At 68.6% G+C, this 55,287-nt stretch carries 56 protein-coding genes (2 of these 56 cut by a window edge); 28 read left to right on the top strand and 28 right to left on the bottom strand.

Annotated elements, in window-relative coordinates:
• The 4 genes in view from AC1Z3O_RS10605 to tsaB are tightly spaced (each overlapping or abutting the next) and all read right to left on the bottom strand, a layout consistent with a single transcriptional unit that may run on beyond the window.
• A protein-coding gene (locus AC1Z3O_RS10605) for a DUF1853 family protein (protein WP_483515680.1) crosses the window boundary here: on the bottom strand, positions 1-67 show its beginning. It extends 1,181 nt beyond the left edge of the window; 67 of the gene's 1,248 nt are visible here — the first part of the coding sequence; the start codon lies at positions 65-67; its stop codon lies beyond the left edge, outside the window.
• Positions 48-1,031, bottom strand: coding sequence for a uracil-DNA glycosylase (locus AC1Z3O_RS10610; RefSeq protein WP_483515681.1), 984 nt, complete (start codon positions 1,029-1,031; stop codon positions 48-50). The genes AC1Z3O_RS10605 and AC1Z3O_RS10610 overlap by 20 nt, the downstream gene beginning before the upstream one ends.
• A complete protein-coding gene (gene rimI / locus AC1Z3O_RS10615) occupies positions 1,028-1,561 on the bottom strand; it encodes a ribosomal protein S18-alanine N-acetyltransferase (RefSeq protein WP_483515682.1) in 534 nt (177 codons plus the stop codon). The genes AC1Z3O_RS10610 and rimI overlap by 4 nt, the downstream gene beginning before the upstream one ends.
• A complete protein-coding gene (tsaB, locus tag AC1Z3O_RS10620) occupies positions 1,558-2,310 on the bottom strand; it encodes a tRNA (adenosine(37)-N6)-threonylcarbamoyltransferase complex dimerization subunit type 1 TsaB (RefSeq protein WP_483515683.1) in 753 nt (250 codons plus the stop codon). The genes rimI and tsaB overlap by 4 nt, the downstream gene beginning before the upstream one ends.
• A gap of 213 nt (positions 2,311-2,523) precedes the next feature.
• Between tsaB and AC1Z3O_RS10625 the strand changes: the two genes are divergently transcribed.
• Positions 2,524-2,793 (top strand): acyl-CoA-binding protein, encoded by a 270-nt coding sequence (locus AC1Z3O_RS10625; protein ID WP_483515684.1) that lies wholly within the window; start codon positions 2,524-2,526, stop codon positions 2,791-2,793.
• 15 nt (positions 2,794-2,808) lie between these two features.
• On the opposite strand, the gene AC1Z3O_RS10630 is transcribed toward AC1Z3O_RS10625, so the two are convergent.
• On the bottom strand, positions 2,809-4,302 hold the full coding sequence (locus tag AC1Z3O_RS10630) for a DHA2 family efflux MFS transporter permease subunit (protein WP_483515685.1): 1,494 nt from the start codon (positions 4,300-4,302) through the stop codon (positions 2,809-2,811).
• On the bottom strand, positions 4,299-4,769 hold the full coding sequence (locus AC1Z3O_RS10635) for an SRPBCC family protein (protein ID WP_483515686.1): 471 nt from the start codon (positions 4,767-4,769) through the stop codon (positions 4,299-4,301). Before AC1Z3O_RS10635 ends, AC1Z3O_RS10630 begins: the two co-directional genes overlap by 4 nt.
• A 97-nt stretch (positions 4,770-4,866) precedes the next feature.
• On the opposite strand from AC1Z3O_RS10635, the gene AC1Z3O_RS10640 reads away from it, so the two are divergent.
• Positions 4,867-5,598 carry an SGNH/GDSL hydrolase family protein gene (locus AC1Z3O_RS10640; protein WP_483515687.1) on the top strand — a complete coding sequence of 244 codons (732 nt, stop codon included), beginning with the start codon at positions 4,867-4,869 and terminating at the stop codon, positions 5,596-5,598.
• A gap of 121 nt (positions 5,599-5,719) precedes the next feature.
• A complete protein-coding gene (locus AC1Z3O_RS10645; RefSeq protein WP_483515688.1) occupies positions 5,720-6,148 on the top strand; it encodes a VOC family protein in 429 nt (142 codons plus the stop codon).
• A 163-nt stretch (positions 6,149-6,311) separates the two neighbouring features.
• Here AC1Z3O_RS10645 and AC1Z3O_RS10650 read toward each other — a convergent pair whose 3' ends face one another.
• Both AC1Z3O_RS10650 and AC1Z3O_RS10655 read right to left on the bottom strand, forming a co-directional pair.
• Positions 6,312-6,950 (bottom strand): CoA transferase subunit B, encoded by a 639-nt coding sequence (locus AC1Z3O_RS10650; protein WP_483515689.1) that lies wholly within the window; start codon positions 6,948-6,950, stop codon positions 6,312-6,314.
• Positions 6,951-6,961: 11 nt separating this feature from the next.
• The gene (locus AC1Z3O_RS10655; RefSeq protein WP_483515690.1) at positions 6,962-7,663 is read right to left on the bottom strand and encodes a CoA transferase subunit A; all 702 of its coding nucleotides are present in this window, start codon (positions 7,661-7,663) and stop codon (positions 6,962-6,964) included.
• Positions 7,664-7,838: 175 nt separating this feature from the next.
• On the opposite strand from AC1Z3O_RS10655, the gene AC1Z3O_RS10660 reads away from it, so the two are divergent.
• The gene (locus AC1Z3O_RS10660; protein ID WP_483515691.1) at positions 7,839-8,384 is read left to right on the top strand and encodes a PAS domain-containing protein; all 546 of its coding nucleotides are present in this window, start codon (positions 7,839-7,841) and stop codon (positions 8,382-8,384) included.
• 196 nt (positions 8,385-8,580) lie between these two features.
• On the opposite strand, the gene AC1Z3O_RS10665 is transcribed toward AC1Z3O_RS10660, so the two are convergent.
• The 7 genes from AC1Z3O_RS10665 to AC1Z3O_RS10695 form a co-directional block, all read right to left on the bottom strand.
• Entirely contained in the window at positions 8,581-8,982 is a 402-nt protein-coding gene (locus AC1Z3O_RS10665; protein WP_483515692.1) for an acyl-CoA thioesterase, read from the bottom strand.
• 66 nt (positions 8,983-9,048) lie between these two features.
• Positions 9,049-9,837: a hypothetical protein gene (locus AC1Z3O_RS10670; RefSeq protein ID WP_483515693.1), complete on the bottom strand. Its 789-nt coding sequence runs from the start codon at positions 9,835-9,837 to the stop codon at positions 9,049-9,051.
• Positions 9,838-9,992: 155 nt separating this feature from the next.
• The gene (locus AC1Z3O_RS10675; protein WP_483515694.1) at positions 9,993-10,613 is read right to left on the bottom strand and encodes a DUF2968 domain-containing protein; all 621 of its coding nucleotides are present in this window, start codon (positions 10,611-10,613) and stop codon (positions 9,993-9,995) included.
• A 225-nt stretch (positions 10,614-10,838) separates the two neighbouring features.
• A complete protein-coding gene (locus tag AC1Z3O_RS10680) occupies positions 10,839-11,867 on the bottom strand; it encodes a DctP family TRAP transporter solute-binding subunit (RefSeq protein WP_483515695.1) in 1,029 nt (342 codons plus the stop codon).
• Positions 11,868-11,928: 61 nt separating this feature from the next.
• Positions 11,929-13,233 (bottom strand): TRAP transporter large permease, encoded by a 1,305-nt coding sequence (locus AC1Z3O_RS10685; RefSeq protein WP_483515696.1) that lies wholly within the window; start codon positions 13,231-13,233, stop codon positions 11,929-11,931.
• On the bottom strand, positions 13,230-13,850 hold the full coding sequence (locus AC1Z3O_RS10690) for a TRAP transporter small permease (RefSeq protein ID WP_483515697.1): 621 nt from the start codon (positions 13,848-13,850) through the stop codon (positions 13,230-13,232). The genes AC1Z3O_RS10685 and AC1Z3O_RS10690 overlap by 4 nt, the downstream gene beginning before the upstream one ends.
• Before the next feature lie 306 nt (positions 13,851-14,156).
• Positions 14,157-14,942, bottom strand: a complete 786-nt coding sequence (locus tag AC1Z3O_RS10695) for an SDR family oxidoreductase (protein ID WP_483515698.1) — start codon at positions 14,940-14,942, stop codon at positions 14,157-14,159.
• A 382-nt stretch (positions 14,943-15,324) separates the two neighbouring features.
• On the opposite strand from AC1Z3O_RS10695, the gene AC1Z3O_RS10700 reads away from it, so the two are divergent.
• The 3 genes from AC1Z3O_RS10700 (at position 15,325) to trpS (ending at position 18,948) form a co-directional block, all read left to right on the top strand.
• Positions 15,325-17,010, top strand: a complete 1,686-nt coding sequence (locus tag AC1Z3O_RS10700) for an electron transfer flavoprotein-ubiquinone oxidoreductase (protein WP_483515699.1) — start codon at positions 15,325-15,327, stop codon at positions 17,008-17,010.
• Between the two features lie 158 nt (positions 17,011-17,168).
• A complete protein-coding gene (locus tag AC1Z3O_RS10705; RefSeq protein ID WP_483515700.1) occupies positions 17,169-17,624 on the top strand; it encodes a universal stress protein in 456 nt (151 codons plus the stop codon).
• A 280-nt stretch (positions 17,625-17,904) separates the two neighbouring features.
• Positions 17,905-18,948: a tryptophan--tRNA ligase gene (trpS, locus tag AC1Z3O_RS10710; protein WP_483515701.1), complete on the top strand. Its 1,044-nt coding sequence runs from the start codon at positions 17,905-17,907 to the stop codon at positions 18,946-18,948.
• Between the two features lie 24 nt (positions 18,949-18,972).
• Here the strand turns inward: trpS and AC1Z3O_RS10715 are convergent, their stop codons facing one another.
• Positions 18,973-19,869 (bottom strand): flagellar brake protein, encoded by an 897-nt coding sequence (locus AC1Z3O_RS10715; protein WP_483517577.1) that lies wholly within the window; start codon positions 19,867-19,869, stop codon positions 18,973-18,975.
• Between the two features lie 260 nt (positions 19,870-20,129).
• Here AC1Z3O_RS10715 and AC1Z3O_RS10720 point away from each other — a divergent pair, with 260 nt between their 5' ends.
• Entirely contained in the window at positions 20,130-20,828 is a 699-nt protein-coding gene (locus tag AC1Z3O_RS10720; protein WP_483515702.1) for a FadR/GntR family transcriptional regulator, read from the top strand.
• Positions 20,829-20,935: 107 nt separating this feature from the next.
• The gene (locus tag AC1Z3O_RS10725; protein ID WP_483515703.1) at positions 20,936-22,039 is read left to right on the top strand and encodes an NAD(P)/FAD-dependent oxidoreductase; all 1,104 of its coding nucleotides are present in this window, start codon (positions 20,936-20,938) and stop codon (positions 22,037-22,039) included.
• A gap of 48 nt (positions 22,040-22,087) precedes the next feature.
• On the opposite strand, the gene AC1Z3O_RS10730 is transcribed toward AC1Z3O_RS10725, so the two are convergent.
• The 5 genes from AC1Z3O_RS10730 to AC1Z3O_RS10750 all read right to left on the bottom strand — a co-directional run bounded on the left by AC1Z3O_RS10730 (position 22,088) and on the right by AC1Z3O_RS10750 (position 27,803).
• Positions 22,088-23,287, bottom strand: coding sequence for an MFS transporter (locus AC1Z3O_RS10730; RefSeq protein ID WP_483515704.1), 1,200 nt, complete (start codon positions 23,285-23,287; stop codon positions 22,088-22,090).
• 1 nt (position 23,288) lies between these two features.
• Positions 23,289-24,410 (bottom strand): chorismate synthase, encoded by a 1,122-nt coding sequence (aroC, locus tag AC1Z3O_RS10735; RefSeq protein WP_483515705.1) that lies wholly within the window; start codon positions 24,408-24,410, stop codon positions 23,289-23,291.
• Between the two features lie 154 nt (positions 24,411-24,564).
• Complete coding sequence (locus tag AC1Z3O_RS10740) at positions 24,565-25,308, bottom strand: glutathione S-transferase C-terminal domain-containing protein (RefSeq protein WP_483515706.1); 744 nt, start codon at positions 25,306-25,308, stop codon at positions 24,565-24,567.
• Between the two features lie 52 nt (positions 25,309-25,360).
• Positions 25,361-27,259, bottom strand: coding sequence for an MFS transporter (locus tag AC1Z3O_RS10745; RefSeq protein ID WP_483515707.1), 1,899 nt, complete (start codon positions 27,257-27,259; stop codon positions 25,361-25,363).
• A 97-nt stretch (positions 27,260-27,356) separates the two neighbouring features.
• Entirely contained in the window at positions 27,357-27,803 is a 447-nt protein-coding gene (locus AC1Z3O_RS10750) for a CBS domain-containing protein (protein ID WP_483515708.1), read from the bottom strand.
• A gap of 233 nt (positions 27,804-28,036) precedes the next feature.
• Between AC1Z3O_RS10750 and AC1Z3O_RS10755 the strand changes: the two genes are divergently transcribed.
• From AC1Z3O_RS10755 to AC1Z3O_RS10765, 3 genes are all read left to right on the top strand, one after another.
• Positions 28,037-29,347: an O-acetylhomoserine aminocarboxypropyltransferase gene (locus AC1Z3O_RS10755; RefSeq protein ID WP_483515709.1), complete on the top strand. Its 1,311-nt coding sequence runs from the start codon at positions 28,037-28,039 to the stop codon at positions 29,345-29,347.
• Positions 29,347-30,171 (top strand): alpha/beta fold hydrolase, encoded by an 825-nt coding sequence (locus AC1Z3O_RS10760; protein WP_483515710.1) that lies wholly within the window; start codon positions 29,347-29,349, stop codon positions 30,169-30,171. Before AC1Z3O_RS10755 ends, AC1Z3O_RS10760 begins: the two co-directional genes overlap by 1 nt.
• 123 nt (positions 30,172-30,294) lie before the next feature.
• The gene (locus AC1Z3O_RS10765) at positions 30,295-30,612 is read left to right on the top strand and encodes an Mpo1-like protein (protein WP_483515711.1); all 318 of its coding nucleotides are present in this window, start codon (positions 30,295-30,297) and stop codon (positions 30,610-30,612) included.
• A gap of 41 nt (positions 30,613-30,653) precedes the next feature.
• Here the strand turns inward: AC1Z3O_RS10765 and AC1Z3O_RS10770 are convergent, their stop codons facing one another.
• The gene (locus AC1Z3O_RS10770) at positions 30,654-32,018 is read right to left on the bottom strand and encodes a YihY family inner membrane protein (protein ID WP_483515712.1); all 1,365 of its coding nucleotides are present in this window, start codon (positions 32,016-32,018) and stop codon (positions 30,654-30,656) included.
• Between the two features lie 143 nt (positions 32,019-32,161).
• Between AC1Z3O_RS10770 and wrbA the strand changes: the two genes are divergently transcribed.
• From wrbA to AC1Z3O_RS10790, 4 genes are all read left to right on the top strand, one after another.
• A complete protein-coding gene (gene wrbA, locus AC1Z3O_RS10775; protein WP_483515713.1) occupies positions 32,162-32,767 on the top strand; it encodes an NAD(P)H:quinone oxidoreductase in 606 nt (201 codons plus the stop codon).
• Positions 32,764-33,165, top strand: coding sequence for a DUF2069 domain-containing protein (locus tag AC1Z3O_RS10780; protein WP_483515714.1), 402 nt, complete (start codon positions 32,764-32,766; stop codon positions 33,163-33,165). The genes wrbA and AC1Z3O_RS10780 overlap by 4 nt, the downstream gene beginning before the upstream one ends.
• A 28-nt stretch (positions 33,166-33,193) precedes the next feature.
• Positions 33,194-34,624, top strand: a complete 1,431-nt coding sequence (locus AC1Z3O_RS10785) for an FAD-binding oxidoreductase (protein ID WP_483515715.1) — start codon at positions 33,194-33,196, stop codon at positions 34,622-34,624.
• Between the two features lie 364 nt (positions 34,625-34,988).
• Entirely contained in the window at positions 34,989-36,086 is a 1,098-nt protein-coding gene (locus AC1Z3O_RS10790) for a porin (RefSeq protein ID WP_483515716.1), read from the top strand.
• Between the two features lie 75 nt (positions 36,087-36,161).
• Here AC1Z3O_RS10790 and AC1Z3O_RS10795 read toward each other — a convergent pair whose 3' ends face one another.
• Positions 36,162-36,701, bottom strand: coding sequence for a gamma carbonic anhydrase family protein (locus tag AC1Z3O_RS10795; RefSeq protein WP_483515717.1), 540 nt, complete (start codon positions 36,699-36,701; stop codon positions 36,162-36,164).
• On the opposite strand from AC1Z3O_RS10795, the gene AC1Z3O_RS10800 reads away from it, so the two are divergent.
• Both AC1Z3O_RS10800 and AC1Z3O_RS10805 read left to right on the top strand, forming a co-directional pair.
• Positions 36,694-38,118 (top strand): citrate synthase, encoded by a 1,425-nt coding sequence (locus AC1Z3O_RS10800; RefSeq protein ID WP_483515718.1) that lies wholly within the window; start codon positions 36,694-36,696, stop codon positions 38,116-38,118. The two genes, AC1Z3O_RS10795 and AC1Z3O_RS10800, sit on opposite strands and share 8 nt — an antisense overlap.
• Positions 38,119-38,390: 272 nt before the next feature.
• On the top strand, positions 38,391-39,434 hold the full coding sequence (locus AC1Z3O_RS10805; protein ID WP_483515719.1) for an alpha/beta fold hydrolase: 1,044 nt from the start codon (positions 38,391-38,393) through the stop codon (positions 39,432-39,434).
• Between the two features lie 190 nt (positions 39,435-39,624).
• Here the strand turns inward: AC1Z3O_RS10805 and AC1Z3O_RS10810 are convergent, their stop codons facing one another.
• From AC1Z3O_RS10810 to AC1Z3O_RS10820, 3 genes are all read right to left on the bottom strand, one after another.
• On the bottom strand, positions 39,625-40,056 hold the full coding sequence (locus AC1Z3O_RS10810) for a host attachment protein (protein ID WP_483515720.1): 432 nt from the start codon (positions 40,054-40,056) through the stop codon (positions 39,625-39,627).
• 212 nt (positions 40,057-40,268) lie between these two features.
• On the bottom strand, positions 40,269-40,667 hold the full coding sequence (locus AC1Z3O_RS10815; RefSeq protein WP_483515721.1) for a hypothetical protein: 399 nt from the start codon (positions 40,665-40,667) through the stop codon (positions 40,269-40,271).
• Between the two features lie 41 nt (positions 40,668-40,708).
• Complete coding sequence (locus tag AC1Z3O_RS10820; RefSeq protein ID WP_483515722.1) at positions 40,709-41,947, bottom strand: FAD-dependent oxidoreductase; 1,239 nt, start codon at positions 41,945-41,947, stop codon at positions 40,709-40,711.
• 157 nt (positions 41,948-42,104) lie between these two features.
• Here AC1Z3O_RS10820 and AC1Z3O_RS10825 point away from each other — a divergent pair, with 157 nt between their 5' ends.
• From AC1Z3O_RS10825 to AC1Z3O_RS10860, 8 genes are all read left to right on the top strand, one after another.
• A complete protein-coding gene (locus tag AC1Z3O_RS10825; RefSeq protein WP_483515723.1) occupies positions 42,105-42,929 on the top strand; it encodes an AraC family transcriptional regulator in 825 nt (274 codons plus the stop codon).
• Between the two features lie 138 nt (positions 42,930-43,067).
• Positions 43,068-43,790 carry a YceH family protein gene (locus tag AC1Z3O_RS10830; RefSeq protein WP_483515724.1) on the top strand — a complete coding sequence of 241 codons (723 nt, stop codon included), beginning with the start codon at positions 43,068-43,070 and terminating at the stop codon, positions 43,788-43,790.
• A 175-nt stretch (positions 43,791-43,965) separates the two neighbouring features.
• Positions 43,966-44,832, top strand: coding sequence for a LysR family transcriptional regulator (locus AC1Z3O_RS10835; protein WP_483515725.1), 867 nt, complete (start codon positions 43,966-43,968; stop codon positions 44,830-44,832).
• Positions 44,833-45,070: 238 nt separating this feature from the next.
• Complete coding sequence (locus AC1Z3O_RS10840) at positions 45,071-46,165, top strand: putative 2-aminoethylphosphonate ABC transporter ATP-binding protein (RefSeq protein WP_483517578.1); 1,095 nt, start codon at positions 45,071-45,073, stop codon at positions 46,163-46,165.
• A 28-nt stretch (positions 46,166-46,193) separates the two neighbouring features.
• Entirely contained in the window at positions 46,194-47,918 is a 1,725-nt protein-coding gene (locus tag AC1Z3O_RS10845; protein ID WP_483517579.1) for a putative 2-aminoethylphosphonate ABC transporter permease subunit, read from the top strand.
• Positions 47,919-47,992: 74 nt separating this feature from the next.
• Positions 47,993-48,859 (top strand): phosphonoacetaldehyde hydrolase, encoded by an 867-nt coding sequence (gene phnX, locus AC1Z3O_RS10850; protein ID WP_483515726.1) that lies wholly within the window; start codon positions 47,993-47,995, stop codon positions 48,857-48,859.
• Between the two features lie 86 nt (positions 48,860-48,945).
• A complete protein-coding gene (locus tag AC1Z3O_RS10855) occupies positions 48,946-49,971 on the top strand; it encodes a putative 2-aminoethylphosphonate ABC transporter substrate-binding protein (protein WP_483515727.1) in 1,026 nt (341 codons plus the stop codon).
• On the top strand, positions 49,972-51,201 hold the full coding sequence (locus tag AC1Z3O_RS10860) for a TIGR03364 family FAD-dependent oxidoreductase (protein ID WP_483515728.1): 1,230 nt from the start codon (positions 49,972-49,974) through the stop codon (positions 51,199-51,201). It begins immediately after the preceding gene.
• Between the two features lie 77 nt (positions 51,202-51,278).
• Here the strand turns inward: AC1Z3O_RS10860 and AC1Z3O_RS10865 are convergent, their stop codons facing one another.
• On the bottom strand, positions 51,279-51,680 hold the full coding sequence (locus AC1Z3O_RS10865) for a hypothetical protein (protein ID WP_483515729.1): 402 nt from the start codon (positions 51,678-51,680) through the stop codon (positions 51,279-51,281).
• A 297-nt stretch (positions 51,681-51,977) separates the two neighbouring features.
• On the opposite strand from AC1Z3O_RS10865, the gene fusA reads away from it, so the two are divergent.
• A complete protein-coding gene (gene fusA, locus AC1Z3O_RS10870; protein ID WP_483515730.1) occupies positions 51,978-54,026 on the top strand; it encodes an elongation factor G in 2,049 nt (682 codons plus the stop codon).
• 79 nt (positions 54,027-54,105) lie between these two features.
• Here the strand turns inward: fusA and AC1Z3O_RS10875 are convergent, their stop codons facing one another.
• Positions 54,106-54,756, bottom strand: coding sequence for a TetR/AcrR family transcriptional regulator (locus AC1Z3O_RS10875; protein WP_483515731.1), 651 nt, complete (start codon positions 54,754-54,756; stop codon positions 54,106-54,108).
• Positions 54,757-55,004: 248 nt separating this feature from the next.
• Between AC1Z3O_RS10875 and AC1Z3O_RS10880 the strand changes: the two genes are divergently transcribed.
• Positions 55,005-55,287, top strand: partial view of a xanthine dehydrogenase family protein molybdopterin-binding subunit gene (locus tag AC1Z3O_RS10880; RefSeq protein ID WP_483515732.1) — the 5' portion only. Its footprint extends 1,997 nt past the window's final position; only the first 283 of its 2,280 coding nucleotides appear in the window; it begins with the start codon at positions 55,005-55,007; its stop codon lies beyond the right edge, outside the window.

The following is a 55,287-nucleotide window of genomic DNA, read 5'->3' on the forward strand; positions in this document are numbered from 1 at the left end:
GCCACAGCGGCGCGCGCGCAGGCGTGCCGCCGGCGGCTAGCGGCGCGTCAACCCTCGGCTCCCGCATGGCCGTGTACCTCGCGCGCCAGGCAGAGGTCGTCCCAGGCGCGCGCCTTATCGGCGGGCGTGCGCAGCAGGTAGGCGGGGTGGTAGGTCACCACCACGGGAATGCCCTCGTAGCTGTGCACACTGCCGCGCAGCTTGCTGATGGGCGCGGTGGTGCGCAGCAGGCTCTGCGCGGCAATGCGGCCGAGCACCACGATCAGGCGAGGCCGCACCAGGGCGATCTGGCGCTTGAGGTAGGGTTCGCACTGCACCACTTCATCGGGCTCCGGATTGCGGTTGCCCGGCGGGCGGCACTTGAGCACATTGGCGATGAAGACATTGCGCCCGCGCGCCAGCCCCAGCGAGGCCAGCATATTGTCCAGCAGCTTGCCCGCCTGGCCGACGAAGGGCTCGCCTTGCTTGTCTTCGTTCTCGCCGGGCGCCTCGCCGACCAGCATCCACTCGGCCTGCCGATCGCCCACGCCAAAGACTGTCTGCGTGCGCGTGCTGCACAGCTTGCACGCCGTGCAGGCCGATACCTGGGTCTCCAGCGCCGACCAGTCGAGCGCGGCAATGCCCGCCGCGCGTGCGGACAGCGCCCCTTCGGGCGCGGTTGCGCTGGCAGGCTCCGTCGGTGCCGGCACGCGCACCGGCCGCTCGGGTGAGGCTTCCGCCACCGGTGCGGGCGGCGCCTCGGCCACGGGCTGCCTTGCCGGGCTGGAGTCCGATTGCGCCGATTGTGCCGATTGTGCGGATCGGGCCTGCACCATCGGCGCCACCGGTGCGGCCGGCGCCTCCGACGCTGGCGGAACTGCCGGAGCCACTGGCGCATGCTGCGCCTGCAAGGCCGCGGCGGTCGCCGGCGGCACGGCCTCGTCGGTCGCGCCCCCGGCGCCGGGATCCTCGGCCGCCGGCGGCAAGGTGCGCGGCAGCCATTCGTGGGCGATGCCCAGGACCTCGAGGAAACGTGCGCGCCTGTCCGTCATGCCGCCTGCCCTCCCGTCCAGGCGCGCCGCAGCACCAGCGCGTCCTCGCGGCCCTTGCCCACCGCCGGGTAGTAGCCCTTGCGCCGGCCGATCTCGACGAATCCCGCCTCGCGATAGAGCGCCAGCGCGCCCCCATTGGACGGCCGCACTTCCAGCAGCATTGTATGCAGGTGATGGACCTCGGCCGTGGCCAGCGCCGCCGCCAGCAGCAGCCGGCCCAGACCCTGCCGCTGACGGGCCGGGTCCACCGTGATGTTCAGCAGGTGCATCTCGTCGACTACCGGCATCAGCACCGCATAGCCGGCCAGGGCGCCTGCCGCGTCGCGAAGTGTCAGGCCGAGATGGCCGGCCTTGACCGAGTTCTCGAAGTTGCCGCGGGTCCACGGATGGCTATAGGCACGCGCTTCGATCTCGGCCACGGCTTCCACGTCGAGCGCAGTCATGCGGGCCAGCGCCCAACCCGCCGGCATGGCTGGCATCTCGGGCAACTCCGGCCAGCCGCCGGCGCCCTCTGGCAAAGCGCCGCTCATGGCTTGTCTCCGCCGGCCGCCGCCGCACGCTGCGCGGCCACGGCCTCGCGCTCGGCGATGGTCTGCGCGACCTTGTCGCGCAGGTAGATCGGCATGGCCTCTGCCGCATCGACCGCCTCGCCGCGGGCCAGCGCGCCGAAGGCAAGCGCCGCGACGGCGCGCGCGTCCGGCATCGCATCCGGCGCCACCCGTGCTGCGCCGGCAAGGCCGGCCAGGCGCTCGCCGAACACCTCGGCTGCATTGCCGGCCAGCCAGTACGGCCCGGCGGGCAGCGCCACCGTTTCGGGCGGGCCGACCTGCATTGCGGTCTGCGCCTGCCAGCGCTCGTCGTGCCAGGTGAAGGCACCGGCATAGACCTCGTCCATGCGGGCATCGAGCGCGACCAGCACGGCCGTGCCGGCCGGCAGCGGCGGCCCTTCGCGCCGGGCGCGCTCGGCGCAGGCCATCAGGGTGTTGACGGGTACCACCGGCAGCCCGGCGCCGAAGGCCAGGCCCTGCGCCACGCCGCAAGCGGTGCGCAGTCCGGTGAAGGAACCGGGGCCGGCACCGAAGGCAATGGCTGCGCAATCGGCCAGCGCGATGCCGGCCTCGGCCAGCAGTTCGCCGGCGGCGGGCAGCACGCGCGAAGAGGAGCGTGCGCCGGTGTGTTCGTGGCGGGACAGGCACTCCAGCGTGCCGTCCGCGGCGAGGTGGCCGAGGGCCACCGAGCACCACTCAGTGGAGGTTTCAACTGCAAGGATCCAGGACATGGCGGGATTGTATCCGCTGTCGGCCCGCTTGCCGCATCCGCGCGCACGCCGCACCGTCTCCGCCCGCACCATCCGGCCGCACCGTCAGGCCGAACAAGCAGGCCGCTCCGCGCAACCGAGCGCTTCCTCGATTTTTTTCTAGGCCGGCGCACAGGCGCCGGGGCTATCATCGCCCTTCCAACGATTACCCAACGATTGACACAGGAGAACACCATGAGCGAACTGCAGGCCCGCTTCGACCAGGCCCAGATCGACGTCAAGCAACTCGACGAGCGTCCGAGCAATATGACGCTGCTGCGCCTGTATGCGCTGTTCAAGCAGGGCAGCGAAGGCGACGCCCATGGCGACAAGCCGGGCATGACCGACTTCGTCGGGCGCTACAAGTTCGAGGCCTGGGAAACGTTGAAGGGCACCGGCCGGGACGAGGCGAAGGAAAAGTACATCGCGCTGGTCGAGGAGTTGCGCAGCGGCAGCGCGTCCTGAGGCCGGGCGCCCCGCTCAGGCCTGGGCCGCCGGCGGCTCGGGCCGCGCCCGGATGCGCCAGGCGGCGAGAATGGCGCTGGCGATGACCACGCCCACTGCCAGGAAGGTTTCGTCGAACGCGCGGATGCGCGCCGCGGCGGCCACGGCATCGCCCGCCGCCGTCGCGCCCAGCACCGCACCGTGCTCGGCCAGGCGCCACTGCAGGCCGACCCCGGCCAGGCTCACGCCGATCGCGCCGCCCAGCTGGCGCAGGAAGTTGATGCAGCTGGATCCCTGCGGGATCAGCGAATAGTCCACGCCGCGCATCGCGCCCAGCGTCAGCGAGGGCAGGATGCAGCCCAATCCGATGCGGCCCATGATCGCCCACAGGATCAGCAGCAGGTAGGGCGTGGACTGGGAACCCGTCGCCATCAGCAGGAAGGACAGGGCCAGCAGGGCCAGCCCGAGGGAAACCTGCCGGTGCGGCGGGACACGGTGCGTAAACCGGCCCGCCACCGCGATGGTGACGGCCAGCACCAGCCCGGCCGGCAGCAGCACCACGCCCGCGCGCGACGGCGTGTAGCCCAGCGCCATCTGCATATAGACCGGCAGCAGGTAGGTGGAGCCGAACAAGCCGGCGCCGTAGATGAAGGCCACCAGCGCGCCGGCGGCGAACTGCCGATAGCTGTACAGGCGCATGTTCATCAGCGGATGCGGCGCACGCAGCTGCCACAGCACGAAGGCCAGCAGCATCAGCAGCCCCAGGCCCACCAGCGCCAGGCCGCCGGCCAGCTCGCCGCGCATGGCCACCACGCCGTTCAGCAGGCTGACGGTCGCGATGCCGGCCAGGCCGAGCCCCCGCCAGTCCAGCGGCTTGCGTTCGCCCATCATCGCCGAATCCACCGCCATATAGCGGCGCGCCATCCACCATGCCGCCAGCGTCAAGGGCACTACCACGAAGAAGATCGAACGCCAGCCGAAGGCCTCGACCAGGAAGCCGCCCAGGCTGGGCCCCAGCGCCGGCGCCAGCACCACGCCGAAGCCGAACAGGCTGATCGCCTTGCCTTGCTCTCGCTCCTCGAAAACGCGCAGGATCAGGATATTGGGCAGCGGCTGCAGGATGCCCGCCGCCACGCCCTCGGCCACCCGCATGGCGATCATCACGCCATAGGTGGGCGAGAAGCCGCCGATGAAGCCGCCGCAGCCGAGCAGCGCCAGGCAGCCGATGAAGGTGCGCCGCAGTCCGAAGCGGTTGAGCAGCCAGGGCGTCAGCAGCAGCGACAGCGTCATGGCGATCATGAAGCTGGCTGCCACCCATTGGGCGCGCTCCTGCCCGAGGCCGAAGTGGCGGCTCAGGTCGGGAATGGCGACGTTGACGATGGTGGACGAGACGATCGAGGAGACCGTGCCCAGCATCAGCGTGAACAGCACGCGCCAGCGCGCCCGCTCGCCGTAGCGCGCGCGCAACGAGGCGCGCGTCGGCGCCCCTCGGGGTGCGGCGGCCTGTGCCGTCGACGGCTGCTCGCTCACCCGAGCCGTCCGCCGTCGGCCAGTTCGCGGATCTTGCGCACGGTGTCGAGGTCTGCCTCGTGATAGGCCGACTTGACGATCTCGGCGTAGCGATCGTTGCCGGTCTCATCGACAGCAGGCATCGTGGTCTCGTAGATGAAGCGCAGCAGCAGCGCGCCCTCGACCGGCGTCTCGATCATCATGGTGAGGGTGCCGCCAGCGTGCTCGGCCGTGGCCGCGCTCTCGTAGCGCAGGGCGCGCCGCGGCTCCAGCACCACGCGGTCGCGCACGGCGGCCTCGCCGAAATGCAGCACCCGCTCCATCCAGTTGTCGCCGCGCGCGACGATCTCGGCCCGGTCCAGCCCGAGCATGAACAGCTCGGGTTCCATGGCACGCAGCACCAGCCCCTGCCAGAGCTGCTCCGGCGTAAGCGGCGCCAGCCGCGGGTCGGCCGGGTCATTGATCTCTACCAGATGCTCGAAGCGCAACTTGTTTCTCCAGATTGGGATGTAATCGATATTATGACGGCACCGTGTACCAAGCCGCATCATTTCTTGATTCCGCCCCTGTCTGCCGGAGATTGCCATGCCCGACACCCAGCCAACGCATAGCGGCCACCATCCGCATGACAGCGCGCCCGACGGCACACCCGACCCGCGCCAGATCCTGGTCTACGCCGATTCCCTGTCCTGGGGCATCGTGCCGGGCACACGGCGCCGCCTGCCCTTCCCCGTGCGCTGGCCTGGACGGCTGGAGGGCGCGCTGAACGGCCCCGGCGGGCCCTGCGCCGGTGCGCCGGTGCGGGTGCTGGAGGACTGCCTGAACGGACGGCGCACGGTCTGGGACGACCCCTTCAAACCCGGCCGGCGGGGCCTGGATGGCCTGCAGCAGCGCATCGAAATGCACTCGCCGCTGGCCTTGGTGATCCTGATGCTGGGCAGCAACGATTTCCAGTCCATGCATCCGCACAATGCCTGGCATGCCGCCCAGGGCATTGCCGCCCTGGTCCAGGCCATCCGCGGCGCGCCGATCGAACCCGGCATGCCGGTGCCGCCGGTGCTGGTGGTGACGCCGCCGCCGATCCGCACCCCGCGCGGCCCGCTCGCGCCCAAGTTCGCCGGCGGCGAGCACAAGTGCGCAGGGCTGGCCGAGGCCTACCGCGAGGTCTGCGGCATGCTGGGCTGCCCGGTGTTCGATGCCGGCACCGTGATCCGCAGCAGCGAGGTCGACGGGGTGCACCTGGATGCCGACGCCCACGTCGCGCTGGGCGATGCCTTGGCAGACGTGGTCGCCCCGCTGCTGGCGCGCCCAGTCTAGCGCCGACCTTACCGGGCCGCGCCGCCGGGCGCGCGCAGGCTCCTGACAGGGGTTGTCAGGAGCCCTTCCGCACAATGCCGACATTGCGCCACACGGGCGCGCGTACGCAATGGAGGCTGTGATGCAATTGCTGATCCGAATCGAGGTCGACGATCTCGCCCACGGCATCGCGTTCTACCGGGATGCCCTGGGCCTGCGCCCCGGGTCCTGCCGGCCGGATACCGCAACGGTGGCAATGCACGCAGGGCCGGGCGTGCAGATCTTGCTGGCCCTGCCGCGGCGCAATGCGCGGCGCATGGCTCCGGCCCGGGTCGACTGGCTCGTGCCCGACCTCGAGTGCGCCGTCGAACGGGCGCTGGCGGCGGGCGCCGACCTGGAGGACTGGCCGCAGGACTGCGGCGCCGGACTGCAGGCCGTGGTGCTGGACCCCTTCGGCAATGCCCTGCAGTTCGTCCAGTGGACGGTGGCGGAGCGCGAAGCCGGGCACTGGCTGGGCGCCGGCGTGCTGGCCGGGCTGCAGTTGCCGGGCGTGGCGGCCGTTCCGGCCTGAGAGCGGCTGGGACCGACCCGATTCCGGCCGCCGGCGCGCTCGCAGGAACCAGGCCGCCGCCGAAAAACAAGAAGGCCCCACCGGTTCACCCGGCGGGGCCTTCTGCTTTCACGATCAAGACCGCCAGGCAGGCTCAGACGCCCAGCCCCGGCGCAGGCAGCGCTTACAGCAGCGGCGCGCCCGTCTTCGCCTGGATCTCTTCGCGGCTGACGCCCGGCGCGGTTTCCACCAGCTTCAGGCCGGCTTCGGTCACGTCGATCACGCCCAGGTCGGTGATGATGCGGTTGACCACGCCCACGCCGGTCAGCGGCAGCGTGCAGGACTTCAGGATCTTCAGGTCCTCGCCGCCGTCCTTCTTCTTGGCGGTGTGCTCCATCAGCACGACCACGCGGCCGACGCCGGCCACCAGGTCCATCGCGCCGCCCATGCCCTTGACCATCTTGCCCGGGATCATCCAGTTGGCCAGGTCGCCCTGCTCGCTGACCTGCATGGCGCCGAGAATGGCCAGGTTGATGTGGCCGCCGCGGATCATCGCGAAGGAATCGGCCGACGAGAAGATCGACGAGCCCGGCAGCGTCGTCACGGTCTGCTTGCCGGCATTGATCATGTCGGGATCGACTTCGTCCTCGGTCGGGAACGGGCCGATGCCGAGCAGGCCGTTCTCCGATTGCAGCCACACTTCCATGCCTTCCGGAACGGCGTTGGCGACCAGGGTCGGCAGGCCGATGCCGAGGTTCACATAGAAGCCGTCCTGCAGCTCGGTGGCGGCGCGCGCCGCCATTTCCTCACGTGTCCATGCCATGATGCGTCTCCTTAGGCTGCGGCACGCACGGTGCGCTGCTCGATGCGTTTCTCGGGGTTGGTGTTCAGCACGATGCGCTGCACGAAGATGCCGGGCGTGTGGATCTCGTCCGGGTCCAGCGTGCCGGTCTCGACGATCTCCTCGACCTCGGCCACGGTCACCTTGCCCGCCATCGCGCACATCGGGTTGAAGTTGCGGGCGGTGCGGCGGTAGATCAGGTTGCCGGCGCGATCGGCCTTCCAGGCCTTGACCAGCGCCACATCGGCGGTCAGCGAACGCTCCATCACGTACTGGTGGCCGTCGAACTCGCGGATCTCCTTGCCTTCGGCCACCAGCGTGCCCACGCCGGTCTTGGTGAAGAAGGCCGGGATGCCCGCGCCGCCGGCGCGCAGCTTCTCGGCCAGCGTGCCCTGGGGCGTGAACTCCAGCTCCAGTTCGCCGGCCAGGTACTGGCGCTCGAACTCCTTGTTCTCGCCCACGTAGGACGAGATCATCTTGCGGATCTGGCGCGTGGTCAGCAGCAGGCCGAGACCGAAGCCGTCGACGCCTGCATTGTTCGAGATGCAGGTGAGCTGCTTGGCACCGCTGTCGCGCAGCGCTTCGATCAGCGCCTCGGGAATGCCGCACAGACCGAAACCGCCGACCGCGATGGTCTGGCCGTCACGGACGACGCCTGCAAGCGCCTCGGCGGCGCTGGCGTAGACCTTGTTCATGCTTTGCTCCTTCCTCGGTGGTTCCCGTTCGCGTGGAGCCGCCGGTCTGGCCGGCGGCGGGCGACGCGGGGAAATTGTAACGGTACAATCGGGCGGCAAGCGCCGCCATGTCGACCAACCGACAGCATACGCGATGCGGCACTTGCTAGGCCATTACGTAAAAATACATAAGGAAATGCCCGCAATCGACTACCAGACCGCCTTCCAGCTCGCCCCCGTGGGCCTGGTCCTGTCACGCGAGCGCATCATCGAGGACTGCAACGACGAGGTCTGCCGCATCTTCGGCACCACCCGGCAGGCGCTGGTCGGCCAGTCCTTCCAGGTGCTCTACCCGAGCGCCGACGAATTCGAGCGCATCGGCGCACGCATCGTGCCGATCATGAACACGCGCGGCATGTACTCGGACGAGCGCATCATGAAGCGCGCCGCCGGCGAACTGTTCTGGTGCCACGTGACCGGCCGGGCGCTGGACCGCAAGGATCCGCTGGGCGCCGGCATCTGGACCTTCGAGGACCTGTCGCAGAAGCGCCCCGTCACCGCCGAGCTGACCGCGCGCGAACGCGACGTCGCCGCCCAGCTGGTGGACGGCAAGACCAGCAAGCAGATCGGCAAGCTGCTGGCGATCAGCCCGCGCACCGTCGACATCTACCGGGCACGGTTGATGAAGAAGTACGGCGCGAGCACCGCGGTGGACCTGGTGCAGCGGCTGGTCAATCACTAGTCCACTGAATCACTGAAATCGGTCGGTGCCTGCCACGCCATGCGGGCTCATCGCGTCGTTGCAAATGCTCGCAATAGCCGTGCTATTGCTGCGCTTTGCGCCTAGCGCTGATTCCCGCATGGCATGTCCTTCACCTCCCATTTCAATGATTCAGTGGACTAGCCGGCCGGCGCTGCCCGGCAGACGGCGCGCCGCCCTAGCCCGAGATCAGCGCCCGGATGGCGTCGGGCAGCGGCACCGATTTTTCCGCCTCGTAGTCGCTCCAGACCACCTTGGCGCCGCCCTCGGCGTAGACGACGTCCGGCTCGTCGATGCGGCGGATCTCGACGCGCGTCTCGAAGCTGCTGCGCCCCGGCGCGCCCGCATACAGGCGGCATTCGATATCGCCCGGGTAGCGCAGCTGGCGCAGGAAGGTCATGTGCGCGTTGATGACGACCGGCCCGCGGCCATCGGCATCCTTGCCGCCGTGGCCGAGCGATTCGAACCAGGAAATGCGCGCCTGTTCCATATAGCGGAAATAGACGGTGTTGTTGACATGGCCCATGGCGTCCATGTCGCCCCAACGGATGGGCATCGGGAGGGTGTAGACGGGTTTCATGGCAGCTAGCCTACATCGGCGTGGCCATTCACGCCATCGCCTGTGCACGCCGATGCACGCTGTCAGCTAGTCGCCGAGCAGCGGCGCGTGCTGCCTCAAGGCGAACGAGGTGCCTGACGAGCCTGAATGGTCTTGCGCGACGTACGCGACCATGACGGGCCGCCATGAAGCGTCTTCGGCCGCAGCCCTGCCGGCCCCGGACACCGACACCCGGTGCGGCGCCGTAGCCACCACCGCCGGCCGTCGCGCCGGGATGCCCCGCGCCGGCGCCCCTTCCTGTCGCTCCACCCAGGCTGGAGCCGCCGCGCCGCCGACGCGGCCGGCAGCCACTTGGCGTCCACCACCCGCCGTCGCCACGTTGCCGGGATGCGAGGCGGGTGCCCTCGTCAGCGTATGCGCCGGGGGACTTGGGTTCGCTTGGGATGGCCGCGGCACATCAGCCGCAATCGTGTTTGAAGGCGCGGCCGGGGCTGCGGCCGGCGGGGACTTCGTCGCCGGCGCGGGCTGCGCGGCGACAACGGCCGGCGGCGCTGCCTGTGCCGCGACCTCCGGCGGCGGCCGGACTGGCACCGTGCGCGCGGCCTGCACCTGCCCCGGCTGCTGCAACGTGTACAGCCACCAGGTCAGGCCGCCGCCAGCCAGTCCCAGCACCAGCCCCGCGAGCAGGCCGCCCACCACGCCACGCCGGAACGCGCGCTGCCGCGAGCGCAGCAGGCCGCCCGACGCTTGCGCCACATAGCTGGCCACCGCCTCCGCACGCATGGCCGCGATGGCCTCGCGTACGTCGAAGCGGGTGCCGAAGGGCGGCGGCACGAGGATGCCCGGGTACTTGTCGGGTGGGAAAGCATTGATCATGGGATGCGCCTGCTCAAAGGATGACGGGCGACGCCGCGACGGTCTCGGCCCGCATACCGAGATGGCCGGATGCTAGCAAAGGGAGGCCGCGCGCGGCCCGCGAAACTTCGGCAAATGCGGCACCCGAAGGTGGCATTGCCAGCCGTGTCCGCTGCTCAACGGGCAAGGGGCGCCGGGGCGATCGCCGCGGCGTCGGACAGATCGGTCTCCAGGCCACGGATACGCTTGTGCAGCTGCTCGAGGCGGATGCGCGCCGCGCGGTTCTCGACGTGTGCTGCCTGCACCTGTTCGCGCGTGGCCTGCTGCTCCTCCAGCATCTGCCGGCGCTGGGCTTGCATGATGCGCACATCCCGGTCGAGCGCACCGGCCCGTGCCTCGCTCTCCTGCGTGAGCCGTGCCAACTCTCGCTGCTGGGCCGTCAGCACCTCGCCAAGGATGGCTTCGCGTGCCCATGCGGCGTTCTGCTGCGCAAGCCGCAAGTAGGCCTTCTCGGCGGAAGAGAAATCGTCGAAGCGGAACACGCGCCACAGCTTGCGGTGATGCAGCAGCGCCAGATAGCACACCACGGTGTCATCGGCGACCAGCAGGCTGGCGCCGTAGTCGCCGTCGTAGCTGGTGCGCAGCTCGCGTACCCTCCCCTCACGCATGCGGGTGTCGAGTTCGCCGAGCAGGCCTTGCGACGCTTCGGCAGGCACCGGGGCATCGCTGCCGCCCGGGGCGGCAGCCACCGGCTCCGCCGCCACGGCTGCGGCGGCAACGACGGCACCCGCAAGCAATACGGCGCTCCGCAGGGCGGCCGGGAAGATCCGGCGTGGACGAATCAGGCTCGAACGCATGGCATCGGACTGGAAAAGACCGCCAAGTCTAGCGACCGCCCTGCTTCTGCGGTATCAGACCAGTCTGAATCCGTATTTGACCGATCCGAAACCCCGCTACGTGAAGCGGATAAAGAAACGGGCGGTGCCCCGCGGCACCGCCCGTCGTCATCAGCTCGCTATCGCTCAGCGTTTGGCGATGGAAGCCTCAGCCTTGCCCACCAGTTCCACGCCGATCTGCTTCTTCCACTTGTCGTAGACCTTGGCGGTCGCCTTGCGGAAGGCATCGTGCTCGGCCGGCGTGAGCTGGCTCACCTTGACGCCGTGCGCTTCCATGTCCTTCCAGGCCGGCGTGCCCGGCTCGGCCAGGCCCTTGCGGGCCAGCGCGGTCTCTTGCTTGCCGGCGTCGATGGCGGCCTGCTTGACGATATCGCGGTCAGCCGGCGTCCAGCTTTCCCAGATCTGCTTGTTGACGACGAAGATCAGCGGGTCGGCCACGTAGCCCCAGGTCGTGACGAACTTCTGGCCCACCGTGTACAGCTTGGCCGCCGCGAACACGGACTGCGGATTCTCCTGGCCGTCGACGGCGCCCGAGGCCATCGCGGGCTGGGCGTCGGCCCAGCTCATCTGCGTCGGGTTGGCACCCAGCGCATTGAAGGTCTCGATGTACAGCGGCGAACCGACCACGCGCAGCTTCAAGCCCTTCAGGTCTTCCGGCTTGCGGATCTCGTGCTTCGAGTTGGACACCTCGCGGAAGCCGTTCTCGCCCCAGGCCAGCGGCACCACGCCGGACTTCTCCAGCGTGGCGAAGATCGACTTGCCCACCTCGCCCTGCGTGAGCGCGTCCAGCGCCTTGTAGTCGGGCATCAGGAACGGCAGCGAGAACAGGTTCAGCTCCTTGACCTGCGGCGACCAGTTGATGGTCGAGCCCACCGCCATGTCGATCACGCCCTGGCGGATCGCAGAGAATTCGCGGGTCTGGTCGCCCGCCACCAGCGAGGTGCCGGGGTACAGCTTGATGTTGATGCGGCCGTTGGTGCGCTGACGCACCAGGTCGGCCCAGATCTCGCCGCCCTTGCCCCAGGGAAAGGCGGGGCCGAGCACCAGCGACATCTTGTACTCGGCCTTGTAGTTCTGGGCCATGGCGCCGGCGGGCGCGAAGGCGGCGGCGGCAATCGCGGCGGCGGCGGACAGCATCAGGGCACGGCGTTTCATCGGTTTCCTCTCCTCTCGGGAATCGTTATTCAGTTCTTCATCATCGTGGTCGGTCCCGGCATCAGTAGCCGAGCCGTTCGGGCAGCCAGGTCGCCAGCGGCGGATAGGCCAGCACCATCAGCATGGCGATGAACATCGCCAGCAGCATCCAGATCACCCAGGGCACGGTCTCCTCCATGCGCACGCGCGCGATGCGGCAGGACACCATCAGGTTCACCGCCAGCGGCGGCGTGAACTGGCCCAGCGCCACCTTGAGCGTCAGCACCACGCCGAACCAGACCGGGTTCCAGTGGAAGGCGTTGGCGATGGGCAGCAGCAGCGGCACGAAGATCAGGAAGATCGAGATGCCGTCCAGAAACATCCCCACCGTCATCAGCAGCAGCACGATCAGGGCCAGCACACCGTACTCGCCGAGGCCCGAATGAGCGATGGCGTCGGCCAGCGGGTCGATCACGCCCAGCGTGGACAGCGCATAGGCGAAGATGCCCGCCAGCGCCACCACCAGCAGGATCACCGCCGAGGTCTCGGCCGCCTCCTGGAAGATCACGAAGAGGTCGCGCAGGCCGATACTGCGGTAGACCACCATGCCGACGAACAGGCCGTAGACCACCGCCACCACCGCCGCCTCGGTCGGCGTGAACCAGCCCGCGCGCATGCCGCCCAGGATCAGGAAGGGCGCGACCAGGCCCCAGGCCGCCTCGCGCAGGCTCTTCCAGAACGGCGGCCGCGGCAGCGCGGCCTCGATGGCGCCCATATTGTGCTTGCGGGCCAGCCACACCGCCGGCACGATCAGCGCCACGCCGGCCAGCACGCCAGGCACCATGCCGGCGGCGAACAGCGCGGGCACCGAGGCGCCCGGCACCAGCACGCTGTAGATGATGAAGGCGACCGACGGCGGAATCAGGATGTCGGTGGCCGCGGCCGCGCCCACCACCGCAGCGCTGTAGGCGCCCGGATAGCCGGCGCGCGACATGGCCGCGATCATCACCCCGCCCACCGCGGCCGCGTTGGCCGGGCCCGAACCGGAGATGCCGCCCAGGAACATGGCCACCAGGATAGCCACCAGCGGCAGCATACCGGGGCCGCGCCCGACGATGGCGATGGCGAAGGTCACCAGGCGCTGCGCCACGCCCGAGCGGTCGAAGATGGATCCGACCAGCACGAACATCGGGATGGCCAGCAGCGGGTACTTGGCGAGGCCGGCGTAGAAGTTCTGCGGCACGGCCAGCAGGCCGAACATCTGCGTATCAAGGTTGGACAGGCCGATGGCGACCAGTCCGCCCAAGCCCAACGAGACGCCGATCGGCACGCCCAGCAGCATCAGGCCGATGAAGACGACGAACAGGATGATGGCGATCAGCGTCATTGCGCGCCTCCCGCATCGGTCGCACCGGCGGCCGCGCCCTGGCGCGCGGCATGCAGCGCCTTGAGCGCGCGCACATTGCGCAGCGCCAGCCCCAGCGCGCGCAGCACGATGGCCAGCGAGAACAGCGGCAGCCAGACCGAATACCACCAGCTCGGCACGCCGATGCCGGGCGAGGTCTCGCCGAAGGTGTACTCATCCCAGGTGATGCGCGCACCAAGCACCGCCAGCGCCAGGAACATCAGCGCAACGGCCAGCGCGGACAGGACGCCCAGGCGCTTCTGCCGGGCTTCGCTGCCACGGTCGAAGAAGTACTCGATGCGGATATTGCGGTCGCGCGCCACCGCCGCGCTGCCGGCCACCAGCGCCAGCACGATCATCAGGAAGACCGAGAACTCCTCGGTCCAGGCGAAGGACTCGTCGGTGAAATAGCGCACCACCACGTTGGCGAAGGTGATGCCCACCAGCAGCACCATGACGATCACGGCGATCCAGTCCTCGATGCGCGGCGAGACACGGAATTCTGCCTCGACGGCTTCGTCGGCCGCCTGCGGAATGACCGTCGAATCGACGACATGCTGCGGCACGGGCTCGCGCCGCGCCTCCCGTTGTTGCTCCATCCTCCCCGGCCTCCGGTCCGGTCCGCGCGGACCATGGCGGTCGCGGCGGTTTTGAATTTTGAATTATGTAAAGACTTAATCGGAATACATGGCGATTATGCCAAGAGTGGCGCCCTGTCCACCAGGATTTCTTGCGCGCCCGGCTAGTGGCGGCATTCGAGGAGGCGACCAAGGCCATGGCCAAAGGGGACCGGATACGCCCTTGACCGAAAGCGACAGACCCCGCCGCCGCGCGCTTGTGGCGCCGGCCGGGGCCCTGGCTTGCCTCCGATTTGCGCCGGATGACACCATCCGGCGCCAGGCCGCTTACACCATGCCGTCGTCGGCGGTGATCACGGCACCGTTGATGAACTGCGACTGGTCCGAGGACAGCAGCAGCAGCAGGCCATCGAGGTCCTCGGGCTTGCCCAGGCGCTTGCGCGGCAGCATCTGGATCAGCTTCTGGCCCGCCTCGGTGTCCCAGTGGTGGTGGTTGATATCGGTGTCGATATAGCCCGGGCAGATGGCATTGACATTGATGCCGTGGCGCGCCCATTCCAGCGCCATGGCGCGGGTCATGTGCACCACCGCGGCCTTGCTCATGCAGTAGACGCCGATCTGCGACAGCACCTTCAGCCCCGCTACCGAGGCGATGTTGACGATGCGCGACTGCGGCAGCGGGTTGCCCGTCTTCTCCGCGCCCTTGGCCCGCGCGATCATGCGCTTGGCCACTTCCTGCGCCACGAAGAAGGCGCCGCGGGTATTGGTGTCGAAGACGAAATCGAAGTCGTCGGGGCTGACGTCGGTCAGCTTCTGCGTGGTCGACACGCCCGAATTGTTGACCAGGATATCGATGGCGCCAGCCTCGGTCTCGGCGTGGGCGACGGCCGCGCGGATGCTGTCGGGATCGGTGACATCCAGCCGCACGACGTGGGCGTTGCCGCCCTCGGCCTCGATGGCCGCGCGCAACTCCTTGAGCCGCTCGGTACGGCGCGAAGCCAGTACCACCTTGGCGCCGGCCGCTGCCAGCACGTGAGAAAAGCGCTTGCCCAGACCACTCGAGGCACCGGTCACCATTGCGACCTTGCCTTCCAGATTAATCGACAAACCCATGATGACCTCTGTTTGCGGAAGGAGCCAGGCACCCGCCCCAGGGCGCGCGCTTTCCGTCCCTTCCTGCCTGGATCTCGCATGCTGCCGCCGGCCCCGGCCCGCAGGGCCAGGTGTGGCGAAAGGCAGCATACCAAAAAAACGAACGATCGTTCAAAAAAAATCCTTGCCTGCGGGTGGCGAGTCCCGGACAATGCCGGAGATTCTAAGAACTTGGCAGGCAAAGGGAAAGAGGGAAAAATCCCACTGCCCGGTTTGCATGAAGACCGATCACCGCATATCCCACAAATTGCAAAGGATAATGCCCCGAGTCCCGCACGCGAAAGCGGCGGAGCCTGGATGCCATCCCGCGCACGCTGCAAAGAAAACAGAGGGTTAGAGACAAATGGATCAGCAACAGCTCCTGGAGCAGTTCGGCCCCCGCGAGGCCATGGAGTATGACGTCGTCATCGTCGGCGGCGGCCCCGCGGGCCTGGCGACCGCCATCCGGGTGAAGCAGCTCGCGCAGGAGAAGGGCAACGACGTCAGCGTCTGCGTGCTGGAAAAAGGCTCCGAGGCCGGCGCCCACATCCTGTCCGGCGCGGTGATGGATCCGCGCGCAATCGACGAGCTGCTGCCCAACTGGAAGCAGGACGGTGCCCCGCTCAACCAGCCCGTGACCGGCGACGACGTGCTGTTCCTGAGCGAGACCGGCGTCAAGCGCACGCCCGACTGGCTGGTGCCGCGCAACTTCCATAACCACGGCTGCTACGTCATCTCGCTGTCCAATGTCGTCAAGTGGATGGCGACGCAGGCCGAGGCGCTGGGCGTGGAGATTTTCCCGGGCTTTGCGGCAGCCGAGGTACTGTACGACGACAAGGGCGCGGTGCGCGGCGTCGCCACCGGCAACATGGGTATCAGCAAGGACGGCGAGCCGACCGAGAACTTCCAGCTCGGCATGGAACTGCTGGGCAAGTACACGATCTTCGCCGAAGGCGCGCGCGGCCACCTGGGCCGTCAACTGCTGGAGAAGTACAAGCTGACCGCTGGCAAGGACCCGCAGACCTTCGCCATCGGCATCAAGGAATTGTGGGAAATCGACCCGGCCAAGGCCAAGCCAGGCCTGGTGGTGCATACGGCCGGCTGGCCGATGCAGGACGACACTTTCGGCGGCGGCTTCCTGTACCACCTGGAAGACAACAAGGTCACGCTCGGCTTCGTCATCGGCCTGGACTACCAGAACCCGTGGCTGAACCCGTTCGAGGAAATGCAGCGCTGGAAGACCCACCCGGCCATCCGCGCGCATATCGAAGGCGGCAAGCGCATTGGCTACGGCGCCCGTGCGATCAACAACGGTACGCCGCAGGCCCTGCCCAAGACGGTGTTCCCGGGCGGCGCGCTGGTCGGCTGTGACGCCGGCTACCTGAACGCCGCGCGTATCAAGGGTAGCCATGCGGCCATCAAGAGCGGGATGATGTGCGGTGACGCCGTGTATGAGGCCGTCACCGCCGGCCGTTCGGCGGATGAACTGTCCGCCTACCCGGCCGCCTTCGAGCAGAGCTGGCTGAAGGAAGAACTGGACCAGTCGCGCAACTTCAAGTTGTGGTTCAAGAAGAGCCCGACGCTGGGCAAGATCATGACCGGCGTCGAGCAATGGCTGCTGCCCAAGATCGGCGTCGCCAGCCCGCCCTGGACGCTGCACGGCACGAAGAAGGATAACCAGGCGCTCAAGCCGGCGGCGGAGTGCCCGAAGATCGCGTATCCGAAGCCGGACGGCAAGCTGACCTTCGACCGCCTGTCCTCGGTCTTCATCAGCAACACCAACCACGAGGAAAACCAGCCCGCGCACCTGACGCTGAAGGATGCGACCGTGCCGGTCAAGATCAACTGGGACAAGTACGCGGGCCCCGAGAGCCGCTACTGCCCGGCCGGCGTGTACGAGTTCGTGCAAGGCGACGATGGCAAGGAACGCCTGCAGATCAACGCGCAGAACTGCGTGCACTGCAAGACCTGCGACATCAAGGACCCGACCCAGAACATCGTCTGGGTCACGCCGGAAGGTGGCGGCGGCCCGAACTACGTGGGCATGTAAGAGGCGCGCCGCGGACACACGCGCGGCGAAGCGGTTAGGGAAAACGGCAGCCGGCGCGCTGCCGTTTTTTTTGTAGCGCCATCTATACTTTTTCCATGGTTCGCCGGCCGCCTTCCGGGCGGCGTGTGGCGCTCCGCCAACATGGAGGAGGTGGTGCGATGGAATTGTTCTCTCGGATCCTGCTCTGCTATGACGGCTCGCGCGAAGGGCGCCGGGCCCTGCGCCTGGGCGCGGAACTGGCGCAACGCGTGGGCGCCGAGACCCACCTGCTGGCTGTCCTCGACAATGCCTATTGGATCCGGGGCTATGACGCCGCAGTGATGGAAGCCACGCTGGTCGAGGAACAGTCGGCGCGGGAAATCCTGCGTGAAGGCGTCGAGAAACTGGAGGCGCGCGGCATCAGCGCGACCGGGCACTTCGCCACCGGCAGCCCGATCGACCAGATCGCGCGCATGGCCGACCGGATCCGTGCCGACCTGATCGTGGTGGGACACAAGCGCTGCGGCCTGCTGGCGCGGTGGTGGGCCGGACAGGGGCACGGCCTGCTGCTCGACAAGGTGTCCTGCAGCGTGCTGGTGGCCGTGGACACCGGCGAGGGACCGGCCCACGAGTGAAGGCAGGGGTTGCGCGCGGACCCGCGCGCCCCGCCCGGCAACGAAGATGGGCACGTCGGGCCAGCCGGGCAGCCGGCACCCGGCATTGTCAGCAGCCCCCGGCTGTGGCATTCTTGTGCAATGCACACGACGATGTCTTTCCCGCTTTGCACCTGGTGGCGCTCCTGAAGGAGCGGCATCGTCACATCCATTCCCCTGACCATGTCCGCCGCAGTCTGGCCGGCATCGCGTCATCTTCTTGCCTCGCTCGTCCTGCGGCGGATTCCAACGGAACCCGGCAATGCAAGACAAGCAAGATACCCCTGACCCGACCCGTCTCAATGTCCTGACCGGCGACCGGCCGACCGGCGCGCTGCACCTCGGCCACTACGTGGGCTCGCTGAAGACCCGCCTTACACTGCAGGACACGCATCAGCAGACCCTGCTGGTGGCCGACACGCAGGCGATGACAGACAACGCCGACGATCCCGACAAGGTACGGCGCAATGTGCTGGAAGTCGTGCTCGACTACCTGGCGGTCGGCATCGATCCGGCCAAGAGCACCATCGCGCTGCAGTCCGGCCTGCCCGCACTGGCGGAACTCACGCTGCTGTACATGAACTTCGTCACGGTGGCCCGGTTCGAGCGCAATCCGACCATCAAGGAAGAAATCCAGGCGCGTGGCTTCGGCCGCGACATCCCGGCCGGCTTCCTGTGCTATCCCGTGGCGCAGGCCGCCGATATCACGGCCTTCCAGGCCAGCGTGGTGCCGGTGGGCGAGGATCAGGCACCGCTGATCGAGCAGACCAATGAAATCGTGCGCCGGATCAACCGCCAGGCGGGGCGGCCGGTACTGCTGGAAGCGCAGGCCCTGATCCCCGCCATGGGCCGCCTGCCCGGCGTCGACGGCAAGGCCAAGATGAGCAAGTCCCAGGGCAATGCCATTCCGCTGTCCTCGACGCCAGATGAAATCCAGGCTGCCGTCAAGCGCATGTACACCGACTCCGGCCACCTGCGCGCCTCCGACCCCGGCAAGGTCGAGGGCAACGTGGTCTTCACCTACCTCGATGCCTTCGACGAGGACCATGCCGAAGTCGAGCGGCTCAAGGCAGCCTACCGCGCCGGCGGCCTCGGCGACATGGTGCTCAAGCGTCGCCTGGACGAGAAGCTGCAGGCCTTGATCGCCCCCATCCGCGAACGGCGCGCGCAACTGGCGCGCGACCCGGCCTACCTGATGGAGGTGCTGCGCGAGGGCACAGCGCGCGCCCGCGCCGTGACGCAGCACACGCTGGACGAGGTGCGCACCGGCCTGGGACTCTTCTCGCTGTTCGGCGCGGCGTGCTGATCGCGGCCGCGCCACACCCTTCTCCTACAGGGGCAGGCGCGAGCCGGACAGCAGCTGCTCGTAGATAAAGCAGTGCAGCAGCGTCAATTCTCGCTCGCCCAGGCTGTCAAAGGCCACGCTGAAGGCCGGAAAGTTCTCGTCGCCCGCCTCCGCCGGCACATTGCGCACCCAGGCGGGAATATTGACTTCGCAGTCGAAGGCAGCGGTACGCAGCTGAAAGCGCAGCCACACGCGGCTGTCCGGCCGCGGCGCCGGGCCCACGGCCTGCAGCAGCGCACCGCCCAGGCTCAGGTCGGACAGCACGACCAGCCGCTCGCCGTCTTTCGCCTGCGCCTGCGCAGCGGCCTGCGCGCCCTGCATGGTTTCGGCCTCGCCCTCCTCCTCGTACAGGAAGGCAGCCAGCCGCGTCGGCACTCTCGCGGCCTTGCGCACGGGCAACTGCTCCGACTGCGTGGGTGCCGACAGCACGAGGTAGCGGAAAGGGCTGCGGCAGACGGCCGTGATGGTCGAGCGGAAGCTATAGATCGCCTGCCCGGAGAAGCCCCGCAGCAACAGCGTCTCGCCCGCCTCGATGGGCTGCTCCCGGCCACCGAGCTGCGGCCAGGAAATGAACAGAGCCTGTTCGATGAAGCCGATCAGCCGGCTGGCCGCGGCGCGCTCGGACCCGCCCGGCACCTTCACATGCAGCAAGGTCCCCACCGGCAGGCCGAGCGGGCCGCTGCTGGCGCGGCCCTCCTCCGCACCGCCCTGCGCCGGCTCGGTCTCATGGCGGCTGAGCCCGCCGTGGCGGAAGACCAGATCGACGTCGCGTGCGTCGTGGATGACGTTGCCACTGCCGAGCACGCAATTGCCCGCATCGTCGAGCAGCGTCCAGGGCAAGGGCTGCCCCACGGGGAGATCGGTTGGAGAGAGCGGAATCAAGTGCATGCGCGACAAAGCCTCAGCAGGAAACGTGGCAGGCGGATGCGGGCACGGATGGCGCCGTGCGGCGTCCGCCACCTGATTCGCTTGCTATCGGCCGGCCCGCCGAAAAGTTAAATCCGCGTGACAAAGCAGCGTGAGAATCGGCTGGCGCCGCCTGCGCGGGCCGGGCAGCGTCGTCCGGCACCTTGACGGCGGCAGCCCGCGTCCGCAGAATACGCCAAATGCTGTCAGACAGCCTGACAAATCCAAGAATCGCCATGAACACGCTGCCCCGCCCTGCTTCGCTTGCCAGCCGCATCGCCGACACACTGCGTGCGGATATCGTCGGCGGTCGCTTTGCCGCCGGCGCCCGGCTTCCCGCGGAATCCGCGCTCGCCGATGCCTTTGGCGTCAGCCGGCCGATCGTGCGCGAGGCCATCGCCCTGCTCAAGGCGGATGGCGTGCTGGTGACGCGCAAGGGCTCGGGGGCCTATGTCTCCGACACGCCGGGCGGGCAGGTCTGGCGCGTGAACAGCGCGCCCGATGGCGGGCCCACACCGGCCCAGCTGTTCGAACTGCGCATGGTGGTCGAGGCGGCTTGCGCCGAAATGGCCGCCACCCGGCGCACCGAGGCCGACCTTGCCGCCATCCGCGCGGCGCTGGAGGCCATGCGCACGCAGGCCGAGGATTTTGCCCGCGCCGCCGCGGCCGACGTGGCCTTCCACCACGCCATCGCCGCCGCCGCGCACAACCCCTGCTTCACCAGCCTGACCGACCTGGTCGGACAGCATCTGCTGCACGCGCGGCAGACGGCATGGGAGAACGCGGCGCGCTTTCGCGGCGGCTACCGCGCGGCCGACGCCGAACACGCGGCGCTGGTCCACGCGATCGCCGCCGGCAACCCTGCCGCGGCGCGGCAGGCGGCGCGGCGCCACCTGATGGCGGCGGCACGGCGCATGGGGCTGGAGGTCGGCTGAGCAGCGGGATCGGGCTGCGCAGGCGGAGCAGCACCATCAACAGGAAGCAGCGGCGCGGCGGCGCCCTGCCGACTACAAAAAACGACGAGAAACAACGAGGAAGCACGATGGAACAAGTGGATTGCGTGGTGGTAGGTGCCGGCGTGGTCGGCCTGGCGGTCGCCCGGGCGCTGGCGATGCAGGGCCGCGAGGTGATCATCCTGGAAGCGGAGAATGCCTTCGGCACCATCACCAGCGCGCGCAACAGCGAGGTGATCCATGCCGGCATCTACTACCCGGCCGGCTCGCTCAAGGCGCAGCTATGCGTGCGCGGCAAGTCCATGCTGTACGACTTCTGCGCTTCCCACCACGTCAGCCACCAGCGCTGCGGCAAGCTGATCGTGGCGACCAGCGAGGCACAGGTCGCCACGCTGGACGGCATCCGCGCCAAGGCCGCGGGCAACGGTGTCGACGACCTGCGCCTGCTCACGCGCGACGAAGCCCGCAGCCTGGAGCCCCAACTGGAATGCCGGGCCGCGCTGCTATCGCCGTCCACCGGCATCATCGACAGCCACGGCCTGATGACCGCGCTGCTGGGCGACGCCGAAAACGCCGGCGCCATGCTGGCGGTGCAATCGCCCGTGCTGTCCGGAGCGATCGGCGATAACGGCATCCGGCTCGAGGTCGGCGCCGAAGACGGCAACACCACGCTGCTGGCGCGCACCGTCGTCAACGCCGCCGGATTGACCGCGCCGGCGCTGGCCCGGCGCATTGCCGGCATGCCCGCCGCCCACATCCCGCCGCAGTATTACGCCAAGGGCTGCTATTTCACGCTGGCCGGCCGGGCGCCGTTCACGCGGCTGATCTACCCCGTGCCCGAGGCCGCTGGCCTCGGCGTGCACCTGACGCTGGACCTGGGCGGGCAGGCACGCTTCGGCCCCAATGTGCGCTGGATCGACGAGATCGAATACAGCGTGGATCCGTCCGATGCCGACAGCTTCTACGACGAGGTGCGGCGCTACTGGCCCGGCCTGGCGGACGGCGCGCTGCAACCCGGCTATGCCGGCATCCGCCCGAAGATCAGCGGCCCGGCCGAGACCGCGGCCGACTTCCGCATCGACGGGCCTGCCACGCACGGCGTGCCGGGGCTGGTCAACCTGTTCGGCATCGAGTCGCCGGGACTGACCGCCTCGCTGGCCATCGGCGAACAAGTGGCGGCCTTGCTGGCCTGAGCTACACGCACCCCGCCGCGGCCCGCGGCGGCGCACTGCCGGCCTGGTCTAGGGAGCGGCCGGCCTTTCGGACCCGGGCTCCCCCGCGAAGCTCGCCCATGCGCACAAGGCGCCCACAAGCGCCGCCAGCGCGGCAAGGCCGAAGGTGTGCTCAGGCGCGAGCGTCTTCCATGTCCAGCCCATCGCCAGCCCGCCCAGGGTCCCGCCCAGGCCGTAGGAAATCCCTGTGTAGAGAGCCTGGCCGCGACCCTGCAGGGGGCCGGCAAACCAGTGCTGCAGCCGCTTGAGGCTGGCGCTGTGGTGGGCGGCGAAGGTCGCGGCGTGCAAGACCTGCACGGCAGCCATCAGCCACGCTACCTGCGCCAGGTAGCCGGTCAGGCCGAAGCGCAGGGCCGCGAGCACGAAGGTGCCGGCCAGGATCAGGCGCAGCGGAATGCGCGCGAACAGCCGGCCCTGGTAGAAGAAGAACACGATCTCCGCGACCACGCCGATGGTCCACATCACACCGATCGCGAACTTGCTGTAGCCAAGCTGCTCCAGGTAGAGCGAGTAGAAGACATAGAGCGCCGCGTGCGCAAACATCATCAGGAAGGACGCCGCCAGGAACCACGCAACGTCGGCGCGCAGCAGCAAGGGCACGGCCGGCGGCGGCCGGGTGCGCGGCCCATCCTCCGGCGCGTCCCGCATCCCTGCCACCACCAGCGCGAACAGCGCCAGCGTGGCACTCGCCAGCCAGGGAAAGGCATCGATGCCGACACGCTCGAACAAGGCGCCGCCAACCAGCACCGAGGCGATGAAGCCGGCCGAGCCGAACATACGGATGCGGCCGTAGCGCTGGTCGAAGGCGCCGTAGCGCCGCAAGGTGGAGATGGTCAGCGCATCGCCCAGCGGCGACATGGCACTGGTGACCAGGTTCAGGGCGAGCATGATGGCCATCATGCCGCCATAGCCGCGCACGGCGGGCACAGCCAGGCAGATGAGCAGCGCGCCTACCGCGGTCAGCCGCAGGATGCGCACCCGCGTGTGGGTCACATCGGACAGCCAGCCCCACAGGTACGGCCCGCCGATGCGGGTGACCTGGAAACAGGCCATCAGCACGCCGATCTGCAGCGCAGAGAAGCCTCGGCCGGCAAAGAACAGGCTGACGTAGGGCGATACCACGCCCACGTAACCGTAATAGCCCAGGTAGAACAGGCCGAAGCGCGTCAGCGGCACGCGCGCGGCCGCGGTCTGGGCTGCCGGCAGCAACTCAGCCCTGTGGCGGAGTCTGGGTGGGCGCTTGGGCGGCGATACGCGGCGTGTCCACGCGCACATCGCCGCACTGCGCGCGGTGGCGCAGCGCGTGGTCGATCAGCACCAGGGCCAGCATGGCCTCGGCGATCGGCGTGGCGCGGATACCCACGCAGGGATCATGACGCCCGAAGGTCTCGACGGTGGCCGGCTGGCCGGACTTGTCGATCGACTCGCGCGGGGTGCGGATGCTGGAGGTCGGCTTGATCGCCAGCGAGGCCGTGATGTCCTGCCCGGTGGAAATGCCGCCCAGCACGCCGCCCGCGTTGTTGCTGCGGAAGCCCGCGGCCGTCATTTCGTCGCCATGCCCGCTCCCGCGCTGCGAGACGCTGTCGAAGCCGGCGCCGATCTGCACGCCCTTGACCGCGTTGATGCCCATCAGCGCGTACGCGATGTCGGCATCCAGCTTGTCGAACAGCGGCTCGCCCAGGCCGACCGGAACATGGGTGGCCACCACCTCGATGCGCGCGCCGACCGAGTCGCCGTCGCGGCGCAGCGCATCCATATAGGTTTCCAGTTCCGGCACGATATCCGCATTGGGCACGAAGAACGGGTTCTCGCCGACATGCGACCAGTCGATGAAGGGCACTTCGATCTCGCCCAGCTGCGACAGGTAGCCGCGGATCTCGGTGCCGTACTGCTCGCGCAGCCACTTCTTGGCCACCGCGCCGGCCGCCACCACGGGTGCCGTCAGGCGCGCCGACGAGCGGCCGCCGCCGCGGTAATCGCGGATGCCGTACTTCTGCCAGTAGGTGTAGTCGGCATGGCCCGGACGGAAGGTCTCGGCAATATTGCCGTAATCCTTGCTGCGCTGGTCGGTATTGCGGATCAGCAGGCAGATCGGGGTACCGGTGGTCTTGCCCTCGAACACGCCGGACAGGATCTCCACCAGATCGGCCTCCTGGCGCTGCGTCACGTGGCGCGAGGTGCCGGGCTTGCGCCGGTCCAGCTCGACCTGGATATCGGCCTCGGTCAGCGCCATGCCCGGAGGGCAGCCGTCGATCACTGCGCCGATGGCCGGGCCGTGCGATTCGCCGAAGGTGGTGACAGTGAAGAGCAGGCCGAAGGTATTGCCGGACATGATGGAAACCGCACAGAAAGATGGGACGGCCTACATTGTAAGGCCTTTGTGCCGCTTTGCCGCTTTGCCGCTTTGCTGCTGTGCCGTTCTCCTGCAATTGCGCGGAACACGCCGCGCAGCCCGCCGGATACCGCGCACGGCGGGCAGGCCTGGCTCAGGCGGCCCGCGCCGGCAGCGCCGGCGCCGCTCCCGGGACGGCCAGATCCGGATAGTACTGGCAGCGCATCCGGTCCACATAGGCCACCAGGTTGGCGTGCGACTCCGCCGCCGTACGGATCGGCGACTCGAACAAGGGGCAGAGCGCACCCATGGCGAAAGCGAAAAGCGTGGCGTCCGCGCCACATGGGCGCTCCCCCATCAAGTAGGGCTTGTCGCCGAGGATGTCGGCGATCGAGGCAATGCCCTTGGCCGCAAGCGCCACCAGCTCCTCCGGCGCATGCCGGCCCAGGCCCTGCGCCCACAGCGTCTGCTTGACCTTGCGCCGCACCAGGGCCCCCACCATGCGCCGCAAGGGGCTTGGCACGGCCTGGAAGAACTGCGAGGGTCCCTTGGCGAAGTTGTCGGCATCCAGCCAGCGCTCCCGCGCGATGGCCCAGTACAGGTTGTCCTCCATCAGCTTCTCGACGGCCCAGGTAATGCCGCGCTCCGCCGCGCTCAAGCCCTCGTCGAAGTCGATGTGGTAGGTCTTCTCGATATGCCAGCGGATCAGCGTGGAGTCCGCCACCATGCGCCCCATATCATCCAGGTAAGGCAGCTTGCCCTTCGGCGCGTGGCGCAAGCTGCCACGCTCGGTGCGGTACGGCAGGCCGGCGAGCTTGAGCAGCATCTCCGCCTTGGTGACGAAAGGACTGGCATCGGGCAGGCCGAAGGCCGGACCGAAGGTGTAGAGGACGATCATCGGCGCCTGCTCCCTGGAAGAATGATTGCCCCGCTGCCGTGCGCTACCTGCGCTATTGCCAATCTCCGCGCAGGTCCAGCACGATCTGGCGCAGCCCTTCGGGCGTCACCGCCTCCGGCGCGATGGGCTCGCCCACCACCAGCTCCAGCCGGCTCAGCACGCCGCGCCGGAATGGGCGCGACATCGCCGCGCCGCCCTTGCGTGAGAAAAAGCTGCCCCAGAGGCCGCGCAGCGCCATGGGCACCACCGGCACCGGCGTGCGTTCGATGATCTGCTGCACGCCCTGCTTGAAGGCGTTGACCTCGCCGTCGGCCGTGATCTTGCCCTCTGGGAAGATGCAGACGAGATCGCCCTCGGCCAGCGCCTCGGCCACCTGGTCGTAGGCATGCGAGAGCAGGCCGGCATCCTCGTGCGCCGGCGCGATGGGAATGGCGCCCGCCTGCCTGAAGAACCAGGACAGCAAGGGCACCTTGAAGATGCGGTGGTCCATCACGAAGCGCACCGGACGCGGGCTGGCCGCCATCAGCACCACGGCGTCGGCAAAGCTGACGTGGTTGCACACGAGCACCGCCGCCCCCTCGGCCGGGATGCGCTCCGGGTTGATCCGGCGCAACCGGTACACGGTGTGCACCAGGATCCAGGCGATGAAGCGCAGCAGGAATTCCGGCACCAGCGAATAGACGTAGACCGCCACCGCGGCATTGAGCACGCCGACCACCAGGAAGAGCTGCGGAATGGTGTAGCCCGCCTGCGTCATCGCCACGCCCAGCAGCGAGGCGCCGATCATGAACAGGCTGTTGAGGATGTTGTTGGCCGCAATGATGCGGGCGCGATGGGTAGGCGCACTGCGGCTCTGGATCAGCGCATACAGCGGCACACTGTAGAAGCCGCCGAACATGGCCAGCAGGAAGAGGTCGGCCAGCACGCGCCAGTGGCGCGGGTCCTGCAGGAAGGCCTCGATCCCGGATAGCCCGGTGTGGTGCTCGCCGTGGCTGGCGAAGTACAGCTCGATGGCGAACACGCTCATGCCGATCGAGCCGAACGGCACCAGGCCGATCTCCACGTGGCGCCCCGACAAGCGCTCGCACAGCAGCGAGCCGGTGCCGATGCCAAGGGAGAACACGGCCAGCAGCAGCGTCACCACGTTCTGGTCGCCGCCAAGCACCTCCTTGGCGAAGCCGAAGAAGGAAGTCAGCATGGTGGCGCCCAGGAACCACAGCCACGAGATGCCCAGCAGGCTCAGGAAGACGGTGCGGTTCTGGCGCGCCAGCATCAGGTTGCGCCAGGTCTCGGTCAGCGGATTCCAGTTGATGCGCAGTGCCGGCTGGGGGGCCGGCGAATGGGGGACGCGAGCCGACACGATCCGGCCGGCCACCGCCAGCCCCAGGCAGGCAACGCCCACATAGAGGGGGCCCACCACTTCGCCGCCGCGGCTCAGGCCGGCCAGTTCGCCACCCACCAGCGTGCCGATCAGGATGGCGACGAAGGTACCCATCTCCACCAGGCCGTTGCCGCCGACCAGCTCCGATTCGTCGAGGTGCTGCGGCAGGTAGGCGTACTTGACCGGGCCGAACAGCGTGGAGTGCAGGCCCATCAGGAAGGTACAGGTGTAGAGCGCCGCTGCGCTGTGCCACACGAAGCCGGCCAGCGCCAGCGTCATGATGACGATCTCCAGCGACTTCACCATCCGGATCAGCCGCGACTTTTCGATCTTGTCGGCGATCTGCCCGCTGGTGGCCGAGAACAGCACGAAGGGCGCGATGAAGACGGCCGAGATCAGGAAGGGCGCGCTATGCGGATCCACGCCTTCGAACAGGGCGACGTGGTAGGTGACCAGCGAGGTGAAGGCCACCTTGAAGACGTTGTCGTTCATCGCCCCCAGGAACTGTGTCCAGAAAAAGGGGGCGAAGCGGCGCGCGGAAAGCAGCTTGAATTGGCTTTGTTGGCTCATGTAGACGCAAGGATTGACCCGTCACGAGCGGGGGTGCTGCGTGAACGCGCCGCTTGCGCGCGGGCGCGCAGGACGCGCCCGCCTGCCGCGCCCTGGCTCAGTCGGCCCGTTCCTCGGGCCAGTCGCGGATGTAGGCCTTGAGCATGCGGTTCTCGAAGCTCTGCTCCTCGACCACCGCCTTGGCCACGTCATAGAACGAAATCACGCCCATCAGGGTGCGGTTGTCCATCACGGGCAGGTAGCGCGTGTGCCGCGCCAGCATCATCCGGCGCACCTCATCGACGTCGGTCTCCATGGTGCAGGTCAGGGGCGCATCGTCCATCACCTTGCGGATGCTGGCGGTGCCCACGGTGCCGTTGTTGGCGGCCAGGGTCTGGATGATCTCGCGGAAGGTCAGCATGCCGACGAGGTCGCCGTACTCCATCACCACCAGCGAGCCGATGTCGTGCTCTGCCATGGTGTGGATGGCCTGCAGCAGTGACGTGTCCGGCTTCACGGTGAAGAGCGTATTGCCCTTGACATGCAGGATGTCGCTGACTTTCATGTTGGTCTCCGCTGGGTCTGGCTGGAAGCTCGTGCAGGAAGCTTGTGGGATAGCCGGTATTGGTAGTCGATTTGTTGGCCTGGCGCCAGGAGCGCTGCACAGCCTCATGCGCCGATCCTAGCCGAAACGGGCCGCCCAAGTAAAGCGCGAGCGGCTTGAAAGACGCCCGGGGGTGCCGGAGGCGGCGCGCGGTGCTACGATGCACGCCGGAATCCACTTCAGCCCGCCTCATCATGTCCGGTACCCGATTCGACACCTTGGCGCTGCATGCCGGCGCCGCGCCCGACCCCGCCACCGGGGCGCGCGCCACCCCCATCCACCTGAGCACCTCCTTCGTCTTCCGCGACAGCGAGCACGCCGCTTCCCTGTTCAATATGGAGCGCGCGGGCCATGTCTATTCGCGCATCTCGAACCCGACCGTGGCGGTCTTCGAGGAGCGCGTGGCAGCGCTGGAGAATGGCGTCGGTGCCATCGGCGTGGCCTCCGGCCAGGCCGCGCTGCACCTGGCCGTCGCCACGCTGATGGGCGCGGGCTCGCACATCGTGGCCTCGAGCGCGCTGTACGGCGGCTCGCACAACCTGCTGCACTACACGCTGCGCCGCTTCGGCATCGAGACCACCTTCGTCAAGGCACGCGACATCGACGCCTGGCGCGCGGCCATCCGCCCCGAAACCAAGCTGCTGTTCGGCGAAACGCTGGGCAATCCGGGGCTCGACGTGCTCGATATCCCGACGCTGGCCCAGCTTGGCCAGGAGCACAAGATCCCGCTGCTGGTGGACTCCACCTTCACCACCCCCTACCTGCTCAAGCCCTTCGACCACGGCGCCGGCCTGCTCTACCATTCGGCCACCAAGTTCCTGGGCGGCCATGGCACCACCATCGGCGGTGTGCTGGTTGAGGGCGGCACCTTCGATTTCCAGGCGTCCGGCCGCTTTCCCGAGCTGTCCGAGCCCTACGAGGGCTTCCACAACATGGTGTTCACCGAGGAAAGCACGGTGGCGCCCTTCCTGCTGCGCGCGCGCCGCGAGGGCCTGCGCGACTTCGGCGCCTGCATGAACCCGATGGCGGCCTGGCAACTGCTGCAAGGCATCGAGACCCTGCCGCTGCGCATGCAGCGGCACGTGGACAACGCCCGCCGCGTGGTGCAGTTCCTGGTGTCGCATCCGATGGTGGATTCGGTGGCCTATCCGGAGCTGGAGTCGCACCCCGACTACGAACTGGCCAAGCGGCTGCTGCCGCGCGGCTGCGGCGCGGTGTTCAGCTTCAACCTGAAGGGCGACCGTGTCGCCGGCCAGCGTTTCATCGAAAGCCTGACGCTGTTCTCCCACCTGGCCAACGTCGGCGACGCCCGCTCGCTGGTGATCCACCCGGCCTCGACCACACACTTCCGCATGGACGCCGCGGCGCTGAAGTCGGCCGGCATCAGCGAGGGCACCATCCGCCTGTCGGTGGGCCTGGAAGACCCGGACGACCTGATCGACGACCTCAAGCGCGGCCTCAAGGCGGCCGAGAAATCCATGAGCGGCAAGGGAGGGCAAGCCTGATGGAACTGACCGTTTCCGGCCGCAAGGCCTACGCCTATACCGGCGGCAAACCCTTCGATCCCGCCCTGCCCTGCGCGATTTTCGTGCACGGCGCCCAGAACGACCACAGCGTCTGGGCCTTGCAGACGCGCTGGTTCGCCAACCACGGGTTCTCGGTGCTGGCAGTGGACCTGCCCGGCCATAACCGCAGCGAGGGCGAACCGCTCGCGACGGTCGAGGCCATGGCCGACTGGGTCATCGAACTGGCGCGCGCCGCCGGCGTGCAGGCGCCCGCCTTCGTCTTCGGCCACAGCATGGGCTCGCTGATCGCGCTGGAATGCGCCGCACGCCATCCCGAGGCGGTGCGCGCCGCCGCGCTGCTGGCCACCGCCTATCCGATGAAGGTGTCCGATGCGCTGCTGCAGGCCTCGCTGGAGCGCGAGGGCGATGCCATCGCCATGGTCACCAACTGGTCGCTGTCGAGCCTGGCCAACAAGCCCTCCTCGCCCGGCCCGGGCTCGTGGATGCACGGCGGCAACCAGCGGCTGATGGAGCGCGTATCGCAGCGCAATCCCGGCGCCCATGTCTTCCATACCGACTTCTCGGCCTGCAATGCCTACGCCCACGGCGAGGAAGCCGCGGCCGCCGTGCGCGGCCCGATGCTGTTCATCTGCGGCAGCAAGGACATGATGACCTCGCCCAAGGCCGCACGCGCCCTGGCAGCCAAGATGGCATCGGCCAGCGTGGTCACGGTCGACTGCGGCCACGCGATGATGGGCGAGAAGCCCGATGAGGTGCTGGACGCGCTGGCCGGCTTCGCGCGCCAGGTGGTGGCGGCCGGCTGAGGCCGAAACGCGTCGATGGGCTACGCGTGGCGGCCTGACGCCGGCCGCACCGCAGCATGCCCGGCGCACGGCGGCGCGCTACACTGTCCTCCGGATGTATCAGAAAGAGAACAGGAGACCGCCATGCGCCCGGCATCCACGCGCGAATTCGACAGCTTCGCCGCCTTCTATCCCTTCTACCTGAACGAGCACCGCAACCGCACCTGCCGCCGGCTGCATTTCGCCGGGTCGACCGTCGCGCTGCTGTGCCTCGGCGCCCTGGCGCTCACCGGCAATGCCTGGTGGTTGCTCGCAGCGGCGGTATCCGGCTATGCCTTCGCCTGGGTCGGGCACTTCGCCTTCGAGAAGAACCGGCCTGCCACTTTCCGCCACCCGATATACAGCCTGATGGGCGACTGGGTCATGTACGCGGATATCCTGCGGGGACGCATCCCGTTCTGAAGGGGAAGCGCAGGCGCCGCCGCCGTATCCGCGCCCCCGTTTCAGACCTGCCCGTGCCAGCCCGGCGGCACCACCTCCAGCGGCCGGCGCCGACCGCCGCCATCGCCGTCTCCGCCACCGGCGCCATCGGTACCAGCGCCAGCCGCGGGGTGTTCCGCCTGCCTGAACACCGACTCCAGCGAGCGGTCGAGCTGCGGATTGTCGAGCAGGGCCTTCAGCTCGTCCCCGCCATGCAACTGCTGCGCCAGCGCCGAACGGGCCAGCCGCGGCAGGTTGAGCACCAGCCGGTTGTGCAGCGTGCGCAGCGTCACCTGCGCCGGGTCGCACAGCAGTGCCCAGTGCGCTTGCCCGCGCTCCTGCTGCAGGCGCCCGATCAAGTGCATGGCCTTGAGCTTGCCGAGCAAGCCCGCCAGGTAGTCGGCCTCCACGCGCAGCTTGCGCCCGAGGTCCAGCTCGCCGATGCTGCGCGGCATCTCGTCGCGCGCCTTGTACAGCAGGTAAAGCACCCCCAGCGCATCGAAGAACTCGCTGCCGGCGAACGTGCGCCGGCGCCAATGGCCCAGCCGGATCACCGGCAGATTGGCGGCAATGGTGGCGCCCAGCAGCGTCACCAGCCAGCTCAGGTAGATCCACAACAGAAAGAGCGGCAGCGCCGCGAAGGTGCCGTAGACCGCCGTATAGGTGGGGATGTGGGTGATGAAATAGCCGAAGCCGCGCTTGGCCAGTTCGAACGCCAGAGCTGCCACCAGGCCCGCGGCGATGGCATCGCGCCAGTCCACGTAGGCGTTGGGCACCGTGATGTAGAGAAAGGCGAAGGCCAGCGCCGACAGCAACACCGGCGCCAAGCCCACCACTAGGCCGACGCCGAACGGCACGGTGCCGACGTAGCCGGCCGAGACCGAGATCAGGTAGGAGCTGATCGACAGGCTGGCACCGATCAGCACCGGCCCCAAGGTCAGCGCAGCCCAGAACACCAGCACCCGCTGCGCCAGCGGCCGGCGCCTTTGCACGCGCCAGATGGCATTGAGGGCGTTCTCCACGGTCAGCATGGTCAGCACGGACGTCACCATCAGGCCGCCCAGGCCCATCGCCGTCAGGCCGCGCGCGCTCTTGGAGAACTGCGCGAGGTAGCTCGAGATCGAATCGCTGACGTTGCCTGGTATCAGGTTCTGGAACAGGAAGGCCTCGATCTGCGCGCGGAAGTCGCGGAAAACCGGGAAGGCGGCAAGCAGCGCAAAGGCCACCGTCAGCACCGGCACCACCGACAGGAAGGTGGTGAAGGTCAGGCTGGCCGCCACCTGCGGCAACTGGTCCTCGCTGGCGCGGCGCAGCACATAGCGCATCAGCGCGCGCAGCTTCTGCAGGTTCCAACCACGGCGCAGGCGATTCAGGCGGACGGAAAACATTCGATGAAATACTCCTACTCCAGTGTCGATGCCCGCGCGGCCAGAGCTGGCGCCGGGGCCACATCTATAATACCCGCTATTGCCGGCCCGCCAGTCGCGGGCCGCATGGCCGCGAGCCCGCAACCCGCCCGCCTCCTTCCTTCATGATCGACATCCTCGTCCTGTACTACAGCCGCCATGGCAGCACCCGCCGGCTGGCCGAACTGATCGCCACCGGGATCGACAGCGTGCCCGGCGCCCACGCCAGGCTGCGCACCGTGCCGCCCGTCTCCACAGTCAGCGAAGCCACCGCGCCCGACATCCCCGACAACGGGCCGCCCTTCGCCGAATTGCGGGACCTCGAAGAATGCGCCGGCCTGGCGCTCGGCAGCCCCACCCGCTTCGGCAACATGGCTGCGCCGATGAAGTACTTCCTCGATGGCACCGTCGCCCAGTGGCTCTCCGGTGCGCTCACAGGCAAGCCCGCCTGCGTCTTCACGGCGACCGGCAGCCTGCACGGCGGCCAGGAAAGCACGCTGCTGTCGATGATGCTGCCGCTCTTGCACCACGGCATGCTGCTGCTGGGCCTGCCCTACTCCGAAAGCTCGCTGATGACCACGCGCTCCGGCGGCACGCCCTACGGCCCGAGCCACTACGCACACGTGGATAACAGCGGCCCGGTCACCGAGGATGAGGCCGCGCTGGCGCGTGCCATGGGCCGCCGCCTCGCCGAAACGGCGCTGCGCCTGGGCGCAGGGACGCGGCTATGAGCACCGCCGCCAGCTCCACCGCTGAGCGCGAACTGCACAGCCCCCTGTTGCACGCGCTGTCGGCCGGCAGCCTGGTCGCGCTGATGCTGCTCTGCATCGGCTGGGAGTGGTTCCTTGCCCCGCTGCGCCCAGGCGGCTCGTGGCTGGTGTTGAAGTTCCTGCCGCTGCTGCTGCCGCTGCGCGGTGTGCTGCGCCGCGACCGCTACACCATGCAGTGGTCGTCGATGCTGATCCTGCTCTTCTTCACCGAAGGCATCGTGCGCGCCACCAGCGACCGCCAGCCGTCCGCCGCCTACGCATGGGTCGAGGTGGCGCTGGTACTGCTGTTCTTCGTCAGCACCATTCTTTACCTGCGCCCGTTCAAGCAAAGCGCCAGGCGCCGCGCGCGCGGCCGCTGACCCCCGCCCAACCGGACTGCCGACCGCCATGACCACTGCCTTCCACCAAGACTCCTTCCTCGACCTGTGCCGCGCTGCCGTCGGCCCGCAGAACGTGCTGACCGCCGACGACGACAAGGCGCCCTACCTGACCGACCAGCGCAAGCGCTATACGGGCGAGGCGATCGCGGTGCTGCGCCCCGGCAGCGCCGAAGAGGTGGCGGCGGTCGTGCATGCCTGCCACGCGCAGCGCGTGGCCATGGTGCCGCAGGGCGGCAACACCGGCCTGTGCGGCGGCGCCACTCCCGCGGCCGGCGGCGGCCAGCCCACCGTGGTGATCTTGCTGCAGCGGCTCAGGCGCGTGCGCCAGGTCGACCCGCTCAACAACACCGTGACGGTGGAAGCCGGCGTGGTGCTGCAGCATCTGCAGGACATCGCGCGCGAACACGGCCGCCTGTTTCCGCTGAGCCTCGCCGCGGAAGGCAGCTGCACCATCGGCGGCAACCTGGGCACGAATGCCGGCGGCACCGCGGTGCTGCGCTATGGCAACACGCGCGAGCTATGCCTCGGGCTGGAAGTCGTCACACCCTCCGGCGAGCTCTGGGATGGGCTGCGCGGTCTGCGCAAGGACAACACCGGCTACGATCTGCGCGATCTCTTCATCGGCGCGGAAGGCACGCTCGGCATCATCACCGCCGCGGTCATGAAGCTCCACCCGCTGCCGCGCGCCCGCGTCACCGCGCTGGCGGCCGTAGCCAGCCCCCGTGCCGCGCTCGCGCTGCTGGCGATCGCGCAGGCGCACGCCGGCGCGCTGCTGACCGGCTTCGAGCTGATGTCCGCCCTGTGCATGACCCTGGTGACCCGCCACTTCCCGCAGTTGCGCTACCCGTTTGCCCAGCCCCAACCGCAGCTGGTGCTGCTGGAGCTGTCCGACAGCGAAAGCGAGGACCACGCGCGCGCCGTTTTCGAATCGATGATGCAGGACGCCATCGAAGCCGGCGTGGTGGAAGACGCCGTGGTGGCCGAGTCGGTGCAGCAATCCCGCGATTTCTGGAACCTGCGTGAGCACATTCCATTGGCGCAGGTCGAGGAAGGCAAGAACATCAAGCACGACATCGCCCTGCCCATCTCCCGCATCGGCGATTTCATCGAATCCACCGATGCGCTGCTGCAGCAGGCCTTCCCCGGCGCGCGCATGGTCACCTTCGGCCATCTGGGCGACGGCAACCTGCACTACAACGTGTCACCGCCCGAAGGCGGCGACCATGACGTGTTCCTGGCCAACCAGGCCGCCGTCAACCAGATCGTCCATGACAGCGTGCACGCCTACCAGGGCTCAATCTCGGCGGAACACGGCCTAGGCCAGCTCAAGCGCGAGGAGAACCGGCGCTACAAGAGCGAGGTCGAGCTGGCCATGATGCGCGCGATCAAGCAGGCGCTGGATCCGCTCGGGCTGATGAACCCTGGCAAGGTGCTGTAACCCCCCCGGCCATAGCACGGACTCCTCTGTCCGTTGCATCAAAAAAAGAGGGCCGCGATCACGCGGCCCAATCAGTCAGCTTCAATCAGTTAACGAGAGGTGTCGAATCTCTCGCCAGCAGAATAATTTCCGCCAGCCGACCCAGGCTTGGGGATTTTCCATCTTTCTCAAAGAATTTTCCCAAATCAATAATATAAAAACACAAGCCGTTGATTTATAAGGGTAATTCAAACAATCAACCAAGACCAACAAAACAACATCGGCGCCCCACGATATTGAGCCCACTGGTTTGCACGCCACATAATCCTCACGTCGCAGGAAGCGACTGCGAATTAATCATTCCGCATTAATCCTGAGGATATTCATGAAGCTCAAACTTCTCGCCATTTCCGCTGCGGCACTCGCGTCCGCCGGTGTCCACGCCCAGTCCAGCGTGACGCTCTACGGTGTTGCCGATGTCGGCATCGAATATGTCAACAATGCGCCCGTCACGGGCAAGGGTACCGGCGATCGCGGCGGCGTCGCGCGCATGCAGTCGGGCAATATGTCGGGCTCGCGCTGGGGCCTGCGTGGCGTCGAGGATCTCGGCCAGGGCCTGAAGGGCGTCTTCGTGCTGGAAAGCGGCTTCACCATCGACGACGGCAAGACCGTGGACAGCCGCCTGTTTGGCCGCCAGGCCTTTGTCGGCCTGCAGGGCGGCTTCGGCGAGTTGACCCTGGGCCGCCAGCAGACGCCGCTTTACGACTTCACGCTGAACTATGACCCGATGGCCATGGCCCCCCGCTACTCGCTGCTGTCGCAGGACGCCGGCCTTGCCGGACGCGCCGACAATGCGATCAAGTACCGCGGCACCTTCGGCGGCCTGACGGCCTCGGCGCTGTACAGCTTCGGCTACGATGGCAACGGCGAGATCCCTGGTGATGCACGCAAGGGCCGCGAGTACGCGTTCGGCCTGGATTACGCCAGCGGCCCGTTCGGCGTGGGCGCGGTCTACGACCAGCGCCAGGTAGACACCGCCAAGTCCGGCGCGGGTGATGTCAAGCTGCAGCGCGCCGCGATCGCCGGCACCTACGCCTTCGGTCCTGCCAAGGCCTATGTGGGCTACCGCTGGGCCAGGCTGTCGGGCGACGGCATCAACCCCATTGCCTCCCGCTCCAACCTGTGGTGGGCCGGCCTGGGCTACCAGCTGACCCCGGCACTGTCGCTGACGGGCTCCGTCTCCTACCAGGACTTCAACCGGACCAAGGCGGACCCGTGGCTGTTCGTGGCCTCGGCTGACTACGCCCTGTCCAAGCGTACCGACGCCTACTTCAATGTCGCCTACGCGCTGAACCGCACCGACGGCGGCCTGGGTATGGCGTCCAATCTGGGCGTCGGGGGCTTCGGCGAGAATTCGTTCACCGGCAGCGACAGCAAGCGCCACCAGTTCGGCGCTGTGGTCGGCGTCCGCCACAAGTTCTAAAGCGCACGCCAGCGGGCTCCGGCCCGCGCCGCAGGCAGCCCGGCCCGAGCCGCGGCTGCCTGCGGCAGCGCCCATTCAGACGGCCAGCTCCGCCCGGTGCTGGTCTTTCAATTTCACGTAGTTCCCCGCCGTATAGCTGAAGAAGCTGCGCTCCTTCTCGCTCAGCGGCCGCACCGGCCTGGCCGGGCTGCCCACGTAAAGGTGGCCGCCCTCCAGCACCTTGCCCGGCGGCACCACGCTGCCTGCGCCGAGAATCACCTCCTCGCCAATGACCGCGCCGTCCATCACGATGGACCCCATGCCCACCAGCACGCGGCTGCCGATCGTGCAACCGTGCAGCAGCACCTTGTGGCCGACGGTCACTTCGTCGCCAATGGTCAGCGGGAAGCCGTCCGGATTGAAGGGGCCGGCGTGCGTGATATGGAGCACGCTGCCATCCTGGATGCTGGTGCGCGCGCCGATGCGGATGCGGTGCATGTCGCCGCGGATCGTCACCAGCGGCCAGACGGAACTGTCCTCGCCGATCTCGACGTCGCCGATCACCACGGCGCTGGGGTCGACGAACACGCGGTCGCCGAATTGCGGGGTCTTGCCCTGGAAGCTGCGGATGGTCACGTTGGATGCCCGGGTTGCGCCGCTGGCGCCGGCGCGGATGCCGCGCGGCGCCGGATTCGGCCAGAGCCAGGATTCTAATCCCTTTGTTCTGGTCGCCTCTGCCGCCGGCACAATTGGCAGTTGCAGGAGTCGTGCTAGCCTTTTCATAGTGGATGTCAATCTTGATGTCACGGATCAATATGAGGCGCGCATGACCTGGATGACGGCGGCGGAAGCACTGGCGGTGCTCGATGTCCTGCCGCAGACGCTGTATGCGAATGTCAGCCGCGGGAGGATCCGCGCCCGGCCGGATCGCAGCGATCCGCGGCGCAGCCTCTACCATCGGGGCGACGTGCTCGAGATGGCGCGCCGCGCGAAGGGACGGCGCAAGGTGGAGGCGGTGGCGGCGCAGGCGATCGAATGGGGCGACCCGGTCCTGCCCTCGGCCATCTCCACCGTCATCGACGGCCGCCTGTGGTATCGCGGGCAGGATGCGGTGCAGCTTGCCGAAACCGCCACGTTCGAGGAAGTCGCCGGGCTGCTGTGGGGCGCGGCGAAAACGGAGGAATCGGCGACATCGCCCGCGCCGCAGAGACTGGCACGCGCGCCGTCCCGTACCGGCGATCCGCTGCGGGACGGCCTCCTCGCCCTGGCCGCACGCAGCGTGGACGACCTGCCTTCGCAAGGCCGATCGGCCGACGTGCTGCGGCGGGACGCCGCGAGCGTGATGGAAACGCTCGCCGCCGCCATGCTGGGAGACGGCGCACCGGGTCCGGGGCGCCCGCTGAGCGCACGCCTCGCCTGCGCTTGGCGACGCCCTGGACTGGAAGACACCATCCGGCGCGTCCTCGTGCTGCTGGCCGACCACGAACTGAACGCCTCCACCTTCGCGACGCGTGTCGCGATCTCCACCGGCGCCTCGCTTTCCGCCGGCGTATTGTCCGGCCTGGCCACGCTGACGGGGCCTCTGCATGGCGGTGCGCCGGCGTCGGTACGCGCCCTGGCCACCCTGGCGGCGCGCCACGGCGTACAGCGCGCGGTACGCGATTGGTTGACACAGGGGCAGATCTTCGCGGCCTTCGGCCACCCGCTCTATCCGGATGGCGACGTGCGCGCTGCGGCCTTGCTCGCCAACCAGCCGCCGCTGCCGCTCTACGCGGAACTCGCCGCCTGCGTGGAGTCAGCCACGGGTGAGCGCCCCAATGTCGATTTCGCGCTCGCGGCCCTGGCCGCAAGCAAGCGGCTGCCGCGTTCCGCCCCCTTCACGCTGTTCGCCTTGGCCCGCTGCGCCGGATGGCTGGCGCACGCGATCGAGCAGGCGCAGACCGGTCACCTGATACGGCCGCGCGCCCGCTATGTCGGCCCACCTGTCGGCCCGCCACCGGCCGCCGCGGAAGCGCCCCGCCGCCCTGGGCCGCTGCGCCGCGCCCAGCCCTGACCCACCGCTCGCCCCGCTTGCCGACGCAGCCGTCGGCACGGGAGTCGGGACGGGTGTCCTCGTGCGCCTCCGAACGGTCCCCACGCAGCACGCCAGCAGCACGCCTGCACCACGCGATGCAAGTCATCTGTTGCCTATCGCCGAATCCAACGCCGCCTCTATTGCCGAATCGGCCGAAAACCCCTAGTGTGCGAATCTGGCCGGCTCACCCTTCCCGATGGGCTGCGTTCTTCGCTTGTCTTGCGCAGCAACTGGACTCCCAAGAAGCCAAAGTGAAACTGCGAACCGTCTTCGCGGCCTGCGCCGCCATCGTTCTCCTGCTGCTCATGGTGGTAGCCGCCGCCATAGCCTTCGGCGGCCCGACGCGGCCCAAGCCGATGCTCAGCATCGGCAACCCCTTCAAGGACGTCGACTACAGCGCGCTGCCGCCGCTTTCCCACTACGCCGCGCGGGATGGTGCGCAACTGGCCTATCGGCGCTATGCGCCGGCCGCCGGTGCGGCCGCGCGCGGCAGTGTCGTGCTGGTGCACGGCTCATCCGCCAACAGCCAGAGCGTCCATCCCCTTGCGCAAAGCCTCGCAAGAGCCGGTTTCGCGGTCTATGCGCTCGACATCCGCGGCCATGGCGACTCCGGCCGCCACGGCGACATCGCTTATATCGGGCAGCTCGACGATGATCTGGAAGACTTCATGCACACTGTCAAGCCGCCACGCCCCAGCACGCTGGCGGGCTTCTCTTCCGGCGGCGGCTTCGCCATCCGCATTGCCGGCGGCGCGCACCAGGCGCTGTTCGACAACTACCTGTTCATGGCCCCCTACACGAACCGCCGCGCCGCGAGCTTCCGCCCCAACGCGGGCGGCTGGGTCTCGGTGGGCGTGCCAAGAGTGGTGGCGTTGACGCTGCTCAACCGCGTCGGCATCACCCGCTACAACCATCTGCCCGCGGTGGCATTCGCCGTCAATGACGCCCCGCGTGCCGGGCTGGTGTCCTCATATTCCTACGCATTGGTGAGCAACTTCCAGCCCGACGAGGCCTACCTGGAAGACATCCGCAATATCCGCAAGCCGGCCGCGGTGCTGGTCGGCCAGGATGACGAGGTCTTCCTCGCGGACAAGTTCGCCCAGGTTTTCGCCGATGCGGGCCGGCCGGACATCCCCGTCACGCTGGTGCCTGGCAGCGGACACGTGGGCCTCACACTGAACCCCGATGCACGCGCCGCCGCCGTCGCGGCGGTCGAGCGGCTCGACGCCGCGCGCGGACCCACGCTGCAAAGTGCGGGCCAGCCGGGCGCCAGGGCCGTGGCTGGTCGCCCCTGAGCAGCGCATCGCGCATCAGGCGGGATACGGGAGGGGCAGCGAGATAGTCAGCGGGAAGGTGGAGGGGCAGCGGCCGGTCAACCGATATCCCCATCCCCAAAGCCGCGCCGTCATGCCACATGACGGCGCGTGCCCGGTCTTTATGGAGGCCGGGGCGGGAGGCAGGGACCGCGCAAGAACCGGGTGGTGCTCAGCGCACGCCCAGCCGGCTGCGCACTTCGGGCATGGCGAGCCTGCACAGGTCTTCGTTGATCTCCTCGAACACCATGTCGCGGACTTCCTTGCACAGGTGGCCACGCAGGCGCCCCAGGAAGCGGGGTGCAGCGGCCAGCCGCAGCTTGTCGAAGCGATGCTCCATCCGCGCCTGGTCCAGGTAGAGACCGAGGGAGCGCGCAAACGCGTCGTGCTCCTTGTCCATCGGCTCTGTGCGCGACGACATCGAATGACCGGGCTCGCCCTTGCCCGCGAAACGCCCTTGCGCATCCGTCCGCAGGTCGTGGTCCCTGGCGCGGCCCAGCGGATTCAACATATCCTGGATCTCTTCGAAGTCCCTGCCGGCTCCGTTGGTCTGGAAGACCCGCGCCCGGCTGCTATCGGCGATTACGGTCCAGATCTTCGTCATCGGCTGCTCCTTTCGCTTGAGGAATTCCGATGAAACAAGGATAGGCCCTGGCGGAGGGGTCGGCGCGCGGGGCTTTGTAACACGGCGCAGCCTGTGGCGGGGTGTGATGCCGGCAAGGCAAGGGGCACTTTGTCGGCGCCGGAGCATGTCGTCGACGCGCCCCGTCGCCCGCCCTCGCGCGGAACCGCGCGACTCCCTGCGGCTCTCGGCCCCTATCCACGCAAGCGCTCGACCGCCAGCGAACGTGCAGCCTCTTCCGAAGCGGCGACGCTCATCGGCACACCGAAGGCCTTGACCGCCAACGCTGTCTGCGCATTCAGCGCCACGCGTCTCAATGCGTCCGGCTCGATCGCGATCACGGCCTTGCAGTAGATGCCCAGCAAGTGCTTATTGCGTTTGAGCCAGAGCCCTCTGGCCTTGCGATCCGCATGCTCCTCTTCGGGCTGCCGATCCTGCATGATGATCACGAAAGGCGCCTCCCTGCGCAGCAGCGCGTCCATCTCGCGCTCCCATTGCGGCGCATAGCCCGGACGGACCGCGTCGCGGCGCGACCAGACCAGCGGAAAGCCCGCGATATCATGCACGATGAAGTTGTCGAGTTCGAGTTCCATTGCCTGTCCTCCGTTCAATTCATTCAAGCCATTCAAGCCATTCAAGCCACACCGGCCGCTGCCGGCGTGGGCATCGATACGCCGCCGGACAGCCGGAGCGCCCCTTCCTCGGACGCGCGTATCGCCCGCGCCGCGCGCGTGCGCATTTGTGACTCGTAGCCGCTCAGGGCATCCATCGGGGCGGCGCGCCCGTCGGCCACCCTGGCCAGGCACTCGGCCAGGTCGGCAGCATCCTGCAAGGCAGTGTTGGCCCCGACGCCGCCGGCCGGGCTCATGACATACACCGCATCGCCCAGCAAGGTCACCAAACCCGCCGGCCACGATGCTTGCAGGCGCGCGCTGCGCACCGGCAGCATGGCGATGCTGCGCGCGTCGCCGTGGCGAAACACCGCTTGCAGCCGGGGATGCCAGTCCTGCACCAGCTCGGCCACGTGCGCCGCCAGCCGGGCCGGCGCCGGCGTCATCGAGGCGTTGAGCCCGAGTCGCGAGCCGGGGCCGATGAGGGCCCAGTAGAGATAGTCGTCGACGGCGCTCAACCGGCAACCAGGCGCCAGCCGCATCGCGAGCGACGGCAGCGCTGCGCGGAAACACATGGCATCGAGGATGGCGGTGAAGCCGTCGGCGAAGATCACCGAGGTGCCGTCGCACAGGGCATCGCCAACCTCCTGCCGCACCTCGCGCGTGGCAATGGTCTTGCCGTAGAGGCAGACCGCGCCGGTATCCACCGGTTCGGCACCCGGCGCCAGCCTCCGGCGCACCTGCGAGCTCACGCCGTCCGCGCCGACCAGCAGGCTAGTCGAGACCGACGAACCGTCCTCGAAGTCCACGCGCAGGCCGCCGTTCGCCGTCGCCATATGGCGCCCGTAGGCCTTGCCGAAATGCACCCGCCGCTCGATGCCGCACAGCAGGATCTCGCGCAGCGTCTGACGGTTTGCGCTGAGATCGCCGTCATCTTCGTCCATGCAGTCGTCCTGCGCCGACGGGCTCCAGTTCTGCGCAGGCCGCCCCTGCGTCGGCGCCATGCTGTGGTCAAGAAAGCGGCCCGCCGAGGTGGCCACCGCACAGCTCTGCCGGAACAACAGGTCCAGGCCCGGCGGCAAGCATGCCGACAGGGCGCGCTGCCCGTCCGCGTCGATGCGGATCCGGTAGCCCTGGGGGCGGCTGTCCGGTGCCGCATCGCGCTCAAAGACGTCGAAGTCGATGCCCGCGCGCTGCAGGCCTTGGGCCAGGCACAGGCCGCCGAGGCCGGCACCGATGATGGAGACGTGGAAACCCTTCATAGCTTGCTCATCCTGTGCTCGGGAACGACCCCTGCCGTTCCACCCTGGCAACAAGGTAGCGCGCCGGCGGGGTATCTCGATAACGGTATCCGGACGATAATTAATGCAAATCGGCCAAAGCGGCGGCTACCTTCCGGCACCTACCTTTCAAAAGGCCATGTACGAAGAAACCGAGACCATCACCACCATGCGGGACCTCAGCGACCGTGCCGACGGCCCTTCCCTGGTCGCCTTCTGGGGCACCGAAGCCCCTGAAAGCGCGTTCCGCCTGGGTACCCGCGAGTACGACTGGCACCGGCATGCGCGCGGCCAGCTGTTCTGCATCGAGAACGGCCTGGTGCACGTGCGCACGCGGCAGGGCTCCTGGATGCTGCCGCCGCACCGCGCGGGCTGGCTGCCGCCCGGCATCGACCACAAGGTCAGCATCAGCGGGGCGCTCAGCGGCTGGGGCGTGATGCTGACGCCCGCCGCCTGTGCCGGGCTGCCGCAGGAACCCTGCGTGACCGGCGTCAGCGAGCTGCTGCGCGCGCTGGTGCGGCGCGCCACCACCTGGGCCGAGGCCGAATCGCTGCAGCCCGAACAGGAGCGGTTGGTGGCGGTGCTGCTCGATGAGATGCGCCAGGCGCCGCGCGAGCCCCTGCACCTGCCGATGCCAGTGGACCGCCGGCTGCAGCGCGTTGCGACCGCGCTGCTGGCGCGTCCGGACGACGACCGTACCCTGGCCGAGCTGGCGCGCGAGGCCGGGCTGTCCGAACGCACCTTGCGCAGGCTCTTCACCGCCGAGACCGGCATGAGCCTGCAGCAGTGGCGCCAGCAGGCGCGGCTGACGCTGGCGCTGGAACGGCTCGCCAGTGGCGACGCGGTCAACGACGTGGCCGATGCGCTCGGCTACGCCACCCCGAGCAACTTCATCGCCATGTTCCGCAAGGCTTTCGGCGACTCTCCCGCCCGCTACTTCTCGCGCCATCGCGGGCACACCTAGTCCACCGCCGTGAACACCGGGCCCGCACGCAGCTATCATGTGGCTCGCCGAGGGGCACCGTCCGCCGCTCCCTCCCATGGGACAGCCGCGCGCCGCGCGCCACCGATCCGAACGAGAACGACACAAGCAGAGCAAACCATGAACACCGATTCCCCCTCCCCCGCGCGGCCAGCCATGCGGGCGCTGACGCCCCTGGAAGGACGCGTGCTGGCCGTGCTGCTGGAAAAGCAGCACACCGTGCCCGACACCTACCCGCTGTCGCTGAACGCCCTCACGGCCGGCTGCAACCAGAAGACGGCCCGCTCCCCGGTGATGAATGCGAGCGAGAGCGACGTGCTGCTTGCCATCGAAGGCCTGAAGCAACTGAGCCTGGCGATGGAAGGCAGCAGCAGCCGCGTGACCCGCTTTGAACACAATATGACCCGCGTGCTCGGCATTCCCAGCCAGTCCGCCGCGCTTCTGGCCGTGCTCTTGCTGCGCGGCGCGCAGACCGCGGCCGAACTGCGCCTGAACGCCGCGCGCCTGCATGCCTTCGCCGACACCTCGTCGGTCGAGGCCTTCCTCGATGAACTTGCCGAGAGCGACCCGCCGCGCGTGATCAAGCTGCCGCGCATGGCGGGCGAGCGCGAGAGCCGCTGGATGCACCTGCTGTGCGGCGAGGTCGCCGTCGAGTCCTTCGAAGCGGGCCAGGCCGGCCAGTCGGTTCGGGACGAACCCGGCCTGGCGGGCGTGTCGGCGGCCGACTTCGCCGCGCTGCGCGCCGAGCATGAAGCCTTGACCGACAAGGTGGCCCGCCTGCAGGCGCTGATCGAGCGGATGGCGGGCGAGCTGGGCATCGCCGTCGATACCACGCAGCTTTAAGCGCGCGGGCATCGCCTGCCGCTAACCACTGTCTAGCCACTCCGTCGGAAGCCGCCTCCGGGCAAAGTGCCCGGAGGCGGGCTGCAACTGAGACATTGCGACGGACGCTGTGGGCTAAAATGGGCCGCGCCGCGCGCTGTGCGCCGGCCCCCTTGCACCTCCCCCGCCATCCTGCATGCTCGTTGCCCAGCTCAAGTCCTTCTTCATGGTCGCCCGCCTGGGCAGCATCACACTGGCCGCCAAGCAGCTCGGCCTGAGCCAGCCCACCGTGACCTCGCAGATCCGCGCGCTGGAAGAGGCCTATGGCGTCGAGCTGTTCCACCGCGGCGGTCGGCGGCTGGCGCTGTCCGATGCCGGGGTGCGCCTGATGCCGCTGGTCGACGAGCTGGTGCGGCAGGAAACCGAGATCGACTTCGTGCTGCGCAATTCCGGGGACCTGGGCTCGGGCCACCTGCGCATCGGTGCTACCGCGCCCTACTATGTGCTCGACATCGTCGACCGCTTCTGCCGCAGCCATCCCGGCATCGACGTCAGCATCGAGATCGGCAATTCGGTGCAGATGCTGGAAGCACTGCAGGAGTACAGAGTCGACGTGGCGCTGTCGTCGCACCGTGCCGATGATGCCCGCTTCCTGCGCATCGAACTCGCGCGCGACCCGCTGGTGCTCGTGGTGCACCGCCGCCACACGCTGGCCGGGCGCGAGGCTGTGCCTGTGCAGGTACTGGCCGACTGCCGCCTGCTGGTGCGGGAGGCCGGCTCGATCACGCGCGCCATGACGGAGACCATGCTGGCGCAGGCCGGCGTCAGCGCGAAGGAGACGCTGGAGATCGGCAGCCGCGAGGCCATCCGCGAAGCCATACTGCGCAACCTGGGCGTGAGCGTGATCGCGCGCCACGAGGTGCCGGATCATCCCGACCTGCGCGTCGTTCCCTTCGCCGGCGCCACTCCCGAGCTGAGCGAGTACCTCTACTGCCTGCAGGACCGGCGCGAGGCCCGCTTGATCGCCGCCTTCCTGTCCCTGGTACGCCCCGCTACCGCCTGAAGCGCCACTGCGCCACTGCGCCGCGTTCCCGGGACCGGCGCACCCCGCCCCACGGGCTGCATCTGCCCGCCAGGCCGCGCAGCTGCCCGGCGCGCGCAGGTGCTCGCCCAGTGCGCCGCAGCGCACGCGATGCTTCACAAATCCGGCAATGAGCGCATTGGCGTTTTTGCGATAACTGCCACGCGGCCTACATCTCGGCTGGCTACAGTGCATGACGTCATCCACCACGTTTGCGCCGATGCCCCAGCCCCCCACCACCCAGCTTCCGGGTGCCGCCAGCACGCCCTTCCTGTCCATGCGCGGGATCTCGCGCCGTTTCGGTGCATTCACCGCGCTCGACGGTGTCTCGCTGGATGTGGCGCAAGGCGAGTTCGTCTGTTTGCTGGGCCCGTCGGGCTGCGGCAAGACGACCTTGCTGCGCATCGTCGCCGGGCTGGAACGGCGCGACGCCGGAAGCATCCTGGCAGGCGGGCGCGATATCTCGGACTCTCCGCCGCGCGAGCGTGACTACGGCATCGTCTTCCAGTCCTACGCCCTCTTTCCCAACCTCACCGTGGCGCGCAACGTCGCCTATGGGCTCGACGCGGGCAGCGCCGGCAGCGCCCGCAAGCGTGCCCGCGTGTCCGAAATGCTGGCACTGGTCGGGCTGGCGGGCAGTGAGGAGAAGTACCCGTCCCAGCTATCGGGCGGACAGCAGCAACGTGTGGCGCTGGCCCGCGCGCTGGCCCCGGCGCCTTCCCTGCTGCTGCTCGATGAGCCGATGTCGGCCCTGGATGCGCAGGTACGCGAACACCTGCGCGTCGAATTGCGGCGCCTGCAGCGCAAGTTGAACGTGACCACGCTGATGGTCACGCACGACCAGGACGAGGCCATGGCGATGGCCGACCGCATCGCCGTGATGTCCAACGGGCGCATCGAGCAGACCGGCACACCGCTGGAGATCTACGCAGCGCCGGCGACCGGCTTCGTCGCCGGCTTCGTCGGCCAGGCCAACTGGCTCCCGCTCGAGCGTAGCGGCGGCGGCGCGCTCACCCTGGCCGGCCAGCCGCTGCTGCTGGACCCCGCGCAAGCCCCGGCACCCGCGCGCGGCAAGCTGTTCTGCCGTCCCGAGTCGATCACGCTGCACGCCGAAGCGAGCCTGCCCAACCGCCACCTCGCCCGCATCATCGACCGCACCTACCTGGGCAGCCGCACCCGCCTGACCCTGGCATTGGACGGCCTGCCCGACACGCCAGTGGTGGCGGAGGTGCCCTCCGGCGCGATGCCTGCCGACGCAGGCCACAGCAAGTTGTGGATCGCGCTGCAGCGCGGCGGCCTGCGCATCTACGAGTGAGGCCGCAATGACCACACTCCCGCACGATATGCCCGCCATCCCGTCGACCACGCCGCACGCGCGGCGTCGCCGCAAGCCCGGCGACGCCGCCGCGCTGGGCACCATGAAGCTGGTCTGGCTGGCGCTGCTGCTGCTCGGCCTGCTGCTGCCGCTGGCCGCCATGCTGTTGCAGGCCACCGGCCTTATCACCGGCGCGCGCGGCGGCGAGCACGGCATCGCACTGGTCGCACACGTGGTGGGCGACGCCAACTTCCTGCCCATGGTGGGCCGCAGCCTGGCGGTCTCGGCCACGGTCGCCGCCATCGCGGTGCCGCTGGCCTTTGCCTTCGCCTATGCCATGCAGCGCACACGCCTGCCTTTTCGCGGCGCCCTCCGCGCGCTGGCCATGCTGCCGCTGTTCGCGCCCTCGCTGCTGCCCGGCATCGCCCTGGTCTACCTGTTCGGCAACCAGGGACTGTTCAAGGACTGGGTCGGCGGCAGCGTCTACGGCTTCTGGGGCATCGTGCTGGGCGAGGCGTTCTACACTTTCCCCTATGCGCTGATGCCACTGCTTGCCACGCTGACGCTGGCCGACGGGCGCCTGTACGACGCCGCGCGCGCGATGGGCGCCGGGCCGTGGCGCACCTTCCGCACGGTCACGCTGCCGGGCGCGCGCTATGGCCTGTTCGGCGCGTTCGCGCTGGTCTTCACGCTGGTGGCGACCGATTTCGGCGTGCCCACGGTGGTGGGCGGCAGCTACCAGGTGCTGGCGGTGGAAGCCTACAAAGCCGTGGTGGGCCAGCAGCAGTTCGCGCGCGGCGCGGTGATCGGCCTGTTGCTGCTGGTGCCGGCCCTGCTCGCCTTCGGCCTCGAGCGGCTGGTGCAGCGCCGCCAGCACGCGCAGATGGCCAGCCGCGCCCAGCCCTACGCGCCGGGCCGGAATCGACTGCGCGACGCCGCCTTCCTGCTGCTCGCGCTGCTGGTGGTGGGCTGGATCCTGTTGATCCTGGCCACCGCGGTCGGCGCCTCGCTGGTCAAGCTGTGGCCCTACAACCTCGAACTGACGCTGCGCCACTACGATTTCGACAATATGGACGGCGGCGGCTGGCTGGCCTACCGCAACAGCCTGAAGCTGGCCACGCTGACCGCGCTGTTCGGCACCGCGCTGATCTTCACCGGCGCCTGGCTGCTGGAGAAGACGCGCGCCGGCCGCCTCACGGCCTGGACCCACCCGCTGATCCGGCTCTCCATCCTGCTGCCGATGGCGGTACCGGGTCTGGTCCTGGGCCTCGGCTACGTCTTCTTCTTCAACCACCCGGCCAATCCGCTGCACCCGCTGTACGGCAGCATGGCGCTGCTCGTGCTCTGCACCATCATGCACGGCGCCACCACCGCGCACCTGACCTCGGTGTCGGCGCTCGGCCAGCTCGACCCGGTCTTCGAAGCCGTCTCCGACTCGCTCAAGGTCAGCGCGCTGCGCACCTACTGGCGCGTGACGCTGCCGATGTGCCTGCCCGCCGTACTGGCCAATGCGCGCTATCTGTTCGTCTCGGCCATGACCACGGTCTCGGCGGTGATCTTCCTCTACAGCCCCGATACCGTGCTGGCCTCGGTCGCCGTGCTGAACATGGATGACGCCGGCGACATCGGTCCGGCCGCCGCGATGTCCACGCTGATCCTGCTCACCTCCATCGTCGCCACGCTGCTGCTGGCGGCACTCACGCACCGCGTGGTGCGGCGCACGCAGGCATGGCGCAGCGCCACGCCGCACTGAACGGCGGCCCGCAAAACAAGACCACGACTACGACTACTGACTGTCCGCTTCGAAGAAGGAAGAGAGAACCGAATATGGAACAAGCAAGCACGCCGATGGCGCGCCGCAATGCCACCGCACCCGCCGCGCCGCTGCGGCTGGAAGCCGCGATCCTGGACTGGGCCGGCACCGTGATCGACTTCGGCTCGTTCGCGCCGACGCAGATCTTCGTCGAAGCCTTCGCCGAGTTCGGCGTCGCTATCACGCTGGAAGAAGCGCGCGGCCCGATGGGCATGGGCAAGTGGGACCACATCCGCGCGCTGTGCAACGACGAGGCGATCGCCGCGCGCTTTGCCCTCGCCCAAGGCCATGCCCCGACCAACGACGACGTGACCGCCATCTACGAGCGCTTCATGCCGCTGCAGATCGAAAAGGTGGGGGAGCATTCAGCGCTGATTCCGGGCGCGCTGGAGACCATCGCCGCGCTGCGCGAAGCCGGCCTGAAGATCGGCACCTGCTCGGGCTATCCCGCCGCCGTCATGGCACCCGTGGTCGCGCAGGCGGCCCAGGCCGGATACCGCCCCGACTGCGTGGTGGCTTCCGACGAGGTGCCGCGCGGGCGGCCCTGGCCTGCGCAGGCCCTGCGCAACGTGGTCGAGCTCGGCATCGGTGATGTCGCCGCCTGCGTCAAGGTGGATGACACCGTGCCCGGCATCGAGGAAGGCCGGCGCGCCGGCATGTGGACTGTAGCCCTGCTGATGTCGGGCAATGCGCTCGGCCTGACCTACCCGCAGTACGCCGCGCTGGATGCCGCAGAACGCGCACGCCACCGCATCGCGATTTCGGCCGGCTTCGCCGCCTGCCGCCCGCACTACGAGATCGACACCATCGCCGACCTGCCGGCTGTGGTAGCCGACATCAACGCGCGCCTGGCGCGCGGCGAGCGTCCGCAGAGCCAATGAGCGGCCCATCGCGCCACCGCCCCGACCCCGTTTTCCGCCTCACCCCTTTGTCGCTGCAAATCGGAACACAACCAAGGAGAGTTCCCATGACCGCACGTCTCGCCCTGCCGGCCGCCATGGCCGCGGCCGCCGCCCTGCTGCTGGCCGGCCCCGTCCACGCCGCCACCACGCTGACCGTCTACACCGCGCTGGAGGCCGATCAGGTGGCCGCCTACAAGGCCGCCTTCGAGAAGGCCAACCCGGACATCGAGATCAAGTGGGTGCGCGACTCCACCGGCATCGTGACGGCCAAGCTGCTGGCCGAGAAGAACAATCCGCACGCCGACGCGATCTGGGGCCTGGCCGCCTCCAGCCTGTCCATCCTGGACAAGGAAGGCATGCTGACGCCCTATGCGCCGGCCTCGCTGGCGCAGATCGATGCCCGCTACCGCAGCGGCGCCAACCCGCCGGCCTGGGTGGGCATGGACGTGTGGGGCGCGGCGATCTGCTTCAACACCGTCGAAGCGCAAAAGCAGAAGCTGCCCAAGCCGACGTCGTGGGCCGACCTGGCCAAGCCGGTCTACGCCGGCAAGATCGTGATGCCCAACCCGGCCTCCTCGGGCACCGGCTATCTCGACGTGAGCGCCTGGCTGCAGATGATGGGCGAGCAGAAGGGCTGGGCCTATATGGACGCGCTGCACCAGAACATCGGCCAGTACACGCACTCCGGCTCCAAGCCCTGCAAGATGGCCGCCACCGGTGAGTTCCCGATCGGCATCTCCTTCGAGTACCGTGCTGTGAAGACCAAGAAGGAAGGCGCGCCGATTGACATCGTGCTGCCGTCCGAAGGCCTGGGCTGGGACATCGAGGCCACCGCCATCGTCAAGGGCACGAAGAACCTGGAAGCGGCGAAGAAGCTGGCTGACTTCTCCGCCAGCCCGGCGGCCATGGCGCTGTACGAGAAGAACTTCGCGGTCACGGCCATGCCGGGCGTCGCCAAGCCCGACGCGCTGCTGCCGGCCGACTATGAGAAGCGCCTGATCAAGAACGACTTCACCTGGGCCAGCGCCAACCGCGACCGCGTGCTGGCCGAATGGACCAAGCGCTACGACGGCAAGTCGGAGAAGAAGTAAATGACGATGCAGTCCGATTCCGCGCCGCAACTCGATGGCGAAACCGATGTCGCCATCGTCGGCGCCGGCATTCTCGGACTAGCACACGCAGCCGCGGCGCTAAGCCGCGGCCTGCGCGTGACCGTGTTCGAGCGCAGCGACATCGCGGTGGGCGCCTCCATCCGCAACTTCGGGCAGATGCTGGTAACCGGGCAACCGCCCGGCATCATGCTCGACCTGGCGCGTGAGAGCCGCGCTCTCTACCTCGGCTGGGCCGAGCGCGCCGGCCTGGCGGTGCGCGCCAACGGCGCCCTGCTGTTCGCCCGCGACGCACTGGAAGAGGCGGTGCTGGAGGAGTTCATGGCCACCCGCGCCGAGGCCTTCGGCTATCGCGCGCAGCTGCTGCGCGGTGCGGCGCTGGCGGGGCTTTACGACGGCCGCTTCGCACGGCACCGCGCGGCGCTGCGAGGCTTCGACGACCTGCAACTCTACTCGCGTGAAGCCGTGCCGGCACTGGCGCAATGGCTGGCCAGCCAGGGCGTGCGCTTCCACTTCGGCACGCTGGTGCGCCACGTGGAAGACGGCCGCCTCGACACCACCGCCGGCCCCTGCCGCGCGCAGAGAGTCATCGTCTGCAGCGGCCACGACTACCAGACGCTGTGCGCCGAGCAACTGCGCGCGCTGCAGCCGCAGGTATGCCGGCTGCAGATGCTGCGCGTGGCGCCGCTGGACGGCTTCGCGCTGGAGCACGTGGTGTTGAGCGGTCTGTCCTGCACGCACTACGGCGCCTTCTCCGACCTGCCCACGGCGCAGGCCCTGGCCACCCGGATCGCCCAGCAGCGGCCCGAACTGCAACGCCACGGCATCCATCTGCTGGTCAGCCCCACGCCGTACGGCGACTGGATCGTCGGCGACTCGCACGACTACGGGCAGGATGCGCGCCCCTTCAATGCCGAGAGCGTCGATACGCTGATGCTCGATCTCGCGCGCGACACGCTCGCCACCGAGGTGCGCGTGGTCGAGCGCTGGCAAGGCGTGTACGGGGCCAAGACCCGGCTGCCGGATAGCGGCGCGTTTTCGGTGACGAGAGTCGACGCACGCACCACGGTGGCGCTGATGCACAGCGGCATCGGCATGAGCGTCGGTCCCGCGCTGGCGCATCGCCACGTCGACGCGCTCGTCGACGGCACGCCGCTGCCGCGCTGGATGCCGCCGGCGCAACAGGGCGGCCCGCTCGCATCGGCCGCTTGAGTGGCTGGGTCGGCTGGGTCCGCCCGGCCGGCACGCGCCCGCACAGAGGTCGCGCAGGGGCCGCGCAGCCGGTCGTCTCAGGCCTTGCGATGGGCGTCGGCGTCGAGTTCGCGCTCGGCGGCGTCGCCCGACTCGCCCTTGTAGTACAGGTGCACGCCGATCGCCAGCGAGTCGTGGCGGATCTCCTGGAAGGCCTTCCAAGCTTTCACGGGATCCTTGAACACGAGGTAGTGGGCCTCCTGCTCAATCAGCGTCGCGACCTCGTGCAGGCCATGTCCGTGCAAGGCGGCGACAAGCGCATCCAGGCTGCGGTGCGTGCGCGCATCGCTGCGCGGATATAGCATGTGCAGCACCGCGATGCGCTGGGCCGCCACCAGCGCGGACAGCGCGACGACGATCTGCTGGTGATTGAGCGCGCTGACGACGCTGTCCGCATCGTGCCGGTGGCCGGGAAAGAGGGCTTCGATCGTGGTGGTCATGGCTTGGCTTCCGGTTGACTTCGAGGATGACTGGCCGACGGAACGCGGCAAGGCTTGCCTTGCCGGTGGGGGGCACGGCCGGTTCCACCGCTGGCTGCGGCGGCTTTTCTTGCACCGCAGCAACGGTATGGAGCAATGTAGCGCAAGGCCCATGTCAGGGAAAACCCTTAAAACCGCAAAACACTGTTGCGCAGGCCGGACAGTCCGCCGCCCATGCCTGCCACGCCGAACATTTGGCGCGGCGGCGAATATGGTCAATAATTGGCTCACTGCCATTGCTGGACGAGGGGGGCGACCATGCCGCGCAGTCCCGACGCGATTCGTACGATTGCCCTGCTGGGGCATGCGGGGGGTGGCAAGACCTCGCTGATCGAAGCGCTGCTGCACCAGGGGGGGGCGCTGCACGCGCCCGGGAGCGTCGAACGCGGCACCACGGTGTGCGACTACGACCCGCTGGAGCGCAAGTACCACCACTCCCTCACCTCCGCTGTCACCCACCTCGACCACCGCGACACCCGCCTCTACCTGATCGACACGCCGGGCTACCCCGACTTCTTCGGCCTCTCACTGAGCGCCCTGCCGGCGGTCGAGACGGCGGTCATCGTGATCAATGCCCAGACGGGTGTCGAGATGACCACACGGCACATGATGGCCTGGGCCGAGGCGCGCAAGCTGTGCCGGCTCATCGTCATCAACGGCATCGATGGCGAGAAGGTCAACCTGCCCGCCCTGCTGGCCGACATCCAGGAAGCCTTCGGCAAGGAATGCCTGCCGATCAACCTCCCGGCCGCCAATGCCGGCAAGGTGGTCGACTGCTTCTTCAATCCGGCCGGCGAGGCGGACTTCCTGTCGGTGTCAGCCGCGCACGACGCGCTGGTGGACCAGGTGATCGAGATCGATCCCGAACTGATGGAGCGCTACCTCGAGCAGGGCCAGGCCATCACGCCAGAGCAGTTGCACGCGCCCTTCGAGCGTGCCCTGCGCGAGGGCCATCTGGTGCCGATCTGCTTCACGTCCGCGGCCACTGGCGCCGGCATCCCCGAGCTGCTGGAGGTGTTCGCGCGGCTGCTGCCAAACCCGGCCGAAGGCAACCCGCCGCTGTTCTATCGCGAATCCAATGGCAAGCGCGTCCCCGTGCAAGCCGAGCCCGTGCCGGACAAGCATGTGCTGGCCCATGTGTTCAAGATCGTGATGGATCCCTACATCGGCAAACTTGCCGTGTTCCGCATCCACCAGGGCACCATCACTCGCGACAGCCAGCTTTACATCGGCACGGGGCGCCAGCCGTTCAAGGTGGCCCACCTGCTCGTGCTGCAGGGCAAGGAGCACGTCGAAGTGCCGCGTGCCGGGCCGGGAGACATCTGCGCCGTGGCCAAGATCGACGAGATCACCTTCGACGCCGTGCTGCACGACGCCGGCGAAGACGGCGACATTCACCTGGTGCCGCTCGACTTTCCCACCCCCATCTACGGGCTGGCGATCGAGCCGGCGCGGCGCGGACAGGAACAGCGCTTGGCCGAGGTCATGCAGAAGCTCGGCGCGGAAGACCCCTGCCTGCGTGTCGAGCATCCGGCTGACACCAATGAGACCGTCGTGCTGGGCCTGGGCGAGTTCCACCTGCGCTGCCTGCTGGAGCGGCTCACGGAACAGTACAAGCTGGAAGTGGTGACGCGCCCGCCGAAGATCGCCTACCGCGAAACCATCGGCGGCAAGGCCGAAGGCCAGCACCGCCACAAGAAGCAGACCGGCGGCGCCGGCCAGTTCGGCGAGGTCATGCTGCGCGTGGAGCCGCTCGGCCGCGGCATGGGCTTCGAGTTCGTCGATGCGGTCAAGGGCGGCGCGATTCCCGGCCAGTTCATTCCCGCCGTCGAGAAGGGCATCCGCCAGGTGCTGGAGTGCGGACCGCTGGCCGGCTTTCCGATGCAGGACGTGCGCGTCACCGTATACGACGGCAAGAGCCACCCGGTCGACTCCAAGGAGGTGGCCTTCGCCACGGCTGGGCGCAAGGCCTTCATCGACGCCGTGCTCAAGGCCCGCCCGAGCGTGCTCGAGCCGATTGTCGATATCGAGGTGGTCACGCCCGAGACGGCGATGGGCGACATCATCGGCGATCTTTCGGCCAAGCGCGGCCAGGTGCGCGGCACGCGCTCCGGGGTCAGCCACAGCGTGATCGTCATGGGCAAGGTACCGCTTGCCGAACTCAACGACTACCAGACCCGCCTGAACAGCCTCACCGGCGGCCACGGCAGCTACACCATCCAGTTCAGCCACTATGACCCCGTGCCGCCGGGGCAACAGGACCAGATGGCCTCGCGCCACAAGTCGAAAGGAGACGGCGCGGGCTGAGGGGCGCTGCCCCGGGCGCTAACTGCCACGCCCTGCGCCGCCCTGCTCCGCACGCCGCCCGGCGGCCGCCTGCGTGGCACTACGCCCGCGCTCGGCGGCGCGGCGCCGCCGTCGCGGCACGGGCCTGCAGGCCCGCCAGAAAGATGTCGCCTGCCCGCTCGGCAAGGGCCAGATGGTCGATGGGCTCGTCCACGCCCGGCTCGAACTCGATGCGCCGGTCAAGGATCAGCAGCGCCAGTCCGTGCGCCAGGCTCCACGCCGCCATGGCTTCCGCCGTCGCCGGCATCGCAATGTCCAGCGCCTCGATTGCCTTGCGCACCGCATCCAGCGCGCGGAAACCCGCCTGCGCCATCTGCGGATGGTCGGCCTTGCGCAGCTCGGGGCCGAACATCAGGCGGTAGATGGCCGGCTCCGCCGCCGCGAACTCGAGATAGGCGCGCAGCAGGTCGGCGAAGCGCGACGCCGGCTTCGGGCGCTTCGGCAACGCCTCGAAGCGGGCATGCAGGCGTTCGAAGCCGCGCGCGGCCACGTCGGCCAGCAAGGCCTCACGATTCGCGTAGTGGCGGTAGGGCGCGGCATGCGAGACGCCGACCGCGCGCGCCACTTCGCGCAGGCTGACTTCCGCCACGCCGCGCGTCTTGAGGATGCGCTCGGCCTCGTCTCTCAGGGCGGCCTGCAGGTCACCGTGGTGGTAGCGCGCCGCCGCGGCGCGCTTGGCTGGGCGTGTCATCGGGTCCTCATGGTCTGGGTTAGCCGTCATTGCTCGATGTTGACAGCGCGATGTTGACAGCGCGATGTTGACAGCGATTACATCTATTGCTAGTTTATGTTTCCACTGACAACATTGGAAGCCCCGGATAGCACTACACCGCCTCAGCCAGGCGGTCCCTGCCGGGGCCGGCGATTCCCGGGTGCGCGCCAGCGGCGCGGCGCCCGCTCATCATTGGCCGGGACGGCTCCCGGCATCTGGAGACTTCCATGCTGAGTCGAAGATCCTTCCTGCGCCGCAGCGCAGGCGTCGCCGGAGCGCTCGGCGCACTGGTGATCGGCTGGTCGGTGATGCCCCCTCGCCAGCGCCTGCTCACCGCGGATCCGCTGCCGCTGGGCCCGGCGCAGGCGGGCCTGAACGGCTGGGTCAAGATCGCAAGCGACGACACCGTCACGGTGGTGATCGCCAAGTCGGAGATGGGCCAGGGCGTGTACACCGGCCTGGCCATGCTGCTGGCCGAGGAGCTCGACGCCGACTGGTCCCGGGTCAGGG

It is taken from the genome of Cupriavidus sp. 09_S30 (assembly GCF_056930435.1).

Bases quoted from the DNA above. Each gene is read 5' to 3' on its own strand.
- AC1Z3O_RS10695 (WP_483515698.1), bottom strand. From the start codon at position 14,942: ATGGGTTTGTCGATTAATCTGGAAGGCAAGGTCGCAATGGTGACCGGT.
- AC1Z3O_RS10840 (WP_483517578.1), top strand. From the start codon at position 45,071: ATGCCCCAGCCCCCCACCACCCAGCTTCCGGGTGCCGCCAGCACGCCC.
- AC1Z3O_RS10625 (WP_483515684.1), top strand. From the start codon at position 2,524: ATGAGCGAACTGCAGGCCCGCTTCGACCAGGCCCAGATCGACGTCAAG.
- AC1Z3O_RS10765 (WP_483515711.1), top strand. From the start codon at position 30,295: ATGCGCCCGGCATCCACGCGCGAATTCGACAGCTTCGCCGCCTTCTAT.
- aroC (WP_483515705.1), bottom strand. From the start codon at position 24,410: ATGTCCGGCAATACCTTCGGCCTGCTCTTCACTGTCACCACCTTCGGC.
- AC1Z3O_RS10835 (WP_483515725.1), top strand. From the start codon at position 43,966: ATGCTCGTTGCCCAGCTCAAGTCCTTCTTCATGGTCGCCCGCCTGGGC.
- AC1Z3O_RS10700 (WP_483515699.1), top strand. From the start codon at position 15,325: ATGGATCAGCAACAGCTCCTGGAGCAGTTCGGCCCCCGCGAGGCCATG.
- rimI (WP_483515682.1), bottom strand. From the start codon at position 1,561: ATGAGCGGCGCTTTGCCAGAGGGCGCCGGCGGCTGGCCGGAGTTGCCC.
- wrbA (WP_483515713.1), top strand. From the start codon at position 32,162: ATGATCGACATCCTCGTCCTGTACTACAGCCGCCATGGCAGCACCCGC.
- AC1Z3O_RS10820 (WP_483515722.1), bottom strand. From the start codon at position 41,947: ATGAAGGGTTTCCACGTCTCCATCATCGGTGCCGGCCTCGGCGGCCTG.
- AC1Z3O_RS10875 (WP_483515731.1), bottom strand. From the start codon at position 54,756: ATGACACGCCCAGCCAAGCGCGCCGCGGCGGCGCGCTACCACCACGGT.
- AC1Z3O_RS10800 (WP_483515718.1), top strand. From the start codon at position 36,694: ATGGTCACGTTGGATGCCCGGGTTGCGCCGCTGGCGCCGGCGCGGATG.
- AC1Z3O_RS10865 (WP_483515729.1), bottom strand. From the start codon at position 51,680: ATGACCACCACGATCGAAGCCCTCTTTCCCGGCCACCGGCACGATGCG.
- AC1Z3O_RS10785 (WP_483515715.1), top strand. From the start codon at position 33,194: ATGACCACTGCCTTCCACCAAGACTCCTTCCTCGACCTGTGCCGCGCT.
- AC1Z3O_RS10650 (WP_483515689.1), bottom strand. From the start codon at position 6,950: ATGGCATGGACACGTGAGGAAATGGCGGCGCGCGCCGCCACCGAGCTG.
- fusA (WP_483515730.1), top strand. From the start codon at position 51,978: ATGCCGCGCAGTCCCGACGCGATTCGTACGATTGCCCTGCTGGGGCAT.
- AC1Z3O_RS10750 (WP_483515708.1), bottom strand. From the start codon at position 27,803: ATGAAAGTCAGCGACATCCTGCATGTCAAGGGCAATACGCTCTTCACC.
- AC1Z3O_RS10825 (WP_483515723.1), top strand. From the start codon at position 42,105: ATGTACGAAGAAACCGAGACCATCACCACCATGCGGGACCTCAGCGAC.
- AC1Z3O_RS10745 (WP_483515707.1), bottom strand. From the start codon at position 27,259: ATGAGCCAACAAAGCCAATTCAAGCTGCTTTCCGCGCGCCGCTTCGCC.
- AC1Z3O_RS10705 (WP_483515700.1), top strand. From the start codon at position 17,169: ATGGAATTGTTCTCTCGGATCCTGCTCTGCTATGACGGCTCGCGCGAA.
- AC1Z3O_RS10610 (WP_483515681.1), bottom strand. From the start codon at position 1,031: ATGACGGACAGGCGCGCACGTTTCCTCGAGGTCCTGGGCATCGCCCAC.
- AC1Z3O_RS10845 (WP_483517579.1), top strand. From the start codon at position 46,194: ATGCCCGCCATCCCGTCGACCACGCCGCACGCGCGGCGTCGCCGCAAG.
- AC1Z3O_RS10680 (WP_483515695.1), bottom strand. From the start codon at position 11,867: ATGAAACGCCGTGCCCTGATGCTGTCCGCCGCCGCCGCGATTGCCGCC.
- AC1Z3O_RS10790 (WP_483515716.1), top strand. From the start codon at position 34,989: ATGAAGCTCAAACTTCTCGCCATTTCCGCTGCGGCACTCGCGTCCGCC.
- AC1Z3O_RS10690 (WP_483515697.1), bottom strand. From the start codon at position 13,850: ATGGAGCAACAACGGGAGGCGCGGCGCGAGCCCGTGCCGCAGCATGTC.
- AC1Z3O_RS10815 (WP_483515721.1), bottom strand. From the start codon at position 40,667: ATGGAACTCGAACTCGACAACTTCATCGTGCATGATATCGCGGGCTTT.
- tsaB (WP_483515683.1), bottom strand. From the start codon at position 2,310: ATGTCCTGGATCCTTGCAGTTGAAACCTCCACTGAGTGGTGCTCGGTG.
- AC1Z3O_RS10640 (WP_483515687.1), top strand. From the start codon at position 4,867: ATGCCCGACACCCAGCCAACGCATAGCGGCCACCATCCGCATGACAGC.
- AC1Z3O_RS10660 (WP_483515691.1), top strand. From the start codon at position 7,839: ATGCCCGCAATCGACTACCAGACCGCCTTCCAGCTCGCCCCCGTGGGC.
- AC1Z3O_RS10720 (WP_483515702.1), top strand. From the start codon at position 20,130: ATGAACACGCTGCCCCGCCCTGCTTCGCTTGCCAGCCGCATCGCCGAC.
- AC1Z3O_RS10740 (WP_483515706.1), bottom strand. From the start codon at position 25,308: ATGATCGTCCTCTACACCTTCGGTCCGGCCTTCGGCCTGCCCGATGCC.
- AC1Z3O_RS10810 (WP_483515720.1), bottom strand. From the start codon at position 40,056: ATGACGAAGATCTGGACCGTAATCGCCGATAGCAGCCGGGCGCGGGTC.
- trpS (WP_483515701.1), top strand. From the start codon at position 17,905: ATGCAAGACAAGCAAGATACCCCTGACCCGACCCGTCTCAATGTCCTG.
- AC1Z3O_RS10670 (WP_483515693.1), bottom strand. From the start codon at position 9,837: ATGATCAATGCTTTCCCACCCGACAAGTACCCGGGCATCCTCGTGCCG.
- AC1Z3O_RS10830 (WP_483515724.1), top strand. From the start codon at position 43,068: ATGAACACCGATTCCCCCTCCCCCGCGCGGCCAGCCATGCGGGCGCTG.
- AC1Z3O_RS10685 (WP_483515696.1), bottom strand. From the start codon at position 13,233: ATGACGCTGATCGCCATCATCCTGTTCGTCGTCTTCATCGGCCTGATG.
- phnX (WP_483515726.1), top strand. From the start codon at position 47,993: ATGGAACAAGCAAGCACGCCGATGGCGCGCCGCAATGCCACCGCACCC.
- AC1Z3O_RS10760 (WP_483515710.1), top strand. From the start codon at position 29,347: ATGGAACTGACCGTTTCCGGCCGCAAGGCCTACGCCTATACCGGCGGC.
- AC1Z3O_RS10855 (WP_483515727.1), top strand. From the start codon at position 48,946: ATGACCGCACGTCTCGCCCTGCCGGCCGCCATGGCCGCGGCCGCCGCC.
- AC1Z3O_RS10780 (WP_483515714.1), top strand. From the start codon at position 32,764: ATGAGCACCGCCGCCAGCTCCACCGCTGAGCGCGAACTGCACAGCCCC.
- AC1Z3O_RS10860 (WP_483515728.1), top strand. From the start codon at position 49,972: ATGACGATGCAGTCCGATTCCGCGCCGCAACTCGATGGCGAAACCGAT.
- AC1Z3O_RS10645 (WP_483515688.1), top strand. From the start codon at position 5,720: ATGCAATTGCTGATCCGAATCGAGGTCGACGATCTCGCCCACGGCATC.
- AC1Z3O_RS10725 (WP_483515703.1), top strand. From the start codon at position 20,936: ATGGAACAAGTGGATTGCGTGGTGGTAGGTGCCGGCGTGGTCGGCCTG.
- AC1Z3O_RS10665 (WP_483515692.1), bottom strand. From the start codon at position 8,982: ATGAAACCCGTCTACACCCTCCCGATGCCCATCCGTTGGGGCGACATG.
- AC1Z3O_RS10655 (WP_483515690.1), bottom strand. From the start codon at position 7,663: ATGAACAAGGTCTACGCCAGCGCCGCCGAGGCGCTTGCAGGCGTCGTC.
- AC1Z3O_RS10770 (WP_483515712.1), bottom strand. From the start codon at position 32,018: ATGTTTTCCGTCCGCCTGAATCGCCTGCGCCGTGGTTGGAACCTGCAG.
- AC1Z3O_RS10755 (WP_483515709.1), top strand. From the start codon at position 28,037: ATGTCCGGTACCCGATTCGACACCTTGGCGCTGCATGCCGGCGCCGCG.